The sequence below is a fragment of the Psychrobacillus insolitus genome (assembly GCF_003254155.1).
Taxonomy (GTDB): domain Bacteria; phylum Bacillota; class Bacilli; order Bacillales_A; family Planococcaceae; genus Psychrobacillus; species Psychrobacillus insolitus.
On the sequence record NZ_QKZI01000006.1, the window covers coordinates 115,344 to 165,779 of the forward strand.

Here is a 50,436-nt window from a genome sequence, read left to right on the forward strand (position 1 = left end):
TGGCTGATAATAGCAAATTAACAACTCTTTTTTGATTACTTCATCAATCCACTGCACATCTAAAATATTATCTAATTCATCCAATGGTTTCCAATCTTCATTTGCGATTTTAAAAAAAACTTCTAATGGGTTCATATGGTCTTTACAAAAATCTGCAAAATCTCTCACTTCAGATTCCATCAAAATAAATTTATTCCCTTTTTGCTCGATTTTCAATTCTTTTCTGTTTAAATGTGCTGCCACATCTTGTAACATAGAAAGATTAAATTCACCTTCTACTTTAATTTCAAATTTCAATTCTCCCACAGTACAATTATTACAATCCATTTAATTCCCCACCTTTTATAACTCACTTTTGCATCATGAGAATATTTACAGTTATGTTTATTATAATAAAAGCTTTCTTTTTTTCATAATTCTTTACCTTATTCAACGAAAAATATTTCATAATTCCATCATTTTTGTTAAAATAAAAAGGAACGAAAATATACAGATGTACCTATGTTTACGCATTGTAACAAGGTTTATTGGATAAAATATGGTATACTAACATTAACAAAAATTACAAATGAAAAGGAGAAATGACACATGTTTATCGTAACAAATCGTATTAAAACCAAACCAGGATTTGCTCAAAGAATGGCTCCTAATTTTGCAAAACCAGGCCCACTTCAAGAAATGGAAGGCTTTGTGAAAGTAGAAGTTACCATTACGCAAGGACTTACAGAACACGATGAGTTAAATGTTAATATGTACTGGGAAAACTTGGACAACTTCCAAACTTGGAAAGACAGTGATGTATTTAAACAATCTCATAAAAGACCAGAAGATGATTCAACTGCAGCTAAACAAGAATCTCCGATGTTAGGTAGCGAACTAGTCATTACTGAAGTTGTGGCAACTGTAGAAGCAATCTCTTCTAAATAAATTATATGTTAACTCTCCTTCTTACTGTCGAAAGACACTTAGGAAGGAGTTTTTTTATTACCACAGTTTCTTTTCATACTGTCTTTTCTATGCTATGCTAGATGGTTATCTAAGGAAATTAATCTTTTATAAAGAAAGGTTTTTCCAAAAATTACAAACATAATACGTAATCATATTCTATAGCTAGGAGATAACAAAATGACTCAATCAAGACCAAAATTATGGACAAAGGATTTTATCGTTGTATCTTCTGTTAACTTTTTAATTACACTTGTATTTTATTTGTTATTAGTAACAATTGCTGTATATGCCGTAGATGAATTGCATGCTACAACTAGTCAAGCAGGCTTAGTTACTGGAATTTTCATCATTGGAACTCTAGTTGGGCGTCTCATTATTGGACGTGTTATTGACTTAATCGGTCGCAAAAAAACTTTATTTATTGGTTTAGCCCTATTTATACTAGCAACCTCTTTATACTATGTAAATCTGGGACTTACGTTCCTGTTATTCAATCGATTTCTTCATGGGTTAACATTGGGAATAGCAAGTACAGCAGCCGGTACAATTGTTGCTCAAATTATTCCAATGACAAGAAAAGGAGAAGGAATTGGTTACTTTAGTATGAGTGCTACACTGGCAACTGCATTTGGACCATTCATTGGCATATATATGAACCAGCATACCAGTTTTTCAGTGATTTTTGGATTCTGCCTCATATTAGGTATTTTTAGTTTATGCACTACTTTTTTCCTATATGTACCCAAAACTGATAAACCAATAAAAACAGCAGAATCTAAAGGATTTAAGTTTTCTAGTTTTATAGAGCCAAAAGCGTTGCCTATTGCTATTATTACTTTTGTTATTGCCTTTTGCTACTCTAGTGTTCTTTCTTTTATTAATTTTTATGCCATTGAAATTGATCTAGTAGAAGCGGCTAGTTTCTTCTTTATCGTATACGCAATTGTCGTGTTATTGTCAAGACCATTTACTGGTCGTCTAGTGGATGTCAAAGGAGCAAACTACATTATGTATCCTGGGTTTTTTATTCTTGGGGCTGGTATGATACTTCTAAGCATGGCAGGTACTAGCTTCGTATTTTTATTGGCAGGGGCATTGATCGGTCTTGGGTTTGGTAATATGCAATCTACTACACAAGCTGTAGCAGTGAAACTAACGCCTACTCATCGTATGGGGCTTGCAACTTCTACTTTCTTTATCTTCTTAGATGCGGGATTTGGCTTCGGACCTTATATACTTGGTTCTATCATCCCTTTAACCGGCTACCGCACGTTATATGTCATCTTAGGCGCACTAGTTATTCTAACAATCATTCCTTACTTTTTCCTTTATGGACGTAAAGAAAAAGCAATCTTACTTGCAGAATAATAAGAAACGCGATACTCTAGATTTAATTTTAGAGGATCGCTTATTTAATGTTCATTCTGTATATGATAAATACTTCGTATGTGTCACTCTATTTCTTCCATTTGCTTTAGACACATAAAGAGCTTTATCCGCTTTTGCTAATATAGAAAGATCTGTGTCATTAGGATTACTAGTTGTTACGCCAATACTAACTGTTATCTCACCAATTTCCCAATCAGCTGTTTGAATAGCCATCCTTAATCTTTCTGCTACTTTTATAGACTCTTCTTCGCCTTCAACAGGAATGATTACGACAAATTCTTCTCCGCCATATCGAGCAACAACATCTTCTTTTTGAAAAAATTCTGTTAAAATTTGAGCTAATTTTATTAATACTTGATCTCCAATAGGATGTCCCCATGTATCATTTACTAATTTAAAATGATCTATATCCATGATTAAAAGCGAAAAAGGTATATTTGTCTGTTGATATGTCAAATAGAATCCTTTTAGCTTTTCCATGAAAAATCTTCTATTGTTTAATCCAGTAAGCCCATCTGTAGTAGAGAGTACTGCGAGCAACGTATTCAATTTGATTAACTCTTCTTGTTTTTGTTCTAGTTCAAGATGAAGTCGTTCCATCTTTGCAAGAGCGTCATTCTTTTCACGATATGCTTCCTCTATCTGCTGTTTAGCAAGACGTATTTCTTGTTCATAATCTATCCGTTTACCCAGATGCACAAACACACAATCAATAAATTCCACGCCATCTTCGTTGTAATATTTACCATTAAATAATACAGGAATATCTTTACCATTACTTCCTTTTATACTTATATACATTTCATCGACGTGGCCATTTAACTGTATAAAAGGATAAAAGTATGTATGGAAAATTAGTTTATTTGCAATCGACATAACGGATTCAATGTGATTCGATACTAAGTTACTACGTGTATAATTACCCATATCAAGGAATGTTTGATTTACATCTATAATTAGTCCTTGGGTGGAAATTGAAACATACCCACAAGGTAAGGTATTCCATCTCTCTTCCAACTTCCAACATCCTCTCTTAAAACTATTTAAGATAAAATTAGAAATTCATTAATGCAACTAACCGTTTCTTTTGGGTGACTAATATGAGGATAATGCCCTTTCGCTTCTATTAATCGAAGCGTACTATTCTTCATATTGTGTTGTAAGTACTGTCCTACTTCTATAGGAACAATACTATCATCTGAACACTGTAATATTAACGTAGGAACCGTAGCTTTAACTAAGTCTGTCCGATGATCGGAGAAAAAAGTAGTTTCTGCAAATTGTCTAGTAATCAATGGATTACTAGAATTAAAACTTTTCTCTAACTCAATAGATAATTCTGGGACCTCCGGATTCTTCATAGCAAGAGGGGCCATAAAGCTTGCCCAACCAACAAAATTCATCTCCATCATTGCTAGTAAATCTTCAACATCGCTTTTTTCAAACCCACCATGGTAATTATCTCCTTCGTTTAAATAACGAGGAGAAGGCCCAACCATTATTAGTTTTTCAAAGTAATCTGGACGTTCAATTGTTGCTAACATGCCAATCATGGAACTAACAGAATGGCCAATAAATATAACCTCTTTAAGGTCAAGCGCTTCAATAACATCTAGTATATCTTGTACATATCCATGAAGCGTACTATATTTTTCAAAATCGTATGCTGTTAAATCTGAATTACCTGACCCAACATAATCAAACAGTACTACTCGATAATTTTCCTCAAAAAAAGGTACAATATATCTCCACATGCTCTGATCACACCCAAAGCCATGTGCAAAAACGATTGTTTTATCTCCTTTTCCCGTAACTTTCACATTATTTCGAACCAATACATCAGTCATTATCAAAACTCCGTTCATAAAAAATAGCTTCCTCTTCATTCTGAAGGGAAGCCGTTAAAATATCAACTAAATACTGAATTTTATGTTATTTTTATTTTAGTGTTCGTTTTAAAAATTCTTTTGTGCGCTCTTCTTTTGGATTATTGAAGATTTGCTCTGGAGCTCCTTCTTCAGCGATAACCCCTTTATCCATGAATACAACACGATCAGATACTTCTTTTGCAAACTCCATTTCATGTGTAACGATTAGCATAGTCAGTCCTGTACCAGCCAGTTCCTTCATTACTTTCAAAACCTCTCCTACCATTTCCGGGTCGAGAGCCGACGTTGGTTCATCAAACAACATAACATCTGGTTCCATTGAAAGTGCACGAGCAATTGCAACACGCTGTTTTTGACCACCTGATAATTGCTTTGGTTTTGCATTGACGTATTGATCCATGCCAACAACTTTTAAGTATTTTAATGCAGTTTTTTCTGCTTCTTCTTTTGAACGTTTCAACACTTTTACTTGACCTACAACACAATTATTTAACACGTTATGATTATTAAATAAGTTAAATTGCTGAAAAACCATTCCTAATTTTTTTCGGTATGAGTGAATATCATGTCTATCATCTAAAATATTTTCCCCGCGATAGATTATTTTTCCTCCACTTGGTTTTTCTAAAAGATTAATACAACGTAGAAGCGTTGATTTTCCAGATCCAGAAGAACCAATGACGCAGACAACTTCTCCTTTTTGAACGGAGAAATCAATATCTGTTAACACTTCATGATTACCGAAGGATTTACTAAGATGCTGTATTTCTATTACACTTTCCATATGTACGCCTCCTTCGTTTATTTATTGACGATTATTGTTGTTTTTAGGTAATGTAATTTGCGCTGGTTGACCAATCATACTGTAATTCTCTGGTCCATCTAATTTTCTTTCAAAATAACGTAGAATCAGAGTTACGGCATATGTCATGATAAAATATAAAACACACGCAACAAAAAACGATTCAAAGTATCGAAAATTATTACCTGCAACTGATTTTGTTTGGAAATATAGCTCCGTAACTCCAATCACATTCAGTACAGATGTGTCTTTAATATTAATGATAAATTGATTTCCCGTCGCTGGTAAAATATTACGTATTACTTGAGGTAATATAACATTCCACATGGTTTGGATATGATTCATCCCAATTGCTTGAGCTGCTTCAAATTGCCCTTTTTCAATTGAAATTACACCTCCGCGAACAATCTCAGCCATGTATGCTCCTGTATTGATAGAAACGATGAAAATGGCTGCAGTGAGTAAGTCCATATTTACACCAAAAGCTAACGCGGAACCATAATATATAACCATTGCTTGCACAATCATTGGGGTTCCACGGAAAAACTCTATATACATAGAAAGTAAAATATTTACTACTTTCAGAATGATTCGTTTACCCTTTCTTTCAGGTAATGGAATCGTGCGTATAACCCCTGCCAACAAACCAATAATTGCTCCTAGAATAGTACCAACTATGGAGATTAAGAGTGTCATTCCTGCCCCTCGAATGAACATCGGCCAGTTGTTAGAAATTATTGTTATTACCCACTCTAAATTCATTATAATCCTCCTTTAAACGTAAAAACCGACTGCAAAAAAAGCAGCCGGTTACCGTAATCATTATTCTGCAGCTGGTTGATTTTTAATAGCATTATCCATGATTTCTTGACGTTCTTCTTCAGAGATTTCTGCTAAGATTGCATTAATTTCTTCCGTTAATTTACTGTCTTTAGCAAGCCCTACTGCAACTGCTGTTTCTTCCTCATCAGCAACAAATCCATCCGTGAATTCTACCATTGCAAATTGGTCGTTAGCTGATGAAGCGCTTATTCCTTCAGGACGTTCTGAAACATAGCCATCAATCATTCCTGATTGAAGTGCTACTCGCATTGAAGTGAAGTTATCAGAAGCCGTTTGTTTATCTACGCCCTTGATTTGGTCTATAACACCATAATGTGACGTATTTAATTGGGCTGTAACTTTTGCTCCACTGAAGTCTTGAATAGAAGTGGCTCCTTCAAAAGGTCCACCTTTTTTAACTATCATGACAAAGTCAGAAGTATAGTAGTTTTCAGAGAAGTCTATTGTCTGTTTACGTTCTTCTGTTGGTGACATACCTGCCATAATCGCATCAATCTTACCTGATGTTAAAGCTGGTACCAAACCATCCCATTCTGTTTTGACAATTACTAATTCTTTCCCTAAACCTTCAGCAACTTTTTTGGCAATTTCTACATCATATCCGCCTGCATATTCTGCATTACCGTCAATTTTTACCCCGTTATTTGAGTCGTCCATTTGTGTCCAGTTAAAAGGTGCATATCCTGCTTCTAAACCTACTGTAAATGTATCTTTTTCTTCTGTTGATGAACTAGTATTTTCTGTATCATCTGTACCACATGCACCTAATAACAAAACAGTAGAAATTAACATCGCAATGAATAATAGTGATTTATTTTTCATATTTGTCTCTCTCCCTTAATATTAGTTTGTGTTTTTAAATAAAAAAAGGACAGTTTACACAAAAGAAACCTGAAACGAACTCAGGTTATACTATGTATAAGTTGCCCTAAATCCTCTACTTCTCTTAATGAGATAGCTCACCACTATAAACAAGGACGTTCATAGTGACAGTCCTGTAGTTCTTAACTACAGACCCAGCAAGTAATACGGAGAAATATTACTAACTTCGGCGACAGTTCCTTCTCCTTAGTATCAAAGCTTCTCAAACTCCTCTAAAGACTGTTAAATATCGCGCCTCTACCTCACTCAATAATAAGTGAGGTTATATTCAATTATTAGTTCATATTCTACAATAATTGAGGTTCCCTGTCAACCAATTCACTGGAGTAATAGACGGATTTAAGCTAGAAAATAATGCCAAATTCCGGCTTTTTTCACTTTAATTATACGCTTACTTTCCTCTAAGTAATCCAGGTAACCAACGATCTCCGACATAACCAAGGAAAACTCTTCTGTATACTTTGATTTGTAATAAGCTTTTGCTAAGTCATTTGCTTTTTCTATTCCACCTTGTATAAAGCTAATCATTCTCTCCGCTTTATCATCCATCTTTTGGATCTTCGTCTCAATTAACGCCCGATGGTTATCGATCACATTTTGATGCCCTGGAAACAGTAGCTCCGCATCTATAGAGGCACACTTCCGTAAAGATTCCCGGTGTTGTATAACCGTTTTTAATCGATTGCCTTCAGAATCAGGTTCGATAATTGCATTTGTTGAAGACTTACTCAACAATAGATCCCCTGAAAATAGCCATTTTCTTTTCTCGTCATAAAAACAAATGGAATCTGGGGAATGACCCGGTGTCTCCATAACGGTGTAATCAAAAACTTTATCTCCTTGTCTTAACGGAATAATATCTACTTGAATAGCAAGTGCCTTTGCATTTACTCGTGTATTTTCTAATTTAGCCAATCGAAATTGTGCTTCTTCTAAGCAGTTCATCTCTTCATACATTTTTTTAAAAAAGTTTTGACGCATCGTTAAAAATCCTTGGTCCATCTTTAAACGGGGAACTGCTTCAACGTGAGCATAAACAGGAATTTGTTTAATTGCTAGTATACGTTTTACCAGGCCAACATGATCTTCATGATGATGTGTCAATAATATTCGATCTATGTCAGATACTGCGAAACCTTTCTTTTTCAATACATGTATAAATTCTTCCCAATACAAGTCTGTATCAATTCCAGCATCAATTAAGGTAAGTGAATCTCCATCATTTATTATGTAACAATTAATTGAACCAATGGAGCCATTTGTTGTCTTTAGTATAACTGGGTATACAGAATGGCCTAGGGATGAAATTGTTGGCATCACTTCCATATAGAAAACACTTCCCTCTTACTTATTGTAAACACGAAGATTTCTTCTAAAATGCATTTTCACTTATGATATGGTGCATTATTAATAATTCTAAAAGCACGATAAATCTGCTCCACAAGCACTAACTTCATCAACTGATGTGGCAGCGTCATTTTACTGAACGATAACTTCTCATTTGAACGCTTCATAACATCATCATGCAAACCTAGCGATCCACCGATTACAAATGCAATCTTACTTTTACCATAAGTCATTAAACTCTCTAAATCATTAGCTAACTCCTCCGAAGATTTCATCTTACCCTCAATTGCAAGTGCGATGACATACGTATCAGGAGCAATTTTTGCCAAAATACGTTCACCTTCTTTTTTCTTTACAATTTCCATATCAGCTAAACTTAATTGTTCGGGCGCTTTTTCATCCGAGACTTCTACCAAATCCATTTTGGCATAAGCCCCCATTCTTTTTGTGTATTCTTCTATTCCCATTTTTAAATACTTTTCTTTTAGTTTCCCGACCGAAATTATTTGGATATTCACAGGTTATCCACCTTTACAATGTATTTACAAACAAGTTATCCACAAGGTTTATCCACATATCCACAGGACACTTCTATATCTTGTGTTCTTCCATTGATTCACCACAAGATATACTAAAGTGACATTCACCTGTGGATAACTTTTCTTCATCCTATAATTAATCAAATGTTAATTAGTTTTATTATTCAGTTAGATTCACCTTTAAAGCCTTGTTTATATGGGTTCCACAGTTGAATATTCTTAATATTACACTTGCTATATACTTGCAAATCACGCTATAAGTTATGCACAAATCCGACATTCTTATCCACAACCTATTTTACCAAATATAAAACGAGTAGGAAAGACAAGCTTTTCTTTCCATACTCGTTGTGTACATCTTTTATTTACAATTATTAGTTATCCACATGTTTACAAATTACTTGTTTCTACTAATGTTAATGTTAATTCAACTAATTCACCTTGTCTATACACTTTTACTGTTAAATCGTCTCCGATTTCTTTTTCATTGTATAAATACTGTCTTAAACTTATTACGTCTTCTATCTTTTGTCCATCCATTTCCACAATCACATCATATGACTCCATGCCTGCGATTGCTGCAGCAGATTTTGCTACTACTTCATCTACTACGACACCTGTAGTTACTTCACCTGGCAGTTTCAAAGTATCTTGTTGGTGGAATGCGGGTACATCTGTCAAATCCATCAATGTAATACCCATAGATACGCGATTTACTTGCCCATTTTTCTCAAGATCTTCAATTATTGGTATCACCGTATTTACCGGAATCGCAAGTCCTATTCCTTCCACTGTCGACTCTGATATCTTCATGGAGTTTATACCAATTAATTGACCTGTAAGATTGATCAATGCACCACCACTATTACCTGGATTGATCGCTGCATCAGTTTGTAGGACCTCTGATTGCCAATCTTCTACGCCATCCCCGTTTAAATCGACAGGTACTGCACGATCTTTACCTGATACGACACCAGTTGTTACAGAACCATAAAAATCAAGTCCTAGTGGGTTCCCAATTGCAATAACTGTTTCTCCTTGTTTCAATGTTTCTGAATTTCCAAATTCTATAACTGAATCTATTCCCTTATCATCAATTGAGAGTACAGCTAAATCTGTCCAAATATCACTACCTACTAAAGTTGCTTCTGCTTTTACTCCATCTGCAAGTGTTACTTCTAATGATTCCGCATTTTCAATTACGTGATAGTTCGTAATAACAAATGCTTTTCCACCTTCTTTTTTATAAATAACACCTGATCCTGTTCCAGCTTCTTGGGTCGTTTCTGCACGATTCCAAAAATCTGTGACTGATTGAATATTTGTTATACCAACTACCGAATCGGCAGCTTTTTCTACAGCACTTGTCACGTCTGTTGTAACATCGACAGAAACTTGCTGTGTTTCTGTCACATTGGACGTTGATTCTGTTTTATTACTTGTTGGTAAATTGGTTACAACAGATGGTATTAAAAACCAAACGAGTAATGCTCCAACTAACACACCGGATAATCCACTAAAGAAATACCCCGCTATGCCTCTTTTCTTATCTGCTCTTTTCTTTTTAGGTTCTTCTTGTGGTCCATATGAATTGTATAAATTATTGTCCATATTCATCTTCCCTTCTTTATTACGTTTATGTCTATATTACTAATTTACCCAAGGAAGATGAAAATTAGATGAAAATCAATTAAAAATTAGATAAATATTGGATTTTTTTAAAAAGAACAAAGGCCGATAAAGTGAAAGTGTCACTTTATCGGCCTTTTATTTATTAAACCAGCACCAGTTCTGTAGCTCGATTAGCATCTGTATCATGTAAATGTACATACTCTCCTGTAACAATTCCACAAGACTGCAATGTTTGCGTAACACTCATGCGAGCAAGGTCTTTCATATTATTATCTTTACTTAAATGAGAAAGATAAATATGCGTATTTTTTAAATCGACTACTTCACTCATAGCAACCGCAGCATCTTCATTGGATACATGTCCAACATCACTTAAAATTCGACGTTTGACAGACCATGGATAACGCCCCATTTGAAGCATACTTACATCGTGATTACTTTCAAACACGAATGCATCTGCTCCTTTTATATAACCTTTCATACGATCACTCACATACCCAGTATCCGTAATCAACACAAGCTTTCTTCCATTTTCATGAAATACATAAAACATAGGATCCACCGCATCATGAGACACTCCAAATGACTGAATATCAATTGAACCGAATGATTTAACCGTCTCCATATCAAATTGGAAACGTTGATCAGTTGGTACTTTACCAATAAGCGGATCTATTGCCATCCAAGTTTTTTCATTTGCATAAATAGGAATACCATATTTTCGCGCGATCACTCCTAACCCTTTAATGTGATCACTATGTTCATGAGTAATAAAGATACCTGTTAGTTTTCTGATCTCTCTCTCAATTTCACTAAAGAGCTCATCCATTTTCTTACCACTTAATCCGACATCTACTAAAAAGGAATGCTCATCATTTTCGATATATGTAGCATTACCACTACTACCACTTGCTAATACACTAAACTTCATCTGTAAAACTCCTTACCTTAATGACGCCTGTTCAACCTCTTTTGGAATCTCAATTATTCTACCCTCTACCGCGTTTACAAAGTATTCTTCCAGCGTACCATCCTCCAGCTTGACTTGCACTTTCCAAGTTGGCGCAAATACTTGTGTTTCTGTTAGTTGGACAAGTGTAGAATACCCAAGTTCAATTGCTTTAACTTTCGCATTTGGTTTTAATAATGCACTATTATGCAAAGCTTCAATTGCTTGCAATTGAGGTAATAATTTTTTCGATTCCTTATAATCCTCTAAATTATCTAAAATAGTTTGTTCATAACGTACTACTTCGTTTTCATCATTCCAATAGAGGGTTACTTTTGCATTTTGGTTGAAATAAACTAATCGGCCATTTACTTTTTGAAAAAATGTAGCAGTATTACTGTCTTCATCGACTTCCCATAATTTATATGAGTCACTTTTAAGTATGTTTTCTTTCAATATTTTTTCCACTGTGTTTTCTTCTGTGATTTCTATTGGCTCATCAAATATAGCTTTTACACTGTACCCATTTTTTAACTCTACTATTTGGTGCTCTAGCGTATCCAACTCTTCTGAAGTGAACATATGAACATTACCAGAAACATAAGAAGCATCCTGAATCGTATTTTCTATTTTTGGAATTTTAATATTATCTAGTAATAAACGATCCTCAATTGGTGCAACACTGCTTAATACTTTAACACCCAGATCTTCGTTATATCTATTCAAATATAAAGAAAAAAGAAAGACATTCAAAATAGAAAATACGATGATAAAAATAGTCTTCGTTTTATTCCAATCCAAAAGTGTCACCTCCTAGAAGATCAGGCGCTAGTCGAATCCAAGATCCATTAACTAAATAGTACCAAGATGGCTCTAAACTCAAAATTGGCTGATTATCATCCCTTGACAAGTAATAGCCTGCTACAATATCCACTATAGTTGAGCTATCCATTTCAGGAATTTCTGAAATTTTTTCATACGCAATCTGACCTGAAGGTAATTGCGTATCTATCGTTTTAAGTGGGACATCGAGTATATAGTATGGTCTTATGTAACGATACACACGATTCTTTCCCCAATACTCAATGATCTCTGTACTAGTATCATCACTAAACACTGGTAATCCTAAATAATAGAGCTGATAATTCACTTGCTGAGTAATTGGATTTATGCGACTATATCGAAAATCATCTGTCCATCCATCATGCTCATTAACAAAGTTCACTGTATTTTGAATGAGTTCTTCTGGAGTAACAGAAGTTTCACTCTCAGCAGCTGGGTCAACATAACTTATTCTCTTAGATGAATAGTCGACATTCATTAACGCACTATCATCTGTATATTCCTGGGCAGTAGTTCCAAATGGATTACTTCGAACAATGCTGGGTGTATTAAATAACGCATTTTTAAATTTTTCCGGAGCAATTTCTTCTAAATAGTATGTGTAGCTCACTGTTTTCTCAGGACTTGCCGAAACATACAAAGAAAGATTTTCATTTCTTTCTATTTCATTATAGACAGGAAAACTTTTCGCTTGATTAATAATTGAGTTTATAAAAAATTGTTTATTCACGTTATTCATTGTAGAAGAGTACACTTTTTTATCTGCTGTATTAATAAAATACACCAATATCTCATCCTTCGATATATCGCTCCAATCGACTACTAATCTATTGAAAGATGCATCTGGCAAAGTATGATCTGCAAAGGGAAAAATACTACTGTACGTTTTAATTGGTACATCCGCTGTAAAAAAAAGTGTAAACCTATTTGGAGCATTTATATACCTATTTATCTCCTGAACAGTTACTTCATTTTCTACTAGTTCTACCATTTGTATTTCCCAACTTTTCATAGTTCCTAGTACTCGCTCAATGCTCTGTGTGGAAGTAGAACCTGTAAATTTATCATTCTCACTGAATAATAGACGATATGGTTTAATTACATCTTCCAATGTCTTTTTCTCTGCAATAGAAATATCCAAAATTGGCGTATCAATCGTTTCGTAGTTAGGGGAATACGTCCAACTAGAAAAAGTGAGTGTAAAACTCATGAGAACGAGAAGGAGTAACATGACAGATTTTACTTGTTCAATATACTTCATTCCCATTCACCTTCCTCATTGATCTCAATCTCCAGTGTAAAGAACACCGTCGTACCTTGCCCCTCTTCACTTTCAACCCAAATAGAACCACCGTGAGCTTCAATCATTTCCCTAGCAATGGCAAGTCCTAGTCCTGTGCCTCCCATTGATCTCGCTCTAGCACGGTCTACACGATAGAATCGATCAAAAATTCTTTCTACATTTGCAGAAGGAATACCCATACCATCATCTGAAACCATGACTTTCATATGAGTATCCTTAACAGTAAATCCAAAACGAATATTACCGCCATCTGGAGAATACTTTAATGCATTAGAAATGATATTATCAATCACTTGTGTTAGCTTATCTGTGTCAATTTCTACAAAATACTGTTTTTCAGGGAGCACTCGATGGAATGAAACATTTTGAGATTTAGATAATTCAAATCGATCAATAATTCGATTAAAGAATTGTTTAAAATCGACAATCTCACGATTTAATTTATAATCTCTGCTATCCATTTTAGATAATTGCAATAAATCATTTACCAGACGAATCATTCGTTTTGTTTCCGTTTGAGTCACCTGTAAGAAAGCAGGAGCAATTTCTCGATCTTTCCAGGCTCCATCAGCGAGCGCTTCTAAATAACTACTCATAGTCGTTAACGGTGTACGAAGTTCATGTGAAACATTGGCAACAAAGTCTCTTCGTTCCATATCAATCTTTTCCTGCTCCGTATTATCATGAATAACAGCAATTAGTCCATTCACAAAACCTGTTTCTTTTTGAATAACAGAGAAATTGGCTCGTAAAATAAACGGTCTCTCACTTGTACTAAAATCAAGCGTCAACGCGTCTTTCATGTGGATTAAATCCTCAAATGAATTAGCTGTATCAATTGCCAAGACCGATGTAATTGGACGGTTTAACACCATCTCTCTCGGTATTCGCAATAATTTAAGTGCTGGATCGTTGATTAGAATAACACGACCTTTACGATCTGTTGCAATAACCCCATCCGTCATATTCGTCAGTACCGAAGATAGTTTTCTACGTTCCGCATCTGTTGTAGACTGAGATTCTTGTAATCTATTCGTTAAATGATTGAAAGCAATTGCCAGCTGTCCTATTTCATCATTTCCATATACTCGTACTTTTCTAGAGAAGTTACCTTTAGCCATTGCTTGTGCTTGTCTTCTCATATCAGAAATTGGACGTGTAATTGTTTGTGAAATTAGAATCCCAAGGATTATTGTAATAGCTAATGCAACCGCTGTCCCACCCGCAAGTATTCGATTAATCTCATTCATCTGCCCAAATACATTTTCAATATTTGACTCTACATAAAGTGAACCAATTACTTCACCTTGGGAACTGATAGGCGTTACTAAAATCCAAATTCTATTTCTATTTCTCGTTTCAGAATCAAGCGAAATATTGTTCAAAGGAGTTCCAGTGGTTATAGACTTTCTTACTATTTCATCCACTGACCTTTGTCCAACAATTGATTGGTTATTAATATCTGAAGTAGCAATAATTTCAAATCTATTATTAATTACACGAACTTCTTTAATGTCAGTTGAATTTACACCATTCAAAATTGGGTGTAAGCTTTGTTCGATTGTTTGATCATCTTCATCGCGTACTTTTAGTAATTCTTCTCTCACGCTAAATTCAACTAAACTGACTCTATCTGTAATAGATTCTTGGAAATTTTCTTTTAGTGTTTGCTCTAATTTTTGTACAAAATATATACCAATAATCTGTATTGCAATGATGATTAATAAAATATAAATCATCACTATTTTTACATAAATTGATTTTAAAAAACCTACCTTTTGCATAATTTCTACTCCTGTTCAGGACTTCGCAAATAGTAGCCAACGCCTCTTCTAGTAACAATCCACGTTGGATGACTTGGATTATCCTCAATCTTTTCACGTAAACGACGTATTGTTACATCTACCGTACGAACGTCTCCAAAATAATCATATCCCCAAACAGTTTGAAGTAAATGTTCACGGGTCAAGACTTGCCCAATATGCTTAGCTAGATAATGTAATAATTCAAATTCACGATGTGTTAACTCAATTGTTTCCTCTCTCTTTAATACTAAATATGCATCTGGTTGAATGGTCAAAGGTCCAATAGTTATATCATTTGTAACTGCTTCAACATCTTCTTGTACTGTTTGATGTCTTCTCATATTAGCTTTCACTCGCGCTAATAATTCTCTTGTACTAAATGGTTTCGTTACGTAATCATCTGCACCTAACTCTAACCCTAACACTTTATCAATTTCTGAATCTTTCGCTGTAAGCATAATAATTGGAAAGTCGTATTTTTTACGGATTTCTCTACATACTTCCATTCCATCTCTGTTAGGAAGCATTATATCCAGTAGCATTAAATCAGGTTGAATTTCTTCTACTTTTTTTAGAGCTTCATCGCCGTCATACGCACAAAACACTTGATAGCCTTCTTTTTTCAAATTAAATTGTAGAATATCTGCAATCGGTTTTTCATCATCTACTATTAATATTTTCTTACTCATATTGTCGAAACCCCTTTTCTCTATCTATATATGAAATAATTACTTTTATTTTTATTCTCTTACTCTAACACGCTTTTACATCATGCGCACACTTAAAGAAGGGCATATAAAGTCATATATTGCAGTCTTTTTAATGGCATTTGCATGCTTAGCTGTCAATTTTCGAGTAAATAACTGATTATTTCCCGGGGAATTTTATAGTACATATGCGGTAGATTTTTTATTGTTTAAGGTAATAGATTTTCTTAAACAACAAAAAAGACAGCCAACCTAGTGACCGTCTCTTTCTTACTATTAGTTTAACACAGTTAGCGGATCAATCGTTGCGCCATTTTTTTCTACTTCAAAGTGTAGATGAGTTCCTGTTGAACGACCAGTACTACCCATGACACCTAACTTAGATCCTTGAGGTACTACATCTCCTACACTCACACTAAGAGAAGACATGTGTGCATACGTAGTTTTATAACCATTTTGATGGTCTATAACCACCCGGTTACCATACGTATCGTGCATCCCTGAAGCTATTACAATACCATTATCTGCAGCTTTGATAGTGTATCCACTTGGACGAGCAATATCAATTCCCGCATGTTGTCGACCCCAGCGATATCCCATTTTGCTTGATATATATCCACCTTCTGCCGGCCAAGCAAATGTTCCTGCTCCTCTTGAAGGAATTACTTTTGTTCCTTTTAACACAATATGTTCTATTGGTTCAACAAGTACAGTTTCTTCTTTTAATGACTGTCCTACTAGTGTCCCGTTTTCTTTACGTAAAAGATAGGTAGCAACTTTCTCACCGTCTGAACCTTCTTGTTGTACTTTAGTATCGCCTTTATACATATCATCTGATTCTTTTACTGTTTTCGACTGTTTAATCACTTCTACAACCTTTTTCTCATAGAGCGCTTCTACATTAATAAGAGGTTTTGAGACTGTCACATTTAAAGTCTGCCCAATTTGTAAAACAGTTGAATCGGTAATGCCTGGATTGAGCTTCACGATCTCAGCTGCTGTGAGGTCAAATTTACTCGCTATTGATCCTAAAACATCTCCAGTAGCAACTGTATATGTTTCTTGTTCTACTGCTCCATTAAGTAAAATTTTCACTGCTTCATCTGCAGCAACAACCTCATCTGGTGTTATACCTGAAGTTACTCCTGATACTTTTTCTTTTAAAATTAACTCAGAAATTCGGGTTTCATTTTCTTGTAAATCAGGTAAAGATTCACTAGAACTACTTCTAGCTTCTAATGCAGTCAACTGCTCTTCTGTTATGAAATTCAATTTAAATTTACGAAGTGTTTCTTCGTAAGTAGCCAAATCTTTGACGTAGACTGCAATCTCATCATTAACAGACAGTGCAAATGCTGTTGCCTCTACTTCTATTAACTTATCTAATTTTTGAAGCGTTTCTTTGTCTTTTGTAGAAGATGTAAAAACTTGTTCAGATACAACTGATAAATCAGAACCTGCTTTTAATGAGAGGTTTTCATATTGGGGACTAGAAGCTTCAATTTTTTTATCAATCATCTCTTGTATTCCAGAAGTATCAGATAATGCTCCTACATATTCACCACTTGAATATATATGATGAATTTCTTTTAAATCACTGTTACTTTCTGCTTCATTGGCGAATGCCATATTAAAAGAGAAACCTGAAAGTAGCAATACAGAAATGGCCGCTTTCTTTATCATACTTGACTTTCTATTTGAAAGAACATTAAGTTTAATAGCTTTTTGTTCTTCTTTCTTTCTTTTAAAAAACATGGTAAAGCTCCTTCCAAATTAATAAAAAAGTATCATCTTTATTTTTTCAACTATTCTAATTTACCATTTTCATAGACTGAAGTGTAATATTATAGCTCATTGTAAAGAAAATGTATAATTTGATCCATTTATATATAATAAAAACCATAAAAAGGGATTAAATGATTCATTTTTAAACAATTTAACTCTTATATTAGATTTTTCTCCAAATTATTCATATTTTATACATTATATAGTCTATTTCTTTGTTATATTTGTCATAATTGAAGATTAAGAACTACGTATTGTTTAAAGGATTGTACAATATGTGAAATAAAAAAATCCTGATCCGCGCAGATTTCGTTTCGAGCGGACGCTTTCCGTGGGGCGTGCGGTGAGCCTCCTCGTCGCGAAAACCGCGCTCCAGTGGGGTCTCACCTGTCACGCTAATCCCACTGGAGTCGCCGCTCGTAACGAAATCTGCTAAGAGAATATAGGAAACAAGTGACATTCCCTGTAGAATAAAAGTCGACCAAAACCATCATCCAGGTGGAAACTCACTTTTTACACTCAAGACGCAAACATTCCTATTGGAGGAAACTACATAAAAAAAGCTACCGCAAAAAATCAGTTTTGCTGACTTTCTGGACAGTCCCGCGACAAATAAATCAATTATAGCTGACTAAAATTATTCACCTACGTCATTTGACAAAGATCCGTTTATAATCCACAAAAAAACATCAAGAAGTTTTATACTTCTTGACGTTTTTCTAATTATTATCTCCAGACACTTGATACAATGTTTGTTTGTGTACGATCTGGTCCTACTGAGAAAATAGAGATTGGTACACCTGAAAGCTGAGAAATACGCTCTAAATAGTGACGAGCGTTTTCTGGAAGCTCATCTAAAGATTTACATTTAGTAACATCTTCACTCCAACCTGCTAATTCTTCATATACTGGTTCACACTCTCCAAGAATACGAAGATTCGCTGGATATTCAGTAATTAATTCACCTTGGTATTTATAAGCAGTACAAATTTTCACTTTCTCTAGACCAGATAAAACATCAATAGAGTTTACTGTTAGATCCGTTAAGCCACTTACACGGCGAGCATGTCTAATTACGACTGTATCGAACCATCCAATACGACGTGGTCTTCCAGTAGTTGTTCCATACTCTTTACCAACTTCTCTAATTTGACTTCCAATTTCATCAAATAGTTCTGTTGGGAATGGACCATCTCCTACGCGAGAAGTATAAGCTTTACATACTCCAACAACATGTGTAACTTTTGTTGGTCCTACACCGGCACCAATCGTTACTCCTCCAGCCACAGGGTTAGAAGAAGTAACAAATGGATATGTACCTTGGTCAATATCCAACATAACACCTTGTGCGCCTTCAAATAGTACACGACGGCCATCATCTAATGCGTCATTTAATACTTTTGAAGTATCTGTAACATACTTCGCAATTTCTTGTCCGTAACCGAAGAATTCTTCTAAGATTTCTTCTACAGTAAAGCCTTCTGTTTCATAGAATTTATCAAACATTCTATTCTTTTCAGCTAAATTCATTTCTAATTTTTCTTTGAATACTTCATAATCCAAAAGATCTGCCATACGAATTCCAACACGTGCAGCTTTGTCCATATAAGCTGGACCAATTCCTTTACCTGTTGTACCAATCTTATTTACACCTCTGCGTGCCTCTTCCACTTCATCTTGTTTTAAATGATAAGGAAGAATAACGTGAGCGCGATTAGAAATACGTAGGTTTTCTGTTGTAACTCCACGATCATGTAAACCTTTTAGCTCTTTTACAAGTGCTCTTGGATCAACAACCATACCATTTCCAATTACCGAAACTTTATCTTTGTAAAAAATACCTGAAGGAATAAGGTGAAGCTTGTATGTTTCCCCTCCAAAAATAATTGTATGGCCCGCGTTATTACCGCCCTGGTAACGTGCGATTACTTCTGAGTTTTCAGATAGAAAGTCTGTAATCTTACCTTTACCTTCGTCTCCCCATTGTGTTCCTACTACTACTACTGATGGCATTCCAGCACCTCCGACAGACATTTATATGTCCTGAATTAAACAGTATAATTGTATCAATCTATATGACTGTAGTCAACCTAAAACACTAAAAACACGAACGATAAATGCTTAATCACATTTATATGTTCGTGTTTGTATTATGCTGGTGGGACTTGGTGTTGATTCCAATCAATGTTAACAAATTTGTTAAATTCCTTTACAAATGCTAATGTAACAGTTCCAGTTGGACCGTTACGCTGCTTTGCAATAATGATCTCAATCATATTTTGATTTTCTGTTTCTTTATCATAATAATCTTCTCGGTATAAGAAAGAAACAATATCGGCATCTTGCTCAATTGATCCAGATTCACGTAAATCCGACATCATTGGACGCTTATCTTGTCGCTGCTCCACTCCACGAGAAAGCTGAGATAAAGCAATAACTGGAACTTGTAGTTCCCGTGCTAATCCTTTTAGGGAACGGGATATTTCGGAAACCTCTTGTTGCCTATTCGCTTGGCTTCCCCCACTACCTTGTATAAGTTGTAGGTAATCAATCATGATCATACCAAGTCCATACTCTTGTTTTAAACGACGGCATTTAGAACGTATTTCGTTTACACGAATACCAGGTGTATCATCGATGAAAATTCCCGCATTTGATAAACTTCCCATCGCCATCGTCAATTTTCGCCAATCTTCCGTAGTTAAAGCACCTGTACGCAATACTTGAGCATCGATATTGCCTTCTGCACAAAGCATACGCATTACTAATTGCTCAGCACCCATTTCCAAACTAAAGATTGCTACGTTCTCGTCTGTTTTCGTTGCTACGTTTTGTGCAACATTTAAAGCAAAGGCAGTTTTCCCTACAGAGGGACGCGCAGCAACAATGATTAAATCATTCCGCTGAAACCCTGCTGTAATCCGGTCTAAGTCACGGAACCCGGTTGGAATACCAGTAACGTCACCTTTTCTTGAGTGAAGTTTTTCAATATTATCATATGTTTGTACTAATACATCTTTAATATGCTGAAAGTCACCAGCATTTTTTCTGCTGGCAACCTCCATCATTTTTCGTTCTGCTTCTGATAAGAGAGCTTCTACTTCATCTTCACGTGTAAATCCATCTTCTACAATTGATGTAGCCACACGGATTAATCGACGTAGAATCGATTTTTCTTCTACAATTTTTGCGTAATGACTTATATTTGCTGCTGTAGGTACTGCATTGGAAATCTCACTTATGTAAGAAATACCTCCTACATCTTCTAATTCTTTTTTAGCAGAAAGTTCCTCTGTTACAGTAACAACATCAATTGGTTTACCTTGATCACTTAATCGAATCATCGTTTGGAATATCTTCTGATGTGCTACACGATAAAAGTCTTCCGGCATAATTATTTCTGCAGCTGTTATTAATGCTTGTGGTTCTAAAAATATTGCTCCAATGACAGATTGTTCGGCTTCTTGGTTATGTGGTGGCACACGGTCCAATAATGGATCGCTCATTGACCTCTCCCCATACCTTAAGCTTCTTCTGTTACATGTACTTTTAATACAGCAACTACATCATGATAAAGTTTAACAGGGATGTTTGTATAACCAAGTGCACGTATTGCGTCGTCTAATTCCATTTTACGTTTATCAATTTTAATACCGTTTGTTTTTTCTAATTGTGCTGCAATTTGCTTAGTAGTAATTGATCCAAATAAACGGCCATCACTACCTGATTTTGCTTTTAGTTCAACAGTTAATTGTTCTAGTACGTCTTTTAATTTTTTTGCTTCTGCAAGCTCTTCTGCAGCTTCTTTTTCATTTTTTTTCTTTTGTCCTTCTAATGCGCTAATTGCTGCCGCGTTTGCTTCAAGCGCTAGATTGTTTTTAAGTAAGAAATTATGTGCATACCCGTCTGCTACATTTTTTATTTCCCCTTTTTTACCTTTACCTTTTACATCTTTTAAGAATACTACTTTCATTCTGATCGTCCTCCTTCAAATGTTTCTTCTATGGCTTGTTTTAGCATAGTAGTTGCTTCTTCAATTGTTTTATTTTCTAATTGGCATGCAGCATTTGTTAAATGACCACCGCCATTTAATTGCTCCATTACTAACTGAACATTTATTTCCCCAAGGGATCTTGCACTAATACCAATACTAGACTCACTTTTTCTTCCAATAACAAACGAGGCTGAAACATTATCCATTGTTAACAATATATCAGCTGTTTGTGCTAGCAATACCTGGCTGTAAGATATGTTGTCTGGGCCATGCGCAATAGCAATGCCTTCTTTTATGAATTCTACTGTTTGCACAATTTTTGAACGTTCAATATACGTACTTAGGTCTTCTTTTAACATTTTTTGTACGAGTACTGTATCTGCTCCATGTGTTCGCAGATAGGACGCTGCTTCAAACGTTCTGGCACCTGTACGAAGTGTAAAGCTCTTCGTGTCTACTATTATCCCAGCGAGCATTGACGTTGCTTCTAGCATAGTAATTTTCTCATTCTTTGGTTGATACTCTAATAATTCCGTAACTAATTCTGAAGTGGAAGATGCATAAGGTTCCATATACACAAGTAATGTTGGAGTAATAAATTCTTCTCCTCTTCTATGATGGTCAATTACGACAATTTTTTCTGATCTTTGAAGTAATTTTTCATCAATAACAAGACTTGGTTTATGCGTATCAACTACTACTAGTAACGTTTTATCGGTCAATTTGTTCATAGCTTCTTCTGGAGTTATGAAACTTAAAAAAAGTTCAGGCTTTTTCTTAATTTCATCTATTAGTCGAAGTACGCTATTGTCTAATTCATTAAAATCTATAATGACATAACCTTCGACTTTATTCATCTGAGCCATTTTTCTAACGCCTACAGCTGCTCCAATTGCATCCATATCAGGCATACGATGCCCCATTACGAATACTTGGTCACTCTCCTGTATTAAATCACGAAGCGCATGAGAGATAACCCGAGCTCTTACACGTGTTCTTTTTTCTACTGGATTTGTTTTTCCACCATAGAATTTCACTTTTCCACTTGGATGCTTAATCGCTACTTGATCTCCACCTCTACCAAGTACTAAATCTAAACTAGATTGAGATAGCTCCCCAAGCTCTACTAATGAGGTAGAACCGGCTCCAACACCTACGCTTAGTGTAAGTCCAAATCCAAATTTTGTTGTAGTATCTCGTATGTCATCTAAGATAGCGAATTTGTTTTTCTCTAGCTCTACCAAAATAGATTCATTAAATACTGCTAAAAACCGATCTGATGATATCCTTTTAACGAAAATACCGTATTTAGCACCCCAATTATTCACGGAAGATGTAACGAGACTATTTAACTGTCCACGAGTTTGATCATCCATACCTTGTGCTATCTCATCATAATTGTCGATAAATAAAACACCTATAACAGTACGGTCCCCATAATACAATGACTCAATCTCGAGTTGCTCAGTAATATCAAAGAAATAAAGAAGTCTTTCCTCAGCTTTATACAACACTTTATAGTTATTGTCGCCAAAGGTAATAGTTAATTCTTTAGAATCCTCGTTTTTTATTAACTGTTGAAAGTCCTTAGAAATAGAAATAAGTTCCTCACCAATAATCGTATCAAAAGGTAGTTTCTTCATCATATATGGGTTTGCCCATTCAATAATATAATGATCATTGATCAATAAAATTCCAATCGGCATTTCTAAAAGTGCCTCTTCCCCAACTTTTTTCATTCTATAAGAAAGTGTTTCTATATGCTTTTCTGTCTCTTCATATACGCGCTGCTCTATTGTCCACGAATACACTGAAACCCCAGCTACTAGTAACGCAAATAGTAAACCCACTAAGGTATTGTCAGAAAGTAGTAAATAAGATGCTACTCCTCCTAAAAGCATAAACAAAAAGAGAGGATATCGAATTGGTCGTTTTCTAAAAAAAGACGCCACTTGATCAGCTCCTTATTTTTTGTACCTATCTTTTAAATAATTTCGAACATTAAATCCTAAATCTAAAACACCTACTATAATTGTAAATGAGAAGAGGGGTATTGCAAGAAATGTTATGAGCACAGTTGCCCATTTAGGATAGCCTTGAACATTACAGTAAAAGTGAATTAACGAAACCCCTTGTAGAAAAAGAAGAACTCGTAATATTAATGCTGCATTCACAAAAACTAAATAGCCAAATGTTCCAACTTCATAAGAAATAAATATTGTAAATATAGACACGATTAAATAATACCATAACACTGCTTTTGGTAGTCTAAAATCCATGAATTTTGAAAACTTCGGTACGTCTAATCCTAATCTTTTTAATATCGGCAAGTTAATTGCTAAATAGATAAAAGCAGTCATAAATACAGTACCGATAAAATAAGAGGGGATAATGGTTTCGATCAATTGTAAACTTTGAGCAACCATTCCATCATAATCCTTTGGTAATTGGCCAACCGAAGTCATAATATTTCCGACTTGTTCGTAGTATATTTCAATACCTTCTAAAAATTGCTCTAAAATGTTCATGTTGAATAAAAAAATGGATGCTATGTACTGAAAAGCAGTCATAAATAGCAAAAATATTCCCGATGCCATTACCATATAAATTTTTGATTTCTTCGTTCTAATACAATCCCCAATTATTAGTCCAAGTGGAGCAGCAAGTAAACCGAAGATAAAGCCAAAAACCCCTCCAATTATAAAGGAAATAATTATACTTATAAAGGTAATAAATATGGCGTTTTTCCGTTCAAATTTCGCACTGTACCAAGCAATCGGAAGAACTGAAATAAACGATGTGAAGAAACCAAGAACTGGAACATATACAGACATTGCTAATAATATAGCAAACATTGCAATCATGACTGCTCCATAGGTTAAATATTTAGTTTGATTCATTTGCATGAAGGACCTTCCTTTATTGTAATCATCTATTCATTGTAACAGATTTTCTACTACAACTAAAAACTATTACTCGATCTACTAATAATAAGTGAATATATGACAAAATAAAAAAAAGACCGGTTTCCCGGTCCTTTAACATCTATATTCTTATCTCTCTTCAGTAGAGAATGGTAGTAAAGCCATAATACGAGATACTTTAATAGCTCGTGTTAACTTACGTTGGTACTTCGCACTAGTTCCTGTCACACGACGTGGAAGAATTTTTCCACGTTCAGACACGAATTTTTTCAACAAATCTACATCTTTATAATCGATGTGTGTGATATTGTTTGATGTGAAGTAACATACTTTACGACGTCTTTTGCCTCCGCGACGTTGTGCCATAATAGGTTGCCTCCTTTTCGATTAAAGTAAATACGTGAGATATCCTTTTAAAACGGTAAGTCGTCATCCGATACTTCGATTGGCCCACTACTGTTTGCAAATGGATCATTATCTACACGTGTATAATTTTGCTGATTCATTGGTTGGTTTTGCTGATATGTTGGATTTGAATTTTGCTGTGGTTGTCCACCACCAAATGGTTGCCCACCTTGGTTGCGTTCACTTGAGCTACTACGTGGTTCTAAGAACTGAACGCTGTCTGCGACAACATCCGTTGTATAAACACGTTTTCCATCTTGTCCTTCATAACTACCCGTTTGAATTCGCCCTTCAACTCCAGCTAAACTTCCTTTTTTCAAGTAGTTCGCTGTGTTTTCAGCTTGCTTTCTCCAAACGACACAGCTGATAAAATCGGCTTCTTTTTCACCTTTTTGGTTAGAGAATGTTCGATTTACAGCAATTGTAAATCTTGCCATTGCAACACCACTTGGTGTATAGCGAAGTTCCGGATCTTTTGTTAGTCTTCCAACTAATACGACACGGTTAATCATCAGTGTAAAACCTCCCTCGTTCAGCTTTTGTTAGTCGATTTTATTATTTATCGTCCATACGAACAGCAATGTGACGGATAATGTCTTCATTGATATTAGCTAAACGAGTATACTCATCGATTGCTTTTGAATCAGCATTTACTTTAACGATTTGGTAGAAACCTTCACGTAAGTCATTGATTTCGTAAGCTAAGCGGCGTTTGCCCCACTCTTTTGCTTCGATGATTTCTGCACCATTTGAAGTTAAGATTTCTTGGAAACGCTCAACTAGAGCTTTCTTTTTATCTTCTTCAATTGCTGGTTGAATAATGTACATTAATTCGTACTTTCTCATCTATTTACACCTCCCCATGGTCTTTGGCCGACTGTAAACAGTCGACAAGGAGCAAGTAATACTATTACTCACATCAATGAATTGTACCACAAAAGATTCTCTGTATCAAGTAATTGCTTTAATTTTTATATTTCATGTATATTTATATTAACTCATTCTTGTCTGGAGGCATTACTAGTGGATAAAGAAGAATACTTATCAGTTATTGACATTGATTTAAAAAAGGTTGCATTAAGCAGCTTAGTTATGACAGCTCTACTATCCATAGCAGGATTATTCATTTATGTCGAGTTATATAATGGATTTAGCATTACTTTTACATTCATTGATATTCTCTTGTTTATTATTGGTTATATTGTGCTAATCATTTTGCACGAGATTTTTCACTTAATTGGGTTTTGGTTTTTTGGGAAGGTTCCTTGGAGTAGTATGGATTATGGTGTAAATCTCAAACTTGGGGTTGCATATGCAACAACGACTATACCTCTTAAAAACAGTGCAATGAAAAAAGCGTTACTTCTTCCTTTTTGGATGACTGGGCTTATTCCAATGTTGATTGGTTATTCTGTTCAGTTACCTATGTTAGTAATTTTAGGAGCATGGTTAATTGCTGGTGCAGCTGGTGATTTTGCCATGTATAAAGAGTTAAGGAATTTCCCTAGTGATGTCCTTATCAAAGATGATCCTGTAAAACCTAGATTATACGTACTAAAAAAGAATTAGCGATTTCTCGCTAACTCTTTTTATTTATACGTTAAAGCGGAACAACATTACGTCTCCGTCTTGTACTATATATTCTTTACCTTCTAATCGAACTTTTCCTGCTTCTTTTGCTGCAGCCATCGAACCAGTTTCTACTAAATCATCATAAGCTACTGTTTCAGCACGGATAAATCCTTTTTCAAAATCAGAGTGGATAACTCCAGCACATTGAGGAGCTTTCATCCCTTTCAGGTATGTCCAAGCGCGTACTTCCTGAACTCCAGCTGTAAAGTATGTAGCCAGACCTATTAATGAATACGAAGCTTTGATTAACTGATCTAAACCAGACTCTTTAATTCCTAATTCTTCAAGGAACATCATCTTCTCATCATCTTCAAGTGCCGCCATCTCTTCTTCGATTTTTGCACATATAACGATTACTTCTGCTCCTTCTGCAGCTGCAAATTCACGCACTTTTTGTACGTATTCATTTTCGCCGTCAGCCATAATATCGTCCTCAGATACATTGGAAACATAAAGCATTGGTTTAGTCGTTAATAAATGAAAACCTTTTACAACACGTAGTTCTTCTTCAGAAAAATCAACCGAACGGCCAGATTTCCCTGCCTCAAAAGCTTCTTTTAAGCGAGTAAGAACTGGTTCTTCTGCTAGTGCATCTTTATCTTTTTGTTTCGCCATCTTAATAACACGAGCTAGACGTTTATCTACGCTTTCTAAATCAGCTAATATTAACTCTAGGTTAATTATTTCAATATCAGATATTGGATCAACTTTACCCGATACATGCGTAATATTGTCGTCATTAAAGCAACGTACTACCTGACAGATTGCATCTACTTCACGAATATGAGCTAAAAACTTATTTCCAAGTCCTTCGCCTTTACTAGCGCCTTCTACAATCCCTGCTATATCTGTAAATTCAAATGCAGTTGGAACTGTTTTCTTTGGTACTACTAATTCTGTTAATTTATCTAGACGTTCATCTGGAACTTCTACAACACCCACATTGGGATCGATTGTTGCAAATGGATAGTTAGCTGCAAGTGCTCCTGCTTTTGTAATTGCATTAAATAGTGTTGATTTCCCTACGTTCGGTAATCCTACGATTCCTGCTGTTAGTGCCATCTATGTCACTGCCCTTCTTATTTTATTAACCAATTCGATTATATACATAACCTGTTCATTATATTGATTTTGAAGATAAAAGTCTATCCTTACTGTGGGTCAGCTTCTACTAAGCGACGTTTCATTTTTTTTTCAAATTCTTTTCTTGGTATAAGCACACTATGCTGACAACCTTCACACTTAATACGAATATCTGCTCCCATGCGTATTATCTTCCAAGCGTTTGTTCCACAAGGATGCTGTTTTTTCATCTCAACAATGTCATTTAATTGGAATTGTTTACTTTCCATTTCACTCACCTACTTATTCTTTACTCTGATACACGACCATTTTCGGATATGGAATCTCTATTCCTTTTTGTTCTAGATATTCTTTCAAATCTCTACGAATGTTTCTTGCAACTCCATGCTGCTGAGATGGTAAAGTTTCTGCTACAACTCGTAAAATCACTTCGGATGCAGCTAAACTTTGTACACCAAGTAAATCTGGGATGCTTACAAGTTCCTCGTATTTATTAGGTAAGTCTTGCAAAAACTCTTTAATTATATTTTCGACCACTTGTATATCTGATTCGTACGAGACACTGATATCTATTAAAGCTATTGAATTATATATGGAATAATTGATAACTTCTGAAATATTTCCATTTGGAATAATATGAAGTTCTCCTGTGTAGCTCTTTACTTTTGTCGTACGAAGACCAATTTCAATTACTACTCCCATAGACTGACCTATTTGCACTTGATCTCCTACTGCAAATTGATCTTCAAAAACAATAAAGAATCCTGTGATAACATCCTTCACTAAACTTTGTGCACCAAAACCAACTGCAAGACCAACAATTCCGGCACCAGCTACAAGACCAGCAACATTTATGCCGAATGTTGACAATATAGCTAAAATAGAAGCAAAATACACAGCATATGTCAAAATATTCTGCAATAGTTTTAATAATGTATTTTGTCTTCGTTCATCATAAGATAAGGGACTTCTCTGTCTCACTAAAAATAGACGTTCAATAATTCGTTTACCAAACTTCACTACCACTGCGGTTAATAGTAAAACAAAAATTATTTTTAACGTCACAAACCCTAAATCTATCCAGGTTTCTTCTTTTAATAAGTACTCAGTAAATTCTTTAAACTTCATATCCATATTACTTGTTTTCCACCTCTACTTGAATAAATAAAATCTTAGTTGCATATACTGAATGAAAAAGAAAGTGAGTCTAAATATGAATTCTCAAGCAGCAATTATAAAAGATACATCCACTATCTATTATAAAGAAACAGGTGTCATTTGGCGATTAAGCAACTTCTTTTTAGAACAAATCCCTTTTAATCATCCTAACTTAGTATTCTGTTGTATTGGTACAGATCGCTCTACAGGGGATGCCCTTGGACCAATGACCGGCTCTTTTTTAAAACAGCTATTATCTTTCCCTTTTCAAATCGTCGGAACACTGGATAAACCATTACATGCCTTAAACCTTGAAGAGATTACCCACAAATTAAATAGTGCTCCTCAAAAACCATATATTATTGCAATCGACGCTTGCTTAGGTAACGCAAACAACATAGGACAAATCATTATTCATCCAGGTCCACTATACCCAGGGAAAGCTGTAAAAAAAGAATTGCCACCCATTGGGGAAGTTTCAATTAAAGCAATAGTCAATATTGGAGGATTCATGGAGTATAACGTATTACAAAGTACTCGTTTACACTTAACATACGAAATGGGACAAGTAATTTCTCGCTCTCTTCTTTTAGCTTGGCATCGATCTAATTTAAAAGTTATGGATAAAAGCAACAGCAATAGCAACTACAATTAAACTAGGAAGAAGATTTGCTACCCTAATTTTCGTTAACCCCAGTAAATTCATGCCGATTGCAATAATCATAATCCCTCCAGTGGCTGTCATTTCTTGAAGAAATAATTTGAGGGCAGCTTCTGGCACTATTTTTGTAATCTGCGTTGCAAACAATGCAATTGCACCTTGATAAATCGCTACTGGTATTGCTGAAAGTAAAACACCAATTCCAAGTGTTGCTGCTAGTATGATGGAAGTAAACCCATCGATAATACCTTTACTGATTAATAATTCATGATCATTTCGAAGTCCCCCGTTTAAAGCGCCGAGAACTCCCATTGCTCCAATAACAAATATTAAAGTACCTGTTACAAAACCTTGTGCAATACTACCACCTTTATCTTTAGAACCAAATTTAACCTCTATATATTGTCCCAATCTATTTAGCCATTTGTCTAAGTCGATCCACTCTCCAATGACTCCCCCAAAAACTAAACAAATAATTACTAATACAAAGTTATCACTTTCAAAACTCATTTGAATTCCTAATACTACAACTGCAATACCAATCGCAGACATAACTGTTTGCTTCATATTCTCTGGAATTCCTTTTAATAATCTTCCAATAATAGAACCAATAACAATTAATGCTGCATTTACAAGTGTTCCTAATAAAACCATTCCAATTCTCCATTCCAGAGAGTGATATTATTAAATGCGGATGGGGTAGGTCATGTCTGTTATGCCACATCCTGTGGCATAACAGACATGACCTGCTTCGTGAAGGCTCAGGAGGCAGCTCCTCAGCCACCGCAGAAATTACATATACTTTGTTATCTTTTAAAAACCTATTTCCAGGTGAACCTAGAAATAGGTTTTTTAGTCTTCTAAAAGTTGTAGTATTCTTTCTAAGTCATCTTCAGAATAAAACTCAATTTCAATTTTACCTTTATTTTTATTTTTGGTAATAGAAACGGACGTCCCGAAAATTTCTCTTAATTCAGATTCTTTCTCTTTTGTAAAGATATCTTTATTTTCTTCTTGTTTTGTTTCACGTGGAACATTATCATTCAATCGTTGTACTAAAGCTTCTAATTGACGCACGTTTAAATTTTCTTTAAGCGTTTTTTGCATAATTAATGGAATTGTTTTTTTCTTTTTCAATCCTAGTAACGCTCTTCCATGGCCCATAGACAATTCTCCAATAGAAATTGCCGCTCTGACTTCTTCAGGTAGAGATAATAACCTGATATGGTTAGCAATGTGGGGACGACTTTTCCCTAATCGAAAAGCAAGTTGTTCTTGGGTTAAACTTAAATGTTCCATGAGTTTTTGATAAGCCTCTGCTTCTTCAATGGGTGTTAAATCTTCCCTTTGTAGATTTTCCAAAATAGCAAGTTCCATCATTTGTTGATCATTTAACTCTCTTACGACTGCTGGAATTTCTTCTAAGCCTACTTCTTGTGATGCACGATATCTTCTTTCCCCTACAACTATTTCAAATTTAGACCCTTTTTTACGAATAATAATAGGTTGTAACACACCATGTTCTTTAATAGATTCTGCAAGTTCCTTTAAAGCCTCTTCATCGAATACCTTTCTTGGTTGAAAAGGATTTGGTTTAATGTCTACTAAAGAAATTTGTTGAACTACCTCTAATGGCTCTAGATCTTCTCCTGGAAAAAGTGCATTTATCCCTTTACCTAACCCTTTGACCATTACGTATCACTTCCTTTGCTAATTCTAGATATACATCTGCTCCTCTAGACTTTGGATCATAAATAATAATTGGTTCTCCATGACTAGGAGCTTCACTTAAACGGACATTTCTTGGAATAATTGTTTTAAAAACTTTATCTTGAAAGTATTTTTTTACTTCTTCAATTACTTGAATCCCTAAATTAGTACGTGCATCGAACATCGTTAATAACACACCATCTATTTCTAAATGCTTATTTAAGTGTTTTTGAACAAGTCTTACAGTACTTAATAATTGACTCAAGCCTTCTAAAGCATAAAATTCACATTGAACTGGAATAATGATAGCATCCGAAGCCGTTAAAGAATTTATCGTTAACAATCCTAATGAAGGTGGACAATCAATTATAATATATTCATATTGATCTTTTACTTCTTGTAATGCTTTTTTCAATCGAACTTCTCGTGAAATAGTTGAAACTAATTCAATTTCTGCACCTGCTAATGAAATAGTTGCAGGAACAATATGTAAATTTTCAACCTTTGTTTCTAATATTGTATCTAAAACACTTACATCATCTATTAAAACATCATATATACATTGATTTATTTCACCTTTACTTACCCCAACACCACTTGAAGCATTTCCCTGGGGATCTATATCGACAAGTAAAACTTTCTTACCTAGATATGCAAGACAGGCACTTAAGTTTACTGATGTAGTTGTCTTACCTACGCCACCTTTTTGGTTAGCTATTGCAATAATTCGTCCCACTCTTGCACCCTCTTCCCTTGCTTTTTTATTACACTATACCATTCTACCAAATTTTCTAAGTATTTGGATGTTATTCATATTATAAAAGAAAAAAACTCTCACGTTTTTGTGAGAGTCTAAGTAAAATAGGTAAATTATGATTTCTTTTTAGGAATTCTAACTGTAATTTGATAAAAGTCTTCTGTATCTTCTTCTTCTGTTTTAATATTTATACCACTTTTTGTGACCATAGATAAGGACTGTTTAATCGTATTTAATGCAATCCGAATATCTTTACTCACTGCTTTTCGTCTAGGCTTTGCTGACTTTTTATCTTCCTTAGTTGGAGGGTTTAAAAATTCATCTACTTTTTCTTCTAGTTGTTTTACGTTCCAATGCTGCTCAATCGTCAACTTCATTAAGTTGAGTTGGGCATCTGTGTCTTTCACTTGCATAAGAGATCTAGCATGTCTTTCTGATATTTCTTTTTTCATAATCGCTTCTTGAACTTCTTCAGGCAGCTTTAACAATCTTAGTTTATTTGCAACAGTAGACTGTCCTTTTCCAAGACGTTGTGCTAATGCTTCTTGCGTAAGTTCATGCAATTTCAATAATTTTTGATATGCAACTGCTTCTTCTATTGCCGTTAATTCTTCACGTTGCAAATTTTCTATTAAGGCGATAGAAGCTGTTTCTTTATCACTTAAATTACGAATGATTGCCGGTACTTCAGACCATTCTAGTTTAGTCATTGCTCTAAATCTACGCTCACCAGCAATAATTTCGTATTTTTCATCATCCATCTGACGAATTACAATTGGTTGTATTACACCATGAGTATGAATTGTTCGAGCAAGTTCTTCAATCTTTTCGTCATCAAAAACAGTTCTAGGTTGATATTTATTAGGTACTATGTTTCCTATGGGAACATTTACCACTTCTTCTGAACGACTATGAGTTGGACTAACTATTTCTTCTTGTTCCTCTTGTCGTTGCTTTTCCGAACTCCCAAAAAAACGAGAAAAAGGACTTTTCATCTTTCAAGCACCACCTTTTAGAAACTCTGTACAACTAAATATTCACTATATATTACATTACTACAAATGTTTCACGTGGAACATTCCTCATTAAATAATAGGTGTTTTGTTCGGAATACCTGGTTTTCGAGGGTATCTTTTCGGTGTGCTTTTTATTTTAGAAAAGACATATAACGTTCTTTCACTATTTTCTATTGGCAAGAGAAAGGTATACTCTGCACTTTTATCTGAACCTAATAATTGCAGGGCTTTTTTTGCATCTTTTAATTCATCGGAAGCACTTGTTGCTTTCATTGCTATGAATCTTCCACCTATTTTAACTAGAGGAATACACAATTCTGCTAAAACTGAAAGTCTGGCTACAGCTCTTGCAGTTACAATATCATATTTTTCTCGATATGCACTATTTTGCCCAAACTCTTCTGCACGAGCATGGACAAAATGTACATTAGTCAGTTCTAATTCTTTACTTAAATGAGTTAAAAATTGAATTCGCTTATTTAATGAGTCTACTATAGTAACCTTCAAATCTGGAAAACATATTTTCAATGGGATACTAGGAAACCCAGCTCCCGCTCCAACATCACATACCGAGTAAGAGTCAGAAAAATCTTCAAAGAAAGATGCACTTATGGAATCGTAAAAATGCTTTAAATAAACAGATGGTTCATCTGTAATTGCAGTTAAATTCATTTTTTCGTTCCATTCAACAAGTAGTTCAAAATATTTTCTGAATTGCCCCACTTGTGTAGTAGTTAACTCAATTCCTTTTTCATGAAGGGCTTGTATGAATTGTTCTTCGTTCATGTAGTTCTCCTTATCATTTTAGACTACCCAGTGATTTTCGCTATTTTACCCTGTTCAATATAAATTAGTAAAATAGAAACATCTGCGGGATTTACTCCTGAAATTCTTGTTGCTTGTGCAATTGATAATGGTCTTACTAATTTAAGTTTTTGTCTAGCTTCTGTTGCCAATCCAGAAATTGCATCATAGTCAATTTTATCGGGAATTTTCTTGTCTTCCATTTTTTTAAGTTTTTCTACTTGCTGAAGAGACTTTTCAATATACCCTTCATATTTTACCTGGATTTCAATTTGTTCTTTTTCTTCAATTGTTAACTCAATTTCAGAAGGAGCTAGTTGAGCTACTAAGTCATAGTTCATTTCTGTACGTTTCAAGAGATCTGCTGCACGAATACCATCTTTTAATTCGCTGCCTTCTACACTACGAATTAGTGCTTGTGTTACTTCATTAGGTTTTATCATTAAAGAACGAAGACGTTTTAATTCAACTTCTATTCTTGATTTTTTCTCTAAAAACTTCTCATATCGAGCTTGTGAAACAAGCCCAATTTTATATGCTTTTTCAAGTAAACGTAAATCAGCATTATCATGACGTAACAATAAGCGATATTCCGCTCTAGATGTTAATAAACGATAAGGCTCATTTGTTCCTTTCGTTACAAGATCATCAATTAAGACCCCAATGTAAGCATCTGATCTACTTAATACTATTTCTTCTTTATTTAAAACGCGAAGTCCTGCGTTAATACCTGCCATTAATCCTTGGCCTGCAGCTTCCTCGTAACCAGAAGTTCCATTGATTTGACCTGCTGTATATAGGTTTTTAATCTTTTTCGTTTCAAGTGTTGGCCATAACTGTGTTGGAACCATTGCATCATATTCAATTGCATAACCAGCACGCATCATTTCAGCATTTTCAAGCCCTGGTATAGAGGCAAGCAATTGACGTTGGACATGTTCAGGAAGACTAGTTGAAAGTCCTTGAACATACACTTCACGCGTATTTCTTCCTTCTGGCTCAAGGAAGATCTGATGACGTGGTTTATCACTAAAGCGGACTATTTTATCTTCAATAGATGGACAATATCTTGGTCCAGTCCCTTTTATCATACCTGAATACATAGGTGATAAGTGTAAATTATCATTAATAATCTGATGCGTTTCTCCACTCGTATATGTTAGCCAGCATGGTAGTTGATCCATGATAAACTCAGTTGTTTCAAAACTGAATGCTCTTGGAACATCATCCCCTGGTTGAATTTCGGTTTTACTATAATCCACTGTTTTACTATTAACACGTGGAGGAGTACCTGTTTTAAATCGCACTAAATCAAAACCTAAATCACGAATGCTATCCGCTAATTTAATCGATGGTTGTTGATTGTTTGGACCACTTGAGTATTTCAAGTCTCCAATAATAATTTCACCACGTAGGAATGTACCGGTTGTAATTACCACTGCATCAGCTCTATAAATAGCTCCTACTTGTGTAACAAGTCCGATAATTTTTTCATCTTCTACAAGTAATTCTTCTACAACTGCTTGATGGATTGTTAAATTTTCTTGCTCCTCTAGCAATTTCTTCATTTCATTTTGATATAAAACTTTATCTGCTTGTGCGCGAAGTGCTCGAACGGCAGGGCCTTTTGCAGTATTCAGCATTCTCATTTGAATATGTGTTTTATCTATTACTTTCCCCATGGCACCACCTAATGCGTCAATTTCACGCACAACAATTCCTTTTGCTGGACCTCCGATGGATGGATTACATGGCATAAATGCAATCATATCAAGATTAATTGTTAATACAAGCGTTTTTGCGCCTATTTTAGCTGATGCTAACGCTGCTTCAACGCCTGCATGTCCTGCCCCAACAACAATCACATCGAACTTGCCTGCTTCAAAGTTTGGCATGTTCGTAACTTCCTCTCTTTTTTTTATTTCCCTAAACAAAATTGTGAAAATAATTGGTCAAGTAGACTTTCTTCTACCGTATCGCCCACAATTTCTCCGAGTATTTCCCAAGTTCTTGTCACATCTATTTGAATCATATCAACTGGCACATCAGTTTGTGCTGCTTCAATTGCATCTGTAATCGTTTCTTTCGCTAAATGCAACAATGATATATGACGGGCATTAGATACATACGTTATATCCGAAGATTCAATAGTTCCTTCAAAGAATAAAGAAGCAATTGCTTCTTCTAGTTCATCTATTCCTTCTTCTTGCAATAAAGAAGTCGTAACAATTCGCTTTTCACCTGCTAATTGCTTTATTTCTTCTAGCTCTATTTGCGTTGGTAAATCCGTTTTGTTAATAATAATAATAACATCCATACCTTCAATTGCTTCAAATAATCTACGATCTTCTATTGTAAGCTTTTCAGCATTATTTAAAACAAGTAAAATTAAATCTGCCTCTTTTAAAACTTGTCGAGACTTTTCCACTCCAATTCGTTCCACAATATCTTCTGTTTCCCGAATTCCAGCTGTATCTACTAATTTCAATGGAACTCCGCGTACATTTACATACTCTTCTATTATATCCCTTGTTGTACCAGCAATATCCGTCACAATTGCTTTGTTTTCTTGAATTAAACTATTAAGTAAAGATGATTTACCAACATTTGGTCTTCCTATTATAGCTGTAGAAAGTCCTTCACGTAATATCTTCCCTTGTGATGAAGTAACTAATAATTTTTCAATTTCTTCTTTTACCCACATACCATTTTTAATCATAAGAGGTATGGTCATTTCTTCTACATCATCATATTCTGGATAATCAATATTCACTTCTACTTGTGCTATGGTCTCTAGTAGTGCCTGCCTCAATGTTTTAATAAGTCTAGATAATCGCCCGTCCATTTGTCCTAATGCAACATTCATCGCTTTATCTGTCTTTGCTCTTATTAAGTCCATCACAGCTTCAGCTTGTGATAAATCAATTCTTCCATTTAAAAATGCACGTTTTGTAAACTCACCAGGTTCTGCTAGTCTTGCACCATTTATTAACACAAGCTTCAGAACACGATTAACGGATACAATCCCACCATGACAGTTAATTTCTACTACATCTTCCCTCGTAAAGGTTTTTGGTCCCTTCATCAGAGATAGCATTACTTCTTCTACTATTTCATCTGTCTCCGAATCCACTAAATGTCCATAATGGATTGTATGAGATGCTTGATTGAATAAATTTTTCCCATTTGGTGAATGAAAAATTTGATTTGCAATAGATATTGCATTTGAACCACTAAGTCTGACTATAGCGATTGCACCTTCTCCAAGCGGTGTCGAGATAGCGGCTATTGTGTCGAATTCCATATGTGTCCACCTCCTCGAAAAAAATTACTTATTCACATGTGGATAAGTAAAACGAACATGACTTTCTAACATATAACAATAACATAAAACCACGAAAATCAGAAGTACAGATACTTTTTATAATCATCCCGGTTTTTTAAGAGCAAAGTGGGAAAGAAAAACGGATTTCAGCTTCTAACTAAGCTAAAATCCGTTTAATATTATTTAATTGATTCAATAACCAAGTAACGATTTGGATCTGTTCCAACTGAATAAGTTTCAATATCTAGCCGAGAAGATAAGGCATTGTGAATTATTTTTCTCTCTAACGATGACATTGGCTCTAAGTCTTGTTTTATGCCAGTTCGAACTGCTTTGTCTGCAACGCGTTCTGCCAGTTGTTCCAGCGTTTCTTTTCTGCGCTCACGGTAATTGCCTACATCTAACTTAAGCATTAAATATGAATTGGAATACTTATTAATGACAAGTTGCGTCAAATTTTCTAGTGCATTTAATGTTTGACCACGTTTCCCAATCAATAATGCTGCTTTTTTACTATCTAAATGCAAATAAACATATTTACCTTCTATTTTTTGAGTAATAGATAAATCATCAATATTCATTTGTTTGGCTATGTCATTCATATACTTGGCGGATTCTAGTAACGCTTGATCATTTATACCTTCTTTTTCTTTACTAGTACTAGGCTGAATTTCTGTAATTTCAGTTTCTACCTCTATTTCAGGCTCATTAACAATCTCTTCTTCTAAATCCTCTTCATTTTTTAAAACAGTTACTTGAACAACTGCAGGCTTAACTCCAAATCCTAGAAAACCCTTTTTACCCTCATCTAACACTGTAATGGACACATCTTGTATTGAAACTCCAAGCTTTTCTAGTGCAACAGCTATAGCTTTTTCTTTTGTAGGTGCAGTTTCTGTAATCTGTTTCATTTTTTGGCCCCTCCCGATTTAACAGGTTCAGTTTTTGGTTTATTCCAAGGTTTATAAATGAATAAGTTTTGAATAATAGAGATAATGTTTCCGATAACCCAATATAACGTTAGTGCTGCTGGTAATACGATACCGAATCCGATAATCATGAATGGCATAATGTACATCATCATTTTCATTTGAGGATTATCCATTGCTGGACCGGTGCGTAACACGATTAATTGCATAACACCTGCAAGAACTGCCAAGAAGATACTTGGTTCCGCTAATGTAAATCCAGCAAAATCACCCAAATTAATTTCTGGTGTATTATTCATTCGGCTAATTGCATGATAAAAACCAATTAATATTGGCATTTGAATGAATACTGGTAAACATCCTGCAGCTGGGTTGATTCCTCTTTCTTTATAAAGAGCCATCATTTCTTGCTGATACTTTTGTTGAGTTACTGCATCTTTTGAACTATACTTTTCTTTTAATTTCGCCATCTCTGGTTGTACTTGTTGCATATTTTTAGAGCTTTTTGTTTGTTTAATCATTAATGGTAGTAATACCAACCGTATAATTATAGTCACTGCAATAATACCCAAACCATACGTACCTAATAAATCTTTAAAGTATGTGATTGCTGAAACTAATGGCCAAACAATATATTCATTCCAAAATCCAGTTGATTCTGAATAGATTGGTTCACTAAATTCAGAACAACCAGCTAAAAATGTCGTAACTACTAATAGTAACAACAGTAACGATAATCTTTTTCTCAACCTTCTTCCCCCTATTACTACTTCTGTGTATGTCCATTTTAACTGATCACTTTAAAGAAAGCCTTCTTTAACTTTACTTTTTTATAACTTTTGCTATTTTAAGAACATGTTCAAGACTTTTTTTAGTTTCATGGAAATCTAATTTGGCCGCTGGGTTCCTAGCGATAATAATATAATCCATATTTCGGTATACCTGATCATGAATTTCTAAAAAGGTTTGTCTTATATATCTTTTTATGCGATTACGAACTACAGCATTTCCTACCTTTTTACTGACAGATAAGCCAACACGGTAATAATCTTCTTCTTTTTCTAAGCAATATACAACGAATTGTCTATTCGCTACTGATTTCCCACGTTTAAAAATTGTTTGAAATTCTGCATTCTTTTTTATACGCTGCTTACTATTCATCGATTCACCTGCTCCACCTAATCTTTATAAAAGAAAAAAAAGACCACTGAATGGTCAGTGGACTTATGCTGATAATACTTTTCTTCCTTTTGCTCGACGGGCTGCAATTATGCGGCGACCGTTTTTAGTACTCATACGTGCGCGGAAACCGTGATTTTTAGCACGTTTACGGGTATTTGGTTGGAATGTACGTTTCATCTATATGACACCTCCTGATTGATTATCTTAAAACTTTCTTTAGACAGTCTCCGATATTATATATAAAAACTACTCCATTTGTCAATATTTTTTCAAATTATTTTTCCGAACCAACTTAATAGAGTTATCCACAATCTATTAGTTATTAACAAATTAGCCTGTGACTAAAAAGAATCCAAAAAAAATATCCACATGACTTATCAACATGTTTTGAACATACTAATAACCTGTGGACAACTAGAGTTGTGAATAATCTAACATATGTGGATAAGTCCAAAATCACTTGTAATGCTCTCGTTATTTTGTTAAGATATTTGTGTTTTACTTTTCCAAATGGAAAGAGGCACTAATTCTTATCCACAACTGTTGATAATCTGTGGACAAGTTTTTCCACGTGCATTTATAACCTTTATCCACAACCGGTGGATTTGTGTATATCTTTATTTTTTTACATATTTATTAAGAAATGCGCAAGTGCCTATCTCAGCTACCAAGAGCGCTTTTGTTTGCGCAAGGGCAAGGCTGCTTACGCAAGACAGTTACTATGCAGAAATTTTATATAATTTCTTATATTTTTTAAAAAGGGGATTAGATTATTGGAACATTTAGAAGAACTTTGGGCTAAAGTTCTCTCTGAGGTAGAAAAGAAGACCTCTAAACCGAGTTTTGAAACTTGGTTAAAGTCAACAAAGCTGCTTTCATATAAAGGAGAAACTGTAACGATAGCCGCTCCTAACTCATTTGCAAGAGATTGGCTAGAAAATCATTATGTACACCTAATTGCTGGCATTTTAAGTGAACTTACAGGCAATGAACATCTTATATCTTTTGTTGTACCAAAAAATTTGGATATAAATGAATTTGATATTCCAGTGCCAAAAGTTCGTCCAAATAATGGCGATCAACCTGATTTCTCACCTGGAATGTTAAATTCCAAATATACATTTGATACATTTGTTATTGGCTCTGGAAATCGTTTTGCTCACGCTGCATCACTGGCTGTAGCAGAAGCACCAGCAAAAGCATACAATCCTCTCTTCATATACGGAGGAGTTGGACTTGGTAAAACCCACTTAATGCACGCGATTGGTCATTATGTTCAAGAACACAATCCAAATGCAAAAGTGGTTTATTTATCTTCTGAAAAATTTACGAATGAATTTATTAACTCCATTCGTGATAATAAAACAATTGAATTCCGCAATAAATACCGAAGTATTGATGTTCTCCTAATAGATGATATTCAATTCCTTGCAGGAAAAGAATCAACTCAAGAAGAATTTTTTCATACTTTTAATGCATTACATGAAGAAAATAAACAAATTGTTATTTCAAGTGATCGACAACCAAAAGAAATCCCAACTCTAGAAGATCGTTTACGTTCACGCTTTGAATGGGGATTAATAACAGATATTGCTCCACCTGATTTAGAAACTAGAATTGCTATCCTACGCAAAAAAGCAAGAGCAGACGGGTTAGATATCCCAAACGAAGTCATGGCTTATATTGCAAATCAAATAGATACGAATATTCGGGAATTAGAAGGGGCACTTATCCGTGTTGTGGCTTATTCTTCACTTGTAAATAAAGATATAAATGCAGAATTAGCTGAGGAAGCATTGAAGGATATTATGCCTAATGCAAGACCAAGAATTATTACAATCCTTGATATCCAAAAGGTTGTCGGGGAACATTTCCATATTAGATTAGAAGATTTTACAGCTAAAAGACGTACAAAATCGATTGCATTTCCAAGACAAGTAGCAATGTATCTTTCTCGTGAATTAACAGATTTTTCTCTGCCTAAAATTGGAGAAGAATTTGGAGGTCGCGATCATACAACAGTAATTCATGCTCACGAGAAAATTTCAACGATGTTAAAAGTGGATGCAAATTTACAAGATGATGTAAAACAAATAAAATCTATTCTCGGGCGATAAATGTATTTGTGGATAAGTAGGTAAGTTTACTTGTTGTTTACAAACAACTTATCCACATGTGAATAGTTTAGTCTAAGTAAGGCAAAACTAACTTATCAACATATCCACAAGCCCTAGTACTATATCTACTAATCTTTTAAATAAATAATAATTATATAAGCGAGGTAAAATAATGAAATTTCAAATAATGCGTGATAGTTTATTAGATGGATTAAATGATGTCATGAAAGCAGTAAGTTCTAAAACAACTATTCCAATTTTGACTGGATTAAAATTAGAAGTAACAAATAAAGGTCTTTATATTACAGGTAGTGATTCAGACATAACAATTCAAATATTTATTCCAGTAGAGAAAAATGGAGAACAAATTATTAATATTTCAGAAACTGGTTCAATTATTTTACAAGCCAAATTCTTTAATGAAATTGTACGTAAATTACCAACAAATGAAGTAGAGATTGAAGTAACAAATCAATTTCAAACACATATTCGTTCTGGGAAATCAGAATTTAATCTTATTGGATTAGATGCTTCTGAATATCCATTACTTCCTCAAGTTGAAGAAGAACGTCAATTTTTTATCCCTTCTGATTTATTAAAGGCTATTATTAAAGAAACGGTATTTGCTGTGTCTACTTCAGAAAGTCGCCCAGTCCTAACAGGTGTAAACTGGCAAGTAAAAGATGGTGAACTTCACTGTGTAGCAACGGATAGCCATCGTTTAGCGAAAAGAAAAACAGCTTTGAAAGATTTACCAGAGGAAGAATATAGTGTGGTCATACCTGGGAAAAGTTTAAATGAATTAAATAAAATTTTAGAAGAAACGACATCTGAAGTTGCAATTGTTATGACACAACAACAAATTTTGTTTAAAACAGGTGATGTTTTATTTTATTCAAGATTGTTAGAAGGTAATTACCCAGATACATCACGTTTAATACCAAACGAATATAAAACAACCATCTTAGTAAATGGAAAATCTTTATTACAAGCAATTGATCGCGCATCTTTACTTGCAAGAGAAGAAAGAAATAACGTTGTTCGATTTACAACTATTGGTGATGGTTTTGTAGAAGTGTCTTCTAATTCCCCGGAAATTGGAAATGTAGAAGAACAAATACAAGCCGAAACAATTGAGGGAGAAGAACTTAAAATTTCTTTCAGTGCAAAATATATGATGGATGCTTTAAAAGCAATTGATGGACAAGATGTTAAAATCCTATTTTCTGGGGCAATGAGACCATTCGTCTTAAAATCTGTTCATGATGACTCTATATTGCAATTAATATTGCCAGTAAGAACTTACTGAAATTTTATTTATATATTCAGACTCTTGGGTTTAAAATATTTAGTTTTTGAGATAGTCACTACATGTGGCTATCTTTTTTACTTATTCAACAAAATGGGGTAAAATAAAGGGATAAGAAAATGAGAAGAGGTTTGATTATTTTGAAAGAGATTCAATTGGACTCAGAATATATTACACTTGGTCAGTTATTAAAAATGACAGATGCAATTAGTTCTGGTGGAATGGCAAAATGGTTTTTAAGTGAAAATACTATATATATAAACGGTGAAGTAGACCAGAGAAGAGGGAGAAAACTTCGTCATAATGACGTAGTGAATATTCCGGGATTAGGGAAATTTCAAATGATTGGACTAGAGAACGGGGAGTAATATGTACATTGAGCGATTAGAACTAATAAACTATCGTAATTATGATTCCATTCAATTGGATTTTTCCCCCAAGATTAATGTATTAATTGGTGAAAATGCTCAAGGAAAAACAAACTTAATGGAATCCCTTTATGTACTATCCATGGCAAAATCACATAGAACAGCAAATGATAAAGAATTAATACGTTGGGAAGCAGACTATGGTAAAATAAAAGGTAATATTCAAAGAAAATATGGGCATTTACCTTTGGAGCTAATCTTATCTAAAAAGGGAAAAAAAGCGAAAGTCAATCATCTAGAACAAACAAAACTAAGCAATTATATTGGTCAGTTAAATGTCGTGATGTTTGCACCGGAGGATTTGTATTTAGTAAAAGGAAGTCCTCAAGTTAGAAGGCGATTTCTTGATATGGAAATTGGCCAAATTTCCCCTGTCTATTTACATGATTTACTTCATTTCCAAAAGGTTTTAAAACAAAGAAATTCTATTTTAAAACAACATCAAGGCAAATCTTTCCTAAAAGATGTTATGTTTGATGTTTACACAGAACAATATATAGATGCTGCTGTAAAAGTAATTCGTAAAAGATTTCAGTTTATGGACCTCTTACAAAAATGGGCAGAACCTATTCATTTTGGTATTTCAAGAGGGTTAGAAAAATTGACGGTATCATATCATTCTACTTCGGGTATACAAGCTGATTGGTCAGAAATAACCATGAAAGAATTTCTTGAAAAAAAATTAATAGAAATTCAAAGAAGAGAACTTGATCGAGGGTTAAGTCTAATAGGACCTCATCGTGATGATCTCCATTTTTTTGTAAATGAATACGATGTTCAGACATATGGTTCACAAGGACAGCAGCGAACTACAGCTTTGTCTTTAAAGCTTGCGGAAATTCAGCTTATAAAACAAGAAGTTGGCGAAGCTCCTGTTCTTTTATTGGATGATGTTTTGTCTGAATTAGATGATTATCGACAATCACATTTACTAAATACGATACAAGGTGATGTACAAACATTCGTTACAACAACAAGTGTGAATGGACTAACACATGAAACAATTCAACATGCCAAAATGTTTCATGTGGAACATGGAAATGTAGTAACAACAGATTAAGAAAAGCAGATTTGCCTATCACTGCGTAAGGCAGGCAAATGGGGAATTGCAAGGAAGCAGCTTGCGCTAGACAGTTACTATGCAAAAATCGTATATACTTTCTTATCTTTTAAAAAAGAAAATATGATTACTTCAAAAAATTGGTTATAAAACTGTAAAGATAGAAATACTAAATTTATGAAGATTAAAAGAAATACAGTTTAAATTCATCGTATTGAAGTAATGAAAGAGTGGGTGAGCCAGTTGGCAATGGAAAAAAAAGAGCAAGAATCTTATGATGCTGATCAGATACAAGTATTAGAAGGTCTAGAAGCAGTAAGAAAACGTCCAGGGATGTATATTGGTACTACTAGTTCAAGAGGACTTCACCATCTTGTATGGGAAATCGTAGATAACAGTATTGATGAGGCACTTGCTGGTTATTGCGACCATATTATTGTCACAATTGAAAAAGACAATTGGATTCGTGTAGATGATAATGGACGCGGAATTCCTGTTGATAATCAAGAAAAAATGGGTAAACCTGCTGTTGAAGTTATTATGACTGTTTTACACGCTGGCGGTAAATTTGGCGGCGGTGGTTATAAAGTATCTGGTGGACTCCATGGTGTTGGTGCTTCCGTTGTAAATGCCCTTTCGGAGTTTACAGAAGTATATGTTAAACGCGATGGGAAAATGCATTGCATTAAATTTGAACGTGGAGATGTTAGTGCTCCATTATCAATTATTGGTGAAGCTGAAGATACAGGAACAACAATAAGATTTAAAGCAGACACAGAAATTTTTACAGAAACAAATGTATATGAATTTGATATATTAGAACACCGTGTGCGTGAATTAGCTTATTTAAATCGTGGACTATCTCTTACACTTGCAGATGAACGTGAAGGGCAAGAAAAATCCGTAAAATATTTTTACGAAGGCGGAATAAAGTCATACGTAGAAGATTTAAATAAAAATAAAGAACCTATCACGGAAGAGGCTATATTTGTAGAAGGTAATAAAGATGGGATCTCAATCGAAATTGCTATGCAATATAACGGGGGATATGCTTCTAATATTTTATCATTTGCAAATAATATTAATACGTATGAAGGCGGAACACATGAGTCTGGATTCAAAACAGCACTTACTCGTGAAATAAATGACTATGCTCGAAAAAATGGTTTATTAAAAGAAGCCGATACAAATTTAACTGGGGACGATGTACGAGAAGGATTAACAGCAATTGTTTCGATCAAACATCCTAATCCTCAATTTGAAGGACAAACGAAAACAAAGCTTGGTAACTCAGAAGTAAGTATGATTACAAATAGTCTGTTTTCAGAGGGATTTGACCGATTTTTATTAGAAAACCCTACAATAGCCCGTCAAGTAGTAGACAAGGGATTAATGGCTTTTCGTGCTCGCGTTGCTGCTAAAAAAGCTCGTGAACTCACACGTAGAAAGTCAGCACTAGAAGTTTCTAGTCTTCCAGGTAAATTAGCAGATTGTTCATCTCGAGTTCCTGCAGACAGTGAACTTTACATAGTAGAAGGTGACTCAGCAGGTGGTTCAGCAAAATCAGGGCGTGATCGTCACTTCCAAGCTATTCTCCCATTACGTGGGAAAATATTAAACGTGGAAAAGGCAAGATTAGATCGAATTTTAGGAAATACAGAAATTCGCACAATGATTACTGCGCTAGGAACTGGTATTGGAGAAGAATTTACTTTAGAGAAAGCTCGTTATCATAAAATTATTATCATGACAGATGCGGATGTTGATGGTGCACATATTCGAACTTTACTATTAACATTTTTCTTCCGTTTCATGAGACCACTAATCGAAGCAGGCTATGTGTATGCTGCTCAACCACCATTATTCCAAGTGAAACAAGGGAAACATGTTGAATATTGCTATAACGATGAGCAACTAAAAGAGATTATAGAACGATTACCGAAAACATCTAAACCAATTATTCAACGATATAAAGGACTAGGAGAAATGGATGCAACCCAACTGTGGGATACTACAATGGATCCAGATGTTCGTACTTTACTTCAAATTAACTTAGATAATGCGATGGAAGCAGACGCAGTGTTTGAACAGCTAATGGGTGAGGAAGTAGAACCTAGACGTAGATTTATCGAAGAAAATGCAGTGTATGTAAAAAACTTAGATATATAAGAATGTGTGTGACTGGAGGTCTTTAGAATGTCAGATATATCGAATAAAGGCGTTAGAGGGATTAATATTAGTCAAGAAATGAGAACGTCATTTCTTGACTACGCAATGAGTGTAATTGTATCCCGTGCATTGCCAGATGTTCGTGATGGGCTAAAGCCTGTGCATCGTCGAATTTTGTATGGTATGCAAGAACTAGGAAATACCCCTGATAAACCTCATAAAAAATCAGCCCGTATTGTTGGTGATGTAATGGGGAAATACCATCCACATGGTGACTCCTCTATTTATGAGGCCATGGTTCGTATGGCGCAAGATTTTAGTTATCGTTATATGTTAGTAGATGGTCATGGTAACTTTGGTTCTGTAGATGGTGACGGAGCGGCTGCTATGCGTTATACAGAATCTCGGATGTCTAAAATTGCGTTAGAGATGCTGCGCGATATTAACAAAAATACAATAGATTATAAAGACAACTATGATGGACAAGAAAAAGAGCCAGTTGTTTTACCGAGTAGATATCCAAACTTACTAGTAAATGGAGCTTCAGGTATAGCAGTTGGGATGGCGACTAATATACCTTCGCATAACTTAGGGGAAGTAATTGATGGAGTTTTAGCCTTATCTGAAAACCCAGCAATTACAATTGAAGAATTGACGACTATTATTCCTGGTCCTGATTTTCCTACTGGAGGAATTATCTTAGGTCGTAGTGGTATTCGCCGTGCTTATGAAACAGGTAGAGGATCTATTTTAATACGGGCTAAAGTTGAAATGGAACAAAAAGCTAGTGGTAAAGAAGTAATTATTGTGAGAGAATTACCTTACCAAGTAAACAAAGCTCGTTTAATCGAGAAAATTGCCGAATTAGTACGTGATAAAAAAATAGATGGTATTACTCACTTAGCTGATGAATCAGACCGTAATGGTATGAGGATTGTTATAGAAGTAAGAAAAGATGCAAATTCACATGTCCTATTAAATAATTTATATAAACAAACTGCACTTCAATCAAGCTTTGGTGTGAATATGCTAGCACTAGTAGACAATCAACCAAAAGTTTTAAACATAAAAGAAATGCTTTATCATTATTTAGAGCATCAAAAAGTTGTAATTCGTCGTCGTACTGAATTTGAATTGAAGAAAGCAGAAGACCGCGCTCATATTTTAGAAGGCTTGCGAATCGCATTAGATCATATTGATGAAATCATTAAACTTATTCGTGGATCTCAAACAGGAGAAGAAGCTAAAAATGGGTTGATGGATAGATTCCAATTATCTGAGCGACAAGCTCAAGCAATTTTAGATATGCGTTTGCAACGTTTGACAGGTTTAGAACGTGATAAAATTGAAGAAGAGTACAAAGCATTAGTTAAGTTGATGGAAGACTTGAGATTCATTTTAGCAAATGAATACAGAGTTATTGAAATTATTCGTGAAGAAATTTTAGAAATCAAAAATCGCTATGCAGATAAACGTCGTACTGAAATTGTTGCTGGTGGAGCAGAAGTACTAGAGGATGAAGATTTAATTCCGGTAGAAAACTCTGTACTTACATTAACAAATAAAGGGTATATTAAACGTTTACCAGCGAATACGTATAAGAGTCAAAAACGTGGTGGTCGTGGCGTACAAGGAATGGGCACAAATGAAAATGACTTTGTTGAACATCTCTTGTATACATCTACACACGATACAATTCTATTCTTTACGAACAAAGGAAAAGTATACCGTGCACGAGGATTTGAAATTCCCGAATATGGACGTACTGCAAAAGGATTGCCGATTATTAACTTGTTAGGAATAGATAAAGATGAACAAGTTACGGCAATGATCCCGATGGCTTCATTTGAAGAGGATAGTTACTTTATCTTTACAACGAGCCTTGGAGTGACAAAACGTACTCCGGTATCAGGTTTTGCACATATTCGAGCAAATGGTCTAATTGCTATCTCCTTACGTGAAGAAGATGAACTAATTGCTGTTCGTCTTACAGATGGGAAAAAGCAAATAATCATAGGAACACGCCAAGGGAAATTAGTTCGATTTGAAGAAACGGATATTCGTTCAATGGGTAGAACAGCCGGTGGAGTTAGAGGTATTCGTCTAAAAGAAGATGATTACGTTGTGGGAATGGAAATAATAGAACCCGACCAAGAAATATTAGTTGTTACTGAAAATGGTTATGGTAAACGTACACCTGAGTCAGAATATCGTTTACAAAGTCGTGGTGGTATGGGTGTTAAAACGTGTCAAATCACAGAAAAAAATGGACCTTTAAGTGCTGTGAAAGCAGTGAGTGGTACAGAAGATTTAATGTTAATTACGATAAATGGAATGCTGATCCGTATGGATGTAAATGATATATCCATTACAGGTAGAAGTACTCAAGGTGTTAGATTGATGAGATTAGCAGCAGATGAGCTAATTGCAACTGTAGCTAAAGTAGAAAAAGAAGATGACGAAGAAGATATTGAAGTTGAAACAGAAGGTGAAACTTCTATTGATGAAGTAGAAGAAAATACTACAGAAGATTCTAACAAATAAAATAAAGTCATTCTCAAACATTCAAACTGTTTGGGAGTGACTTTTTTTCATTTCCTTCATTCTGAAAACTTAGTATAATGAGGAAAAACAATGGGAGGAGTAATACTTTGGGATATATCTTAGAAAACTTAGAAGAATTAAAACTGGGCAGTGTAATTGCAGAAGATATTCTCGTAAACACAAAAACACCTATTATTCGTAAAGGTACTAAAGTTACTAGAGAACATATTCAAGTATTAAAAGCCTTCAATATACTAAAAGTGTCCATAGCTTTTGAAAACACAAAAACAAACAATGAAAAAACAGATTTGAGTAAAAAAGAAGTTATACAAGGTACAGAGACTAATTTTATTAACTTATATATAGATGCGGTCAATAATTATCAAAAGGAATTTTCCTCTTGGGAAGCAGGGATGAATGTAGACGTAGCGAAACTACGCATGATCATTATGCCTTTAGTAGAAAGAGTATCTAAAGAAAAACAGGTTATATTAAAGTTGAATGGATATTCCGCAATAGAAAAGTATGTTTCTCACCATTCTATTGCGGTTGGCATTATTTCCGGAATGCTAGCACAAAAATTAGGATATCCAATTGGACAAGTCATTCAATCAGCAACTGCAGGATTAATGGCGGATAGTGGAATGGCTAAAGTAAACACAAAAATTAGAAATAAAAAGTCACTTTTGACAGAAGATGAGTATTCCGAAATTAAGAAACATACTATTCATAGCTTTCAAATGATTAAAGATAGTTCACTTTTAAAACCTGAAATGAAACTCGCAATTTTCCAACATCATGAACGATTAGATGGTAGTGGTTACCCTAAAGGAGAAAAGATGGGGAAAATATCAATTTTCTCTCAAATAATTGCAGTCGCTGATGTTTTTCATGCAATGACATCAGAACGAATCTATCGTGCAAAAGGCTCTATATTTAAAGTTTTGGAGATGATTAAAGAGGAAGAGTTTGGAAAATACAATATCGAAGTGGTAAATGCATTAATTTCTTTAGTAGGAGTATTACCTATTTCAACGCGTGTTCTATTATCAAACGGAGAAGTAGGGGAAGTTGTATTTTTACATAGAGATTCACCAATGAGACCAATGATTAGAATACTAGAATCGAACCAAATAATCGACTTATCAGCTAATAGATCTTTCAATATAGAACGTATCGTGCAATAAATCCTAGAAACCCTTTCTTACTTTTACTATTGTAAGAAAGGGTTTTTATATTTTATTAAATAAATTATTGACATATTGATTGGGAATTGATATTATATAGAAGTCGTCAAAACAAAACGGCAAAATGAACATTGAAAACTGAACATGCAAAACGTTAAGAAATACAGCTTATTGACTAACTTCGGTTAGCTCGATAGCAAAACATTTTTGACATCATTTAATGATGATGCCAGCAAAACAAAATGAGCTTTTAAACTAGTTCTAATTTGTTGAGTTTTATACTCAACTATTATGGAGAGTTTGATCCTGGCTCAGGACGAACGCTGGCGGCATGCCTAATACATGCAAGTCGAGCGAATGATGAAGAAGCTTGCTTCTT

The 50,436-nt window shown here is 34.7% G+C and carries 48 protein-coding genes, 1 rRNA gene and 1 riboswitch (1 of these 50 cut by a window edge); of the genes, 12 read left to right on the plus strand and 37 right to left on the minus strand.

The features are described from left to right. Positions 1-327 carry the beginning of an EAL domain-containing protein gene (locus C7437_RS12985; RefSeq protein ID WP_111440162.1) on the minus strand. The gene continues 672 nt to the left of window position 1, outside the view, so the window shows 327 of its 999 coding nt (coding positions 1-327); its start codon is at positions 325-327; its stop codon lies off the left edge, out of view. Positions 328-588: 261 nt separating this feature from the next. Between C7437_RS12985 and C7437_RS12990 the strand changes: the two genes are divergently transcribed. Together C7437_RS12990 and C7437_RS12995 are read left to right on the plus strand one after the other, a co-directional pair. Continuing rightward, positions 589-927: a heme oxygenase gene (locus C7437_RS12990; RefSeq protein WP_111440163.1), complete on the plus strand. Its 339-nt coding sequence runs from the start codon at positions 589-591 to the stop codon at positions 925-927. A 198-nt stretch (positions 928-1,125) separates the two neighbouring features. Beyond that, positions 1,126-2,316 (plus strand): MFS transporter, encoded by a 1,191-nt coding sequence (locus C7437_RS12995; RefSeq protein WP_111440164.1) that lies wholly within the window; start codon positions 1,126-1,128, stop codon positions 2,314-2,316. A 51-nt stretch (positions 2,317-2,367) separates the two neighbouring features. Here the strand turns inward: C7437_RS12995 and C7437_RS13000 are convergent, their stop codons facing one another. The 22 genes from C7437_RS13000 to rpsF all read right to left on the minus strand — a co-directional run bounded on the left by C7437_RS13000 (position 2,368) and on the right by rpsF (position 25,832). Then, the gene (locus C7437_RS13000) at positions 2,368-3,354 is read right to left on the minus strand and encodes a sensor domain-containing diguanylate cyclase (protein ID WP_111440165.1); all 987 of its coding nucleotides are present in this window, start codon (positions 3,352-3,354) and stop codon (positions 2,368-2,370) included. 26 nt (positions 3,355-3,380) lie between these two features. Then, a complete protein-coding gene (locus C7437_RS13005; RefSeq protein WP_111440211.1) occupies positions 3,381-4,184 on the minus strand; it encodes an alpha/beta fold hydrolase in 804 nt (267 codons plus the stop codon). 91 nt (positions 4,185-4,275) lie between these two features. Next, a complete protein-coding gene (locus C7437_RS13010; RefSeq protein ID WP_111440166.1) occupies positions 4,276-5,010 on the minus strand; it encodes an amino acid ABC transporter ATP-binding protein in 735 nt (244 codons plus the stop codon). 21 nt (positions 5,011-5,031) lie between these two features. Further along, complete coding sequence (locus C7437_RS13015; RefSeq protein WP_111440167.1) at positions 5,032-5,790, minus strand: amino acid ABC transporter permease; 759 nt, start codon at positions 5,788-5,790, stop codon at positions 5,032-5,034. Positions 5,791-5,850: 60 nt separating this feature from the next. Then, a complete protein-coding gene (locus C7437_RS13020; protein WP_111440168.1) occupies positions 5,851-6,693 on the minus strand; it encodes a transporter substrate-binding domain-containing protein in 843 nt (280 codons plus the stop codon). 125 nt (positions 6,694-6,818) lie between these two features. After that, positions 6,819-7,001: riboswitch (Lysine riboswitch) on the minus strand. 91 nt (positions 7,002-7,092) lie between these two features. After that, complete coding sequence (locus C7437_RS13025) at positions 7,093-8,079, minus strand: MBL fold metallo-hydrolase (protein WP_111440169.1); 987 nt, start codon at positions 8,077-8,079, stop codon at positions 7,093-7,095. A 59-nt stretch (positions 8,080-8,138) separates the two neighbouring features. Continuing rightward, positions 8,139-8,618 (minus strand): 23S rRNA (pseudouridine(1915)-N(3))-methyltransferase RlmH, encoded by a 480-nt coding sequence (gene rlmH, locus C7437_RS13030; protein ID WP_111440170.1) that lies wholly within the window; start codon positions 8,616-8,618, stop codon positions 8,139-8,141. A gap of 411 nt (positions 8,619-9,029) precedes the next feature. Continuing rightward, complete coding sequence (locus C7437_RS13035) at positions 9,030-10,250, minus strand: S1C family serine protease (RefSeq protein ID WP_211310026.1); 1,221 nt, start codon at positions 10,248-10,250, stop codon at positions 9,030-9,032. A gap of 163 nt (positions 10,251-10,413) precedes the next feature. Continuing rightward, entirely contained in the window at positions 10,414-11,202 is a 789-nt protein-coding gene (locus C7437_RS13040) for an MBL fold metallo-hydrolase (protein WP_111440172.1), read from the minus strand. Positions 11,203-11,214: 12 nt separating this feature from the next. Further along, positions 11,215-12,021 carry a two-component system regulatory protein YycI gene (locus tag C7437_RS13045; protein ID WP_111440173.1) on the minus strand — a complete coding sequence of 269 codons (807 nt, stop codon included), beginning with the start codon at positions 12,019-12,021 and terminating at the stop codon, positions 11,215-11,217. Beyond that, positions 12,008-13,330 (minus strand): YycH family regulatory protein, encoded by a 1,323-nt coding sequence (locus tag C7437_RS13050; RefSeq protein ID WP_111440174.1) that lies wholly within the window; start codon positions 13,328-13,330, stop codon positions 12,008-12,010. Before C7437_RS13050 ends, C7437_RS13045 begins: the two co-directional genes overlap by 14 nt. After that, positions 13,321-15,150, minus strand: a complete 1,830-nt coding sequence (gene walK, locus C7437_RS13055) for a cell wall metabolism sensor histidine kinase WalK (RefSeq protein ID WP_111440175.1) — start codon at positions 15,148-15,150, stop codon at positions 13,321-13,323. Before walK ends, C7437_RS13050 begins: the two co-directional genes overlap by 10 nt. A 5-nt stretch (positions 15,151-15,155) precedes the next feature. After that, positions 15,156-15,860 (minus strand): response regulator YycF, encoded by a 705-nt coding sequence (gene yycF / locus C7437_RS13060; RefSeq protein WP_111440176.1) that lies wholly within the window; start codon positions 15,858-15,860, stop codon positions 15,156-15,158. Between the two features lie 294 nt (positions 15,861-16,154). Continuing rightward, complete coding sequence (locus C7437_RS13065) at positions 16,155-17,633, minus strand: M23 family metallopeptidase (protein ID WP_111440177.1); 1,479 nt, start codon at positions 17,631-17,633, stop codon at positions 16,155-16,157. 756 nt (positions 17,634-18,389) lie between these two features. Further along, positions 18,390-19,676 carry an adenylosuccinate synthase gene (locus tag C7437_RS13070; protein ID WP_111440178.1) on the minus strand — a complete coding sequence of 429 codons (1,287 nt, stop codon included), beginning with the start codon at positions 19,674-19,676 and terminating at the stop codon, positions 18,390-18,392. A gap of 137 nt (positions 19,677-19,813) precedes the next feature. After that, positions 19,814-21,169 carry a replicative DNA helicase gene (gene dnaB / locus C7437_RS13075; protein ID WP_111440179.1) on the minus strand — a complete coding sequence of 452 codons (1,356 nt, stop codon included), beginning with the start codon at positions 21,167-21,169 and terminating at the stop codon, positions 19,814-19,816. 17 nt (positions 21,170-21,186) lie between these two features. Continuing rightward, positions 21,187-21,636: a 50S ribosomal protein L9 gene (rplI, locus tag C7437_RS13080; protein WP_111440180.1), complete on the minus strand. Its 450-nt coding sequence runs from the start codon at positions 21,634-21,636 to the stop codon at positions 21,187-21,189. Next, positions 21,633-23,609 (minus strand): DHH family phosphoesterase, encoded by a 1,977-nt coding sequence (locus C7437_RS13085; RefSeq protein ID WP_170122378.1) that lies wholly within the window; start codon positions 23,607-23,609, stop codon positions 21,633-21,635. Before C7437_RS13085 ends, rplI begins: the two co-directional genes overlap by 4 nt. Before the next feature lie 12 nt (positions 23,610-23,621). Continuing rightward, complete coding sequence (locus C7437_RS13090) at positions 23,622-24,563, minus strand: YybS family protein (protein WP_111440181.1); 942 nt, start codon at positions 24,561-24,563, stop codon at positions 23,622-23,624. 147 nt (positions 24,564-24,710) lie between these two features. Beyond that, positions 24,711-24,950: a 30S ribosomal protein S18 gene (rpsR, locus tag C7437_RS13095; RefSeq protein WP_211310028.1), complete on the minus strand. Its 240-nt coding sequence runs from the start codon at positions 24,948-24,950 to the stop codon at positions 24,711-24,713. Between the two features lie 44 nt (positions 24,951-24,994). After that, the gene (gene ssb / locus C7437_RS13100) at positions 24,995-25,498 is read right to left on the minus strand and encodes a single-stranded DNA-binding protein (protein ID WP_111440183.1); all 504 of its coding nucleotides are present in this window, start codon (positions 25,496-25,498) and stop codon (positions 24,995-24,997) included. A gap of 43 nt (positions 25,499-25,541) precedes the next feature. Then, positions 25,542-25,832 carry a 30S ribosomal protein S6 gene (rpsF, locus tag C7437_RS13105; RefSeq protein ID WP_111440184.1) on the minus strand — a complete coding sequence of 97 codons (291 nt, stop codon included), beginning with the start codon at positions 25,830-25,832 and terminating at the stop codon, positions 25,542-25,544. Between the two features lie 177 nt (positions 25,833-26,009). Between rpsF and C7437_RS13110 the strand changes: the two genes are divergently transcribed. Continuing rightward, entirely contained in the window at positions 26,010-26,555 is a 546-nt protein-coding gene (locus C7437_RS13110; RefSeq protein WP_245909288.1) for a DUF3267 domain-containing protein, read from the plus strand. 24 nt (positions 26,556-26,579) lie between these two features. On the opposite strand, the gene ychF is transcribed toward C7437_RS13110, so the two are convergent. The 3 genes from ychF to C7437_RS13125 all read right to left on the minus strand — a co-directional run bounded on the left by ychF (position 26,580) and on the right by C7437_RS13125 (position 28,835). Then, the gene (gene ychF / locus C7437_RS13115) at positions 26,580-27,680 is read right to left on the minus strand and encodes a redox-regulated ATPase YchF (RefSeq protein ID WP_111440185.1); all 1,101 of its coding nucleotides are present in this window, start codon (positions 27,678-27,680) and stop codon (positions 26,580-26,582) included. An 89-nt stretch (positions 27,681-27,769) separates the two neighbouring features. Further along, positions 27,770-27,970: a DUF951 domain-containing protein gene (locus C7437_RS13120; RefSeq protein WP_111440186.1), complete on the minus strand. Its 201-nt coding sequence runs from the start codon at positions 27,968-27,970 to the stop codon at positions 27,770-27,772. 13 nt (positions 27,971-27,983) lie between these two features. Then, positions 27,984-28,835 (minus strand): mechanosensitive ion channel family protein, encoded by an 852-nt coding sequence (locus C7437_RS13125; protein ID WP_111440187.1) that lies wholly within the window; start codon positions 28,833-28,835, stop codon positions 27,984-27,986. Between the two features lie 79 nt (positions 28,836-28,914). Here C7437_RS13125 and yyaC point away from each other — a divergent pair, with 79 nt between their 5' ends. Further along, positions 28,915-29,514, plus strand: coding sequence for a spore protease YyaC (yyaC, locus tag C7437_RS13130; RefSeq protein ID WP_111440188.1), 600 nt, complete (start codon positions 28,915-28,917; stop codon positions 29,512-29,514). Here yyaC and C7437_RS13135 read toward each other — a convergent pair. The 11 genes from C7437_RS13135 to rpmH form a co-directional block, all read right to left on the minus strand. Continuing rightward, complete coding sequence (locus C7437_RS13135; RefSeq protein ID WP_111440189.1) at positions 29,470-30,174, minus strand: DUF554 domain-containing protein; 705 nt, start codon at positions 30,172-30,174, stop codon at positions 29,470-29,472. The two genes, yyaC and C7437_RS13135, sit on opposite strands and share 45 nt — an antisense overlap. A 198-nt stretch (positions 30,175-30,372) precedes the next feature. Beyond that, the gene (locus tag C7437_RS13140; RefSeq protein ID WP_111440190.1) at positions 30,373-31,212 is read right to left on the minus strand and encodes a ParB/RepB/Spo0J family partition protein; all 840 of its coding nucleotides are present in this window, start codon (positions 31,210-31,212) and stop codon (positions 30,373-30,375) included. Next, positions 31,193-31,966, minus strand: coding sequence for a ParA family protein (locus tag C7437_RS13145; protein ID WP_111440191.1), 774 nt, complete (start codon positions 31,964-31,966; stop codon positions 31,193-31,195). The genes C7437_RS13140 and C7437_RS13145 overlap by 20 nt, the downstream gene beginning before the upstream one ends. A 134-nt stretch (positions 31,967-32,100) precedes the next feature. Next, positions 32,101-32,982 (minus strand): nucleoid occlusion protein, encoded by an 882-nt coding sequence (noc, locus tag C7437_RS13150; RefSeq protein WP_111440192.1) that lies wholly within the window; start codon positions 32,980-32,982, stop codon positions 32,101-32,103. A 90-nt stretch (positions 32,983-33,072) separates the two neighbouring features. Continuing rightward, positions 33,073-33,789 (minus strand): 16S rRNA (guanine(527)-N(7))-methyltransferase RsmG, encoded by a 717-nt coding sequence (rsmG, locus tag C7437_RS13155; protein ID WP_111440193.1) that lies wholly within the window; start codon positions 33,787-33,789, stop codon positions 33,073-33,075. A 23-nt stretch (positions 33,790-33,812) separates the two neighbouring features. Then, positions 33,813-35,702, minus strand: a complete 1,890-nt coding sequence (mnmG, locus tag C7437_RS13160; protein ID WP_111440194.1) for a tRNA uridine-5-carboxymethylaminomethyl(34) synthesis enzyme MnmG — start codon at positions 35,700-35,702, stop codon at positions 33,813-33,815. A 23-nt stretch (positions 35,703-35,725) separates the two neighbouring features. Next, positions 35,726-37,111 carry a tRNA uridine-5-carboxymethylaminomethyl(34) synthesis GTPase MnmE gene (gene mnmE / locus C7437_RS13165; RefSeq protein WP_111440195.1) on the minus strand — a complete coding sequence of 462 codons (1,386 nt, stop codon included), beginning with the start codon at positions 37,109-37,111 and terminating at the stop codon, positions 35,726-35,728. Positions 37,112-37,311: 200 nt separating this feature from the next. Beyond that, positions 37,312-38,043 carry an RNA-binding cell elongation regulator Jag/EloR gene (jag, locus tag C7437_RS13170; RefSeq protein ID WP_111440196.1) on the minus strand — a complete coding sequence of 244 codons (732 nt, stop codon included), beginning with the start codon at positions 38,041-38,043 and terminating at the stop codon, positions 37,312-37,314. Beyond that, a complete protein-coding gene (gene yidC / locus C7437_RS13175) occupies positions 38,040-38,810 on the minus strand; it encodes a membrane protein insertase YidC (RefSeq protein ID WP_111440197.1) in 771 nt (256 codons plus the stop codon). The genes jag and yidC overlap by 4 nt, the downstream gene beginning before the upstream one ends. 73 nt (positions 38,811-38,883) lie before the next feature. Continuing rightward, positions 38,884-39,222, minus strand: coding sequence for a ribonuclease P protein component (rnpA, locus tag C7437_RS13180; protein ID WP_111440198.1), 339 nt, complete (start codon positions 39,220-39,222; stop codon positions 38,884-38,886). Positions 39,223-39,285: 63 nt separating this feature from the next. Further along, on the minus strand, positions 39,286-39,420 hold the full coding sequence (gene rpmH, locus C7437_RS13185; RefSeq protein WP_111440199.1) for a 50S ribosomal protein L34: 135 nt from the start codon (positions 39,418-39,420) through the stop codon (positions 39,286-39,288). Positions 39,421-40,016: 596 nt separating this feature from the next. Between rpmH and dnaA the strand changes: the two genes are divergently transcribed. From dnaA to C7437_RS13225, 8 genes are all read left to right on the plus strand, one after another. After that, positions 40,017-41,360: a chromosomal replication initiator protein DnaA gene (gene dnaA, locus C7437_RS13190; protein WP_111440200.1), complete on the plus strand. Its 1,344-nt coding sequence runs from the start codon at positions 40,017-40,019 to the stop codon at positions 41,358-41,360. 172 nt (positions 41,361-41,532) lie between these two features. Beyond that, positions 41,533-42,669: a DNA polymerase III subunit beta gene (dnaN, locus tag C7437_RS13195; RefSeq protein WP_111440201.1), complete on the plus strand. Its 1,137-nt coding sequence runs from the start codon at positions 41,533-41,535 to the stop codon at positions 42,667-42,669. A 140-nt stretch (positions 42,670-42,809) separates the two neighbouring features. Beyond that, positions 42,810-43,037, plus strand: a complete 228-nt coding sequence (yaaA, locus tag C7437_RS13200; protein WP_111440214.1) for a S4 domain-containing protein YaaA — start codon at positions 42,810-42,812, stop codon at positions 43,035-43,037. A 1-nt stretch (position 43,038) separates the two neighbouring features. Continuing rightward, positions 43,039-44,157 (plus strand): DNA replication/repair protein RecF, encoded by a 1,119-nt coding sequence (gene recF / locus C7437_RS13205; RefSeq protein ID WP_111440202.1) that lies wholly within the window; start codon positions 43,039-43,041, stop codon positions 44,155-44,157. A gap of 249 nt (positions 44,158-44,406) precedes the next feature. Further along, positions 44,407-46,326 (plus strand): DNA topoisomerase (ATP-hydrolyzing) subunit B, encoded by a 1,920-nt coding sequence (gyrB, locus tag C7437_RS13210; RefSeq protein ID WP_211310030.1) that lies wholly within the window; start codon positions 44,407-44,409, stop codon positions 46,324-46,326. Positions 46,327-46,353: 27 nt separating this feature from the next. Next, on the plus strand, positions 46,354-48,870 hold the full coding sequence (gene gyrA, locus C7437_RS13215) for a DNA gyrase subunit A (RefSeq protein ID WP_111440204.1): 2,517 nt from the start codon (positions 46,354-46,356) through the stop codon (positions 48,868-48,870). 107 nt (positions 48,871-48,977) lie between these two features. Next, positions 48,978-50,057: an HD-GYP domain-containing protein gene (locus C7437_RS13220; RefSeq protein WP_111440205.1), complete on the plus strand. Its 1,080-nt coding sequence runs from the start codon at positions 48,978-48,980 to the stop codon at positions 50,055-50,057. A gap of 288 nt (positions 50,058-50,345) precedes the next feature. Continuing rightward, positions 50,346-50,436 (plus strand): 16S ribosomal RNA (locus C7437_RS13225); the annotation flags it as partial.

Coding starts and splice junctions, on each gene's coding strand:
- mnmE (WP_111440195.1), bottom strand. CDS start 37,111: ATGGAATTCGACACAATAGCCGCTATCTCGACACCGCTTGGAGAAGGT.
- rpmH (WP_111440199.1), bottom strand. CDS start 39,420: ATGAAACGTACATTCCAACCAAATACCCGTAAACGTGCTAAAAATCAC.
- C7437_RS12995 (WP_111440164.1), top strand. CDS start 1,126: ATGACTCAATCAAGACCAAAATTATGGACAAAGGATTTTATCGTTGTA.
- C7437_RS13020 (WP_111440168.1), bottom strand. CDS start 6,693: ATGAAAAATAAATCACTATTATTCATTGCGATGTTAATTTCTACTGTT.
- gyrB (WP_211310030.1), top strand. CDS start 44,407: ATGGAAAAAAAAGAGCAAGAATCTTATGATGCTGATCAGATACAAGTA.
- yycF (WP_111440176.1), bottom strand. CDS start 15,860: ATGAGTAAGAAAATATTAATAGTAGATGATGAAAAACCGATTGCAGAT.
- C7437_RS12990 (WP_111440163.1), top strand. CDS start 589: ATGTTTATCGTAACAAATCGTATTAAAACCAAACCAGGATTTGCTCAA.
- C7437_RS13005 (WP_111440211.1), bottom strand. CDS start 4,184: ATGACTGATGTATTGGTTCGAAATAATGTGAAAGTTACGGGAAAAGGA.
- walK (WP_111440175.1), bottom strand. CDS start 15,150: ATGCAAAAGGTAGGTTTTTTAAAATCAATTTATGTAAAAATAGTGATG.
- rnpA (WP_111440198.1), bottom strand. CDS start 39,222: ATGAATAGTAAGCAGCGTATAAAAAAGAATGCAGAATTTCAAACAATT.
- C7437_RS13065 (WP_111440177.1), bottom strand. CDS start 17,633: ATGTTTTTTAAAAGAAAGAAAGAAGAACAAAAAGCTATTAAACTTAAT.
- jag (WP_111440196.1), bottom strand. CDS start 38,043: ATGAAACAGATTACAGAAACTGCACCTACAAAAGAAAAAGCTATAGCT.
- gyrA (WP_111440204.1), top strand. CDS start 46,354: ATGTCAGATATATCGAATAAAGGCGTTAGAGGGATTAATATTAGTCAA.
- noc (WP_111440192.1), bottom strand. CDS start 32,982: ATGAAAAGTCCTTTTTCTCGTTTTTTTGGGAGTTCGGAAAAGCAACGA.
- C7437_RS13050 (WP_111440174.1), bottom strand. CDS start 13,330: ATGGGAATGAAGTATATTGAACAAGTAAAATCTGTCATGTTACTCCTT.
- C7437_RS13070 (WP_111440178.1), bottom strand. CDS start 19,676: ATGCCATCAGTAGTAGTAGTAGGAACACAATGGGGAGACGAAGGTAAA.
- C7437_RS13090 (WP_111440181.1), bottom strand. CDS start 24,563: ATGCAAATGAATCAAACTAAATATTTAACCTATGGAGCAGTCATGATT.
- C7437_RS13120 (WP_111440186.1), bottom strand. CDS start 27,970: ATGGAAAGTAAACAATTCCAATTAAATGACATTGTTGAGATGAAAAAA.
- C7437_RS13140 (WP_111440190.1), bottom strand. CDS start 31,212: ATGGTCAAAGGGTTAGGTAAAGGGATAAATGCACTTTTTCCAGGAGAA.
- rplI (WP_111440180.1), bottom strand. CDS start 21,636: ATGAAAGTAGTATTCTTAAAAGATGTAAAAGGTAAAGGTAAAAAAGGG.
- ychF (WP_111440185.1), bottom strand. CDS start 27,680: ATGGCACTAACAGCAGGAATCGTAGGATTACCGAACGTAGGGAAATCA.
- dnaB (WP_111440179.1), bottom strand. CDS start 21,169: ATGAGCGATCCATTATTGGACCGTGTGCCACCACATAACCAAGAAGCC.
- C7437_RS13035 (WP_211310026.1), bottom strand. CDS start 10,250: ATGGACAATAATTTATACAATTCATATGGACCACAAGAAGAACCTAAA.
- C7437_RS13010 (WP_111440166.1), bottom strand. CDS start 5,010: ATGGAAAGTGTAATAGAAATACAGCATCTTAGTAAATCCTTCGGTAAT.
- dnaN (WP_111440201.1), top strand. CDS start 41,533: ATGAAATTTCAAATAATGCGTGATAGTTTATTAGATGGATTAAATGAT.
- recF (WP_111440202.1), top strand. CDS start 43,039: ATGTACATTGAGCGATTAGAACTAATAAACTATCGTAATTATGATTCC.
- C7437_RS13135 (WP_111440189.1), bottom strand. CDS start 30,174: ATGGTTTTATTAGGAACACTTGTAAATGCAGCATTAATTGTTATTGGT.
- C7437_RS13015 (WP_111440167.1), bottom strand. CDS start 5,790: ATGAATTTAGAGTGGGTAATAACAATAATTTCTAACAACTGGCCGATG.
- C7437_RS13025 (WP_111440169.1), bottom strand. CDS start 8,079: ATGGAAGTGATGCCAACAATTTCATCCCTAGGCCATTCTGTATACCCA.
- rsmG (WP_111440193.1), bottom strand. CDS start 33,789: ATGAACGAAGAACAATTCATACAAGCCCTTCATGAAAAAGGAATTGAG.
- C7437_RS13125 (WP_111440187.1), bottom strand. CDS start 28,835: ATGGATATGAAGTTTAAAGAATTTACTGAGTACTTATTAAAAGAAGAA.
- C7437_RS13040 (WP_111440172.1), bottom strand. CDS start 11,202: ATGAAGTTTAGTGTATTAGCAAGTGGTAGTAGTGGTAATGCTACATAT.
- rpsF (WP_111440184.1), bottom strand. CDS start 25,832: ATGAGAAAGTACGAATTAATGTACATTATTCAACCAGCAATTGAAGAA.
- ssb (WP_111440183.1), bottom strand. CDS start 25,498: ATGATTAACCGTGTCGTATTAGTTGGAAGACTAACAAAAGATCCGGAA.
- yyaC (WP_111440188.1), top strand. CDS start 28,915: ATGAATTCTCAAGCAGCAATTATAAAAGATACATCCACTATCTATTAT.
- mnmG (WP_111440194.1), bottom strand. CDS start 35,702: ATGCCAAACTTTGAAGCAGGCAAGTTCGATGTGATTGTTGTTGGGGCA.